Below are 53436 nucleotides of genomic sequence, written 5' to 3' on the forward strand. Positions count from 1 at the left end.
CGACCTCCGCCGCACTGGATGCCGACGGCCGTTGGTCGGGCCCGCTGCTGGCGGTGTACCTCGTCGGATCGGCGCTCACGCCGGTGATCGGCGCAGCGCTCGTCGGAGCCCTCGGCTACCAGGGCTTCGCCGTCGCACTCGGGATCGCGAGTTTCGTCCTGGCCATCCCCACCGGAGCCATCGCCCTGGTCTCGACCCGCTTGGAACGCCTCACCGCACAGGAGAACGACGCATGACCCGCACCCTCTACCGCAACGGCCGGATCTTCACCGGAGACGAATCACGATGGGCCGACGCGGTCGTCGTCGACGACGACGTGTTCGTCCACGTCGGATCCGACACCGACGCGCCCGCCGCGGACACGGTGGTGGACCTGGAAGGTCGCACCGTGCTCCCCGGATTCACGGACGCGCACACCCACCTGCTGATGATGGGCGAAGCCCTGGGGCAGGTGGGGCTCACGGATGCCACCTCGCTCGAGGAGATACAGCGCCGACTTCGCGGGGCTCGCGAGGCGGCATCCGGCGTGCTTCGCGGGCGCGGCTGGCTCTTCGATGCGATCCCGGACGGAGAGCCGACCGCCGCGATGATCGACGCGGCCGTCGCCGACATGCCGGTCTACCTCGACGCGAACGACTACCACTCATGCTGGGTGAACACGGCGGCTCTCGCGGAGTTGGGGATCACGCCCGATCCCCTCGGCGGACGCATCGCCCGCGACGCCTCCGGTGAGCCGACCGGAATTCTCTACGAGACCGCCGCACAGTTGCACGCCTGGGCGCACCGCGACGCGAACACGACCGACGCGCAGCGCGATGCGGCGGTCCGGCGAGTCGTGTCCGCCTACATCGCCGCCGGCGTGACAGGGGCGGTGGACATGGCCTTCGATGAGCTCGGGCTCGCCGCACTCGCACGCGCCGCCGAGCGCGGCGAACTGCCTCTGCGTGTCGCCGCGCACTGGTTCGTCGCGAACACCGGCGACGATGCCGCGAACCTCGCGCAGGTCGAGCAGGCCGCCGTGCACGCCTCGACACCGACGGCGGGGGCACGCGTGCTCGGCATCAAGCTCGTCCTCGACGGCACCATCGATGCCTGTACGGCAGCCATGGGCGCGCCGTACGCGGACGGCACCAACGCGGGGCCGATCTGGCCCGCCGAGCGCCTGTTCCCGGTCGTCGCGGCGGCGGATGCGGCCGGGTTGCAGATCGCCATGCACGCGATCGGGGACGCCGCGAGCACGCTCGCCCTCGACGCGATCGAGCACGCGATCGCGACCAACGGTGAACGACCGCGCCGACACCGCATCGAACACCTCGAGTACGCAGCGCCGGGAACGGCGGAACGGATGGCGCGCCTCGGCGTCACCGCCTCCATGCAGCCTGTGCACGCCGACCCGGCGATCTTCGGGAACTGGGCGGCACAGCTCGGAGACGAACGCGTCGACCGTGCGTTCGCCTGGTCGGAGTACGAGCAGGCGGGTGCGCTCCTCGCCTTCTCCACCGATGCGCCGACCGCGCCGCATCAGGCGCTCCCGAACATGTTCGTCGCGTCGACCCGAGCGTCCGCGCTGGTGCCCGGTATGGCAGGCGTGCACCAGGAGCAGGCGCTCCCGCTCGAACGGGCGATCACGCATGCCACGCGAGATGCGGCGACGTCGATGGGCGACGGAAGCTGGCGCGGACGTATCGCCCCCGGATCCGCGGCCGATTTCGTGGTCCTGGACGCCGATCCGTTCAGCGGAGATCTCGAGACGCTGCTGAGCGCCCGGGTCGTGCAGACCGTGATCGCGGGACGCACGGTCTTCGCCGCGTCGTCTCCGCCCGCGCGACGCGAGAACTCGTGATCCTCACCTGACGGGCGCACCGCCTATCCCGGGTCGCCGACGTGACCCGGAGCGGTGAGCGAAAGCACCCGTTCGACGAACGCGGCGTACTCCTCGATGTAGTGCTGAAGGAACGTCCGCGTGCCCTCATCCTCTACCGCGCCGTCGCTGCCGAACATCTCCGGCCGATAGGTGAGATACGCCTCCGGCGCGTTGAGCTGCGGTGCGTTGAGGAAGCTGAGGACGCTGCGCATCGACGACTGCATGACAGCGGTTCCGATCGCACCGGTGGAAGCGCCGATGATGCCGGTGGGCTTGCGGGCGAAGGAGTTGTGGCCCCACGGTCGCGAGCCCCAATCGATGGCGTTCTTCAGCGCTCCGGGGATCGATCGGTTGTACTCGGGCGAGACGATCAGGAGTCCCTCCGCATGTTCGACCGCAGCCTTGAACTCGGTGACGGCCGGAACCGGATCGAGTTCGTCGTCGCGGTTGTACAGCGGCAGGTCGCGGATGGGGATCTCGACCATCTCGAGACTCGGCGGTGCGAGCTTCACGAGCGCGGTTGCCACGACCCGGTTGATCGAGTCGTGGGCGAGGCTCCCGATGAGGTAGCCGATCCGATGAGTCATGAGTTCTCCCGTCTTCTCGTGCCTCCAGAGTATCCACGCGGCATCGTGCGGCCACCCCCTTGACCGTGCGCGCCGTCAGTGCACGAGAGCCTTCAGAACGACGAAGACGAGCCCGAAAGATGCGGTTCCGAGGGCGCCGAGAACGCGGACGAAGAGAGGACTCCCCCGGCGGAGGAAGGCGACGTAGCCGAGGAAGGCGAGGATCACGACTCCCGACCAGAGCGCGAGGTCGTTCGCGAGCCCGTCGGGGATCACCCGCGTCGTTCCCGCGAGCAGGATGACGGCCGGAACGGTCGCGGAACTGAGCATGCCGAGGGAGTGCTTCACGGACGCGGCGAACGCTGCTCGCACGCCGACCGCTTCCCCCTGCTCACGTTCCGCACGGTCGCTGACCCTCGCCACCGTTCCGGCGTAGACGTGGGCTCCCCAGAACACGAGGACGGTGACCGCGACGGTGAGGAGCACCGCGATCGACGTCTCGCCATGCGCGGACGACACCGCAACGAGGCCACTGACCAGAATCGTGCCGTACACGGCCGCTTCGGTCCCGAACCCCGACCTCAACGCACGATGGACCCGGAGGATCCCGTCGTCGGCAGCCGATCGCCGCGTCTTCCTCTCGTCTGTCACACCGAACACCCTCTCAACGCTCGGCACGCAGCGGTACCTTCACGTCTCCTCCGGCTTCCTCCGTGATCCGCGCCCCCATCTGCACGAATGTCGGCGCCGAGATGAACCCGCCCGCGAAGAGGGCCTGCCCCTGCACGAACTCCGCGGAGCGCCGGATGGCGTCCTCCGAGGCGAACCCGAACACGTCGGCCAGCTCCGCGAGGTCACGGGGCGCGTTGACGCGCATGAGCGCCAGGTTGTCGCACTGCGAGAGCACGTTGGGGTGGATCTTCGTCGGCCGTTGCGTGGAGAGCAGCAGCCACAGCCCGAACTTCCGTCCCTCGGCGGCGATCTGCACGAGCTGTTCGGTGAGGGCCCGCTCGACCGCGGTCTCGGGGTTGGGCGAACAGAGGTTGTGCGCCTCGTCGATCACGATCAGCACAGGGCGCCGCTCTTCACGTCGCGCCCAGAGATGTTCGAGCACCGCGAGGGCGGCGACCTTGGGTTCCGCCGGGTGCTCGAAGCCGCCGAGGTCGAGGACCGTAACACGCGGCCGCTCATCGACGACGTCGACGACGGAATTCGCACCGCGAGACCACAGGTTCCATTCGAGTACCTGCAGATTCTCGATACGTTTCGCGAGCCTCACTTTGGCAGGGTCGGGCGACGCGAGCAGGTCCGGCACCATGCCGCGCCCGTCCAAGCTCTCGGCGTCCTGCTCCAGATGGATCAGGGCGTTGTACTCGTCCGCGTCCGCGATCGGGTCCATCTGCAGAACTGCCGCTTTCGAGGCCGCCGAGAGATCGACGAACCGCGCGTGCAGTCGTTCCCCCTCCCCTGCCCCGGAACGGAACACACGGATGTCCGATGCCGCGACTCTGGCCGCATCCACCTCGTTCGCCGTGAGGCGCGTCTCCTGCAACCGGGTGAAGTCCCCATTCGGGTCGAAGACGACCATCGGCAGCTCGGTCTCCAGAAGGAGCTGCTCGAGCACCACGCCGAGCGCGTAGGTCTTGCCGCTTCCGCTCTGACCGACCCAGAACGTGTGGCGGTTGAAACGCCTCGCGTCCAGCGCGACTTTGGCGTCGGGATCGCCGAGAGCAGTTCCGATCGTGAGGGTGGTCATCGTTCCGGTGGGCCTTTCGTCGAAGCGGTGATCGTCGTGTTCCTTGGGTGATCGATATCTTCCTTGATCGAGCGCCCGTTCACCAGTGCAGAGGTGCTCTCACGCCATCGCGAAGCCCGGCGCCCAGGCCACCACCGCGTATGACACGAACGGCGCGGACGCGAGGAGGACCACCCCGACGACGAGCACACCCCGCGCGCGACGGAGCAGCGCTGGGAGGAGGGCGAGGAGGTAGACGGCGATGACGATCACGGTCATCACCAGCGCGCTCCCCTGACGGTGAGACAGGAAGCAATTGCTCGTCGGCGGATCCACCGCGGCGCAGACGAGGGGCCCCACGGGCACGGCCACGAGCCAGATGAACGCGACGGTTCCGAGGGTGAGCACCGTGGCGAGAAGCATCAGCACCCACGGAAGCCGCCGGCGCACCGGGCGCTGCACAACAGAGGCGGACGTCGTCATGAGCCCAGCGTACGGAAATCGCCGCGGTGCGTCGCGATCAGGGTCAGCCAGTCGCGGTGTCAGGCGCCCACAAGCACCGCGGCCGGCCCCCACCGAGCGAGGGCCGGCCGCGGCCCGATCAGGCGCCCCGTGCGGGCTGCACGTCGATCACCCAGGTCACACCGAAACGATCGGTGAGCATTCCGAAGCCCGGGCTCCACGGCGACGCGGCGAGGGGCTCGACGACGTCCGCGCCGGCTGCGAGCGCGTTCCAGATCGCGGTGACCTCGTCGAGCGTATCGCCGCGCACAGACTGGAAGAACGTGCGATCGGTCACTGTGACGCCGTTCTCACGACGTGTGCTCCCGGCGGTGCGCGACGTGTCGGTGGTGTCCTGCCCGGGGATGTCGTAGGCCATGACGCGGAACCCGTGGTCGTTCTCGACCTGGCCGAAGACGATCTTGTCCGCACCGGGAGCGTCCGCCGGCATGCCGAGGTCACCGTAGGTCGCCGCGACGACGGTGCCCCCGAACACAGACTGATAGAAGTCGAGCGCCTGCCGCGCCGTACCGGGGAAGTTGAGGTGGGTGGTCGTGGTGATGCTCATCTGCGTGTCCTTTTTCTGCGTTGGTCACGGCGGGATGCCGTGACCCCACACTGCAAGACGTAGAGGACAGGGTGAGTCCTCTACTTCGCGGATACTGGAATCATGTCCGGAACGTCTTCACGCATACTCGCGCTGCTCTCGTTGCTGCAGTCGCGCCGGGACTGGCCGGGACACGTGCTCGCGGAACGGCTGGAGGTGACGACACGCACCGTCCGCCGAGACGTCGACCGGCTACGGGAGCTCGGATATTCGATCGCCGCGATCAAGGGGCCTGACGGTGGGTACCGGCTCGCGGCCGGAGCACAACTTCCACCGCTGCTGTTCGACGATGAGCAAGCGGTGGCGATCGCCGTGGCTCTGCAGAGTTCCCCGTCCACCGGAGTCGATCTCGACGAGGCCGCGGCGCGGGCCCTGGCTACCGTGCGACAGGTGATGCCGTCGAGGTTGCGTCACCGGATCGACGGCATCCGCTTCACCGATACCGCAGCCGAGTCGCGGGTCGACCCGCAGGTGCTCGAAGCGGTCAGCGCTGCCGTCCAGGAGCAGAGGACTCTCCGCTTCGACTACGGTGAGTCGACCGATCGCCCGCCTCGTCGCGTGGAGCCTCACTCGGTGCTGGCGCGGAACGGTCGCTGGTACCTCATCGCCTGGGACCTCGACGTGTCCGACTGGCGCATCTTCCGGCTCGACAGGATGGTCCCGAAGTTCGCCGGAGGAACACCCTTCGCACCACGCGCTCTGCCGACCGGAGACGCACGCACCTTCCTGGCAGCGCGCTCCAAAGGCTCGGTCAGCGAGGACGTCTGGCCCTGCCACGGCGAGTTCCTCCTGCACCTCCCCGCCGCCGACGTCGCGCCCTGGCTCGGCGACGCCGAGATGGAACAGGTCTCTTCCTCCGAGTGCCGTATCCGGGTCGGATCCTGGTCCTGGGCAGGACTGCTGTCGTGGATCCTGCGATTCGACGCCCCTTTCACCATCCTCGGACCCGAAGAGTTCCTCGATGCCGCCGACGGACTCGCTGCCCGCATCACCGGCTCGATACCGCCAGTGCGGCGCTTACCCTCAGTCGATGCGGAGGATCCCCGCGACCCGCGGGACTCCGCCCTCGAGGCGCACGGCCGAGCGCAAGCGCTACGAAGCCACGGCCTTCAGACTCATCGACACGTAGGCGGAGAACCCGGCACGTCCGGCGAACCGCACTCGACGGCTGCTCGACTCCGTGAAGCCGAACTTTCGATAGAGCCCGAGCGCGGGCGCATTCGTGTCTTTGATGTCGCGGAGCACGAACTCGTCGTAGGGCAGCTGCAGCAGGTGACTCATCAGGGCCGTGGCGACTCCCTTGCCCTGGTGCTGCGGCGCGGTGGTCACGAAGCCGATCTCCGCCAGGCCGGGGCGTGCACCCTCGTACGCGCCGAGGAACTGGCTCCGGACGATGAAGGAGCACACGAGGCCGCGCAGTCCACCGAGCGTGCGCTGGATCTCTCGACGGTCAGGGTCGAAGCACTCCTGCTGCCCCTCGGTGACCGAGGCGATCGCGGCGGGCTCTCCGTCGACCAGCGCCACGAAGAAGCGGTCGAGGAGGATCATGTGCGCGAACGCATCCGCGAGGACCCGTGGATCCTTCGAGAAGAACTCGAAGTCCTCGGCGAACCCCTGGACGAGGACCTCGGTGATGCGCCGGCGATACGCCTCCCCCAGCGTGTCACCGCGTTCGACTGTGATCGTCATGAAGCGTCCTTTCTCATCAGCAGGCGGAGCACCAGGTCGATGCCCGCCTCGGTCATCGCAGTCGGGATGACCGTTCGCATGCCGGCGATGCCCGAGAGCATCGCGAAGTAGTAGGCGGTCAGCTGCACCGGATCTCCCTCATCGAACTGTCCAGCCGCCTGCCCCCGACGTACGACGGCTTCGAAGGCATCCCAGAGCGGCCGCTGGGTGCGTGCAAGTCGTTCCGCAGTACCGGCCGGGGTGTCGGAGATGAATCCCTGGTTGATGACCAGGAAGAACTCGGCCTCGCCGTTCCCGTTCATCAGATCGGTCACGAACACGCGGGTGAACTCACGTACCAGGACAACGGGGTCGGCATCGGCGGAGAGCATCGCGGACGCTGCGACCAGACCGGATGACGCCTGCTCGAGCAAGGCGTCGAACAGCGCCTCCTTGCTGGCGTAGTGGCGATAGATCGAGCCGGCGCTGAGGCCGGCCTCGTCGGCGATGTCTTTGATGCTCGATGCGGCGAACCCGCGCCTCGCGAAGACGCGCACGGCCGCGGTCTCGATCCGCTCGCGTGTGGCCACGCGCAGCGCGGCGTTCTGCTCCGGCGATCTCACCATGGTCACCCCTTTGAAATGAATCTATCTTCATTATATGGGGTGCGGTGAGAAGATCGCGCTCGATCCGGCATCTCGCGTGCTGCGACTGGCTCGGCGACGGAGATCTACCCCGGCCAGCGCCAGTCGGTGATCGCCGGCTCGTCCTCGCCGTGTTCGCGGGTGTAGGCGCGCGCCTCGACCCGCCGGTCGTGCAGCTCCTGGCGGAGAGTCGCGTGGCGCTCGGCCGCGCCCGGCACCCGGTCGAGTACGTCGATCACCAGCTGGAAGCGATCAAGATCGTTCAGCAGCACCATATCGAAGGGTGTCGTCGTGGTGCCCTTCTCCTTGTAGCCACGCACGTGAAGGTTCGCATGGTTGTTCCGCTTGTAGGTCAGCCTGTGGATGAGCCACGGATAGCCGTGGAAGGCGAAGATGATCGGCCGGTCAGCCGTGAACAGCCCGTCGAAGTCGGCATCCGAGAGCCCGTGCGGGTGAGCGTCCTCGGACTGCAGCCGCATCAGATCGACGACGTTGATGACGCGGGTCGCGATCTCGGGCGCCCGCTCGCGCAGGATCGCCGTGGCGGCGAGCATCTCCTCGGTCGGCACGTCCCCCGCCGCCGCGAGGACGACGTCGGGCTCCTCACCGTCCGATTCGGTGCCTGCCCACGGGAGCGTGCCGAGTCCGCGGGAACAGTGCAGGATCGCTTCGTCCATCGTCATCCACTGCGGGCTGTCCTGCTTGCCTGCCACGACGACATTGACGTAGTCGACGCTGCGCAGGCAGTGGTCGTAAGTGCTCAACAGCGTGTTCGCGTCGAAGGGAAGGTATACCCGGACGACGTCGGAACTCTTGTTGACGACGAGGTCCAGGAATCCGGGGTCCTGGTGCGTGAAGCCATTGTGGTCCTGTCGCCACACGTGGCTCGACAGCAGATAGTTGAGCGAGGCGATCGACGCGCGCCACGGCACCTGCGCCGACGCCTCAAGCCACTTCGCGTGTTGATTGAACATCGAGTCGACGATGTGGATGAACGCCTCATAGCTGTTGAACAGGCCATGCCTTCCCGTGAGCAGGTAGCCCTCCAGCCAGCCCTGGCACTGATGCTCGCTGAGCACCTCCATCACCCGGCCCGCACGCGCAAGGTGCTCGTCGAGGTCGAGGATCTGTGCGTTCCACTGCTTGTCGGTCGCTTCGTAGACCGCGGGTGCCAGCCGATTGGACGCGGTCTCGTCCGGACCGAACAGCCGGAACGTCAGCGGGTTGCGCCGGATCACCTCGGCCAGGTAGCGGCCGAGAACCGCGGTGGCCTGCGCGTCCGCTGCGCCGGGCGACTCGACCTCGACCGCGAACCCGCGGAAGTCCGGGAGGTCGAGATCCTGCCGCAGCAGACCACCGTTCGCATGAGGGGTCGCTGACATGCGGTGATCACCGCCCGGGGCGAGAGCGACGGTGTCGGGCAGCGGTGCACCCGAGTCGTCGAACAGCTCCTCGGGCCGATACGACCGCAGCCAATCCTCGAGTTGCCGCAGGTGCTCCTCGGTGTCCCGCGCGGAGGGTAGCGGAACCTGGTGCGCACGCCACGTGCCCTCGACGGGCAGCCCGTCGACCTCCACCGGACCGGTCCACCCCTTGGGGGATCGCAGGACGAGCATCGGCCAGACGGGGCGGTCGGCCGTAGCCCCTTCGCGAGCTGTCCGTTGAATCGCGGCGATGCGATCCAACGCGGTCTCGAGTGCGTCGCCGAACCGACGGTGCACATCCTCCGCCGCATCCGTCGCCTCGAAGGACACGATGATCGGGTCATGGCCGTATCCGCGCATCAGATTGACGAGTTCCTCTTCGGGGATGCGCGCCAGCAGCGTGGGATTGGCGATCTTCCAGCCGTTCAGATGCAGGATCGATAGCACCGCACCATCCGAAACCGGGTTGAGGAACTTGTTCCCGTGCCACCCGGTTGCCAACGGACCCGTCTCAGCTTCACCGTCGCCGACGACGCAGAAGACCGTCAGGTCGGGGTTGTCGAAGGCGGCGCCGTACGCGTGGCTGAGCGAGTAGCCGAGCTCGCCGCCCTCATGGATCGACCCGGGCGTCTCGGGTGCCGCGTGGCTCGGGATGCCTCCGGGTGCGGAGAACTGGCGGAAGAGTCGGGTCATCCCGGTCACGTCACGGGTCACGGAGGGATAGCGCTCGGTGTATGTCCCGTCGAGCCAGGCGTTGGCGACCATCCCCGGGCCTCCGTGGCCCGGTCCTGCGATGTACAGGGCGGAGAGATCGCGTTCGCGGATCAGCCGATTCGCGTGGGCATAGATCAGATTGAGCCCGGGAACGGTCCCGAAATGGCCGAGCAGGCGCGGCTTGACATCGTCGACCGCGAGCTCGCGGCGGAGAAGCGGATTGTCACGAAGATAGATCTGTCCCACGCTGAGATAGTTGGCGGCACGCCACCACGCGTCGAGCTGCCGGATCTGTTCTTCTCTCATTCGGACATCTTCCCTTCCATAGGGCTCGCGCCAGAGCGGTTGCGGACGGAGACGTGACGCCACGGTACGAAGCGCGCCGCACCCAGCGAAGGGGGTTGACAGCGATGCGCCGCTTCACCGGGGCCCGGCTAGCCACCCGAGTTGCCGGATCTGACCCTGGCGAGCTTGGACGACACAGTATGGCCCCGTCGGCCCCGGTGGCGGAGCAAATGCCCGGACCGCGACGGGAAAAGACCTGCACGACGCATCGCCGAAGCACAGATCCTGGTCACTCTCTTCCCACCCGAGCCACGGCGTGTGCAGGATGAATGCATGACATCGAACAGTCCCACCCCCAAGCAGTTGCGTCTGATCATCGAGACCGACGACTTCGACAGCGCGATCCGGTTCTATCGCGATGTCCTCGGGATGCCGGAGCAGTTGGCGTTCGCCACGGACGGCGACGACCGTGTGGCGATCCTGCACGCCGGGATCGCCACGATCGAGCTGGCGACACGCACGCATGCCGAGAACATCGACGAGGTCGAAGGGGCGCCCCACGCACCGGGGGCGCTGCGGATCGCGCTGGAAGTCGACGACACAGAGAAAGCGGTCGCGGCGGCGCAGGACGGCGGCGCAGAGCTGATCGCCCCGCCGGTGAAGACGCCGTTTCGGAGTCTCAATGCCCGCGTGCAGGGCCCCGCCGGGTGGCAGGTGACATTCTTCCAGGAGCTGGAGACACTCGAAGAGCGCGGGGCTCGCGATGGTTTCACGACCGACGACGTCCGCGACCGCTGAATTCGGAGCGGCGTCTGCGTGCGTCAGCATCCGTACCCCGACAACCAGGAGGCCGGTCCGTGGCCGCGCAAGGTGCCAGGCCAACAAACTGTTCGGAATCGAGCTCCCGCTCTTCTGCGCGGCACTCACAGACAGCGCCCATTTCGCGGAGTCGGGACTGCTGTCGGTTTGGTTGACTCGTCTTGTTTGGGGTTTCAGGCCGCGTGAGCGGCTTGTGTGTTGACTATCTCGAACTCGATGGGCGTGAGCCTTCCGAGTCGTCGTTGTCGGCGTCGACGGTGGTAGGTCCGCTCGATCCAGGTCACGATCTCCAGCCGCAGTTCCTGCCTCGAGTGCCACCGCTTCTTGTTGAGGACGTTCTTCTGCAGTAACGCGAAGAACGACTCCATCGCGGCGTTGTCTGCGCATGCGCCGACGCGGCCCATCGATCCGGTGATCCCGCTCTGGCGGAGCTGTTCGACGAACTTCCGTGATCGGACTTGCGATCCGCGGTCCGAGTGCAGCGTCGTCCCGACCGGGTGGCGGAGCGCGACCGCGTTACGCAGCGCGGCGACGGCGAGCTCGGCCGTCATTCGAGCATCGAGGGAATAGCCGACGATCCGGTTCGAGTGGACGTCTTTGATTGCGCAGAGATACAGCTTCCCTTCATCGGTCCAGTGCTCGGTGATGTCGGTCAACCACAACTGGTCCGCCCTGGTCGCGGTGAAGTCGCGGAGCACGAGGTCGTCGTGCACCGGAGGGCCGGCTTTGCGGTTCAGGCCCCGCTTCTTTGAGAACACGCTTCAGAGCCGCTGCTCCGAGCACAGTCGCCACACACGCCGCTCGGACGCGGACAGTCCGGCCTCGGCTTCGATCTCGTCGGAGATGAACCGATACCCGAACGCGGGATCGTCCCGGTGAAGATCGACGGCGGCGTTGGTGAGGTGAGCGTTGTCCCCGTCGCGTTGCGAGATCGGGGCGGCGCGCCATTTGAAGAATGCTTGCTTGCTGAAGCCCAGCACCCGGCAGGTCACCGCGACCGGAATACGGTCAGCGGCCAGTTCGCGGACCAGCGGGAGCATCATTTGGGGAGTGACGCCTGCGACAGATACGCGGCCGCTCGGCGGAGGATCTCGTTCTCTTGCTCGAGCAACCGGATGCGTTTGCGGGCTTCGCGCAACTCCGTCGCGTCAGCCTGGGGCACGCCGGGCTTGATGCCGTCCTCGACATCCGCGATCTTCAGCCACCGTTGCAGACACGACTCCGAGACACCGAAGTCCTTCGCGATCCGACGGATCGGAGCTTCGCCCCGACGCGCGACCGCGATGACGTCGTTCCTGAACTCCTTCGGGAATGCTTTGGGCACGTTGACCCTCCTTCCGTGAGAACCGAAATCCTCACAGCCCGGGAGTCAACCAAACCGACAGCAGTCCCGGATGCCCTAGTTTGCTCCTAGCCGTTCAATGTCGTGCGGTGTCCCAGACATGATCATGTCCGCTTGCTCGGTGATTTTCTCGATCGGCCAATCCCACCATCGTGCCCTGAGCAGACGCTCGATGTCATCGGGAGTGAAACGGGTTCGTCTCACACTTGCGGGGTTCCCGGCGACGATCTCGTATGGTGCGACGTTTTTCGTGACTACGCTGCATGCGCCAATCACGGCTCCGTCCCCGATCGTGACGCCCGGCATAATGGTTGCTTCGCGTCCGATCCATACATCGTTGCCTACGACGGTGTCGCCTGGTTGCTCGATCTGCGTGAACGTGTCGAGCGTGTTCTCCGTCCATGTGCCGCCGAACATCGCGAAGGGGTAGGTCGATGGACCGATCATCGGGTGGTTCCCTCCAGGCATGATGAATGTCACGCCGGGGCCGATTGTTGTGAATCGTCCGATCACGAGTCGCTGTGGACCGTAAAGGTACTTGACATTGGCGTGTTCGAAGCCGACGTGATCTCCTTCGGTGTCGTAGTAGGTGAACTCTCCTATTTCAAGGAGAGGGGACGTCGGGCCTTGGCCCTTGATCGTGGACACGGTGTCGGTTCGATTATGCCGCTTCCGCGAGCGTAGCGGAGCGTGCGGCTTCGTAGGCGTTCGGGCTGATGTTGCCGATCGCGGAGTGGCGCCGGCGAGTGTTGTAGCGGTTCGCCCACCGGAACACGGCCCGGTAGGCGGTGGCCTGGTCCGGGAACGCTGACCGGCCGGCGAGGAGTTCGCGCTTGAGCGTGGCGTTGAAGCTTTCCGCGAGTGAGTTGTCGGCACTCGTGCCGACCGCGCCTGTGGACTGGGTCACGCCCAGCTGCTCGCAGAGCGCGGCGTAGGCCTTCGAGGTGTAGACGCTGCCGTGGTCGGAGTGGAAGATCGCGCCGACCAGCGACCCGCGGTCGCCGTGCGCGGCACGGAGGGCGTCTTCGACGAGTTCGGTGCGCATGTGGTCGGCGACTTGCCAGCCCGCGAGCTTCCGGGAGCCGAGATCGATGCAGGACGCGAGGTAGAGGTTCGTGCCGTCGGCGATAGGCAGGTAGGTGATGTCGCCCACGTAGCGGCGGCCGGGGTCGCCGACGGAGAAGTCCCGTCCGATCAGGTCGGGGAAGCGCCTGGCGGACTGGTCCGGGATCGTGGTCTTCACCCGTCGTCGCAACCGGATCCCCGCGAGACGGTGCTCACGCATTACCCGCGCGACGCGCTTGTGATTCACCCGCTCCGCCACGGGCACACCGTCGTTGAGGTCGGCAGTGATCCTGGGCGCCCCGTAGGCGCGGTCGCCACCCTGAGCGGGGTCTTGGAGCACCCGGATCCGCGCCGCCAACACCGCGTCGTCTGTCGCCTTCGCGGCTCGCCGCCCGGCGGAGTCCAGCCAGGCGTAGAACGACGAGCGGGCGACCTCGACGACCTCACACAACCGCTTCACGCCGTAGGCGTCCTTGTGATCCTCAACAAACTGGAAGCGGTTCACCAGTTCGTCTCCCCGGCGAAATACTTCGCCGCCTGACGGAGGATGTCCCGCTCCGTCTCGAGCTTGCGGGCCTCGGCCTGCAAGGCCGCGAGGTCGGCCTCCAACCGGAGGACCTTCGCCGCCTGCGACTCCGGTCGCCCCGTCGCCCCCGGCGGCGACGCAGCAGCAACCGTGACCCCGGAGCCGAACTTGTCGACCCACTCTTTCAGCGCACCCCGAGAGATCCCGAGATCCCCGGCGATGCCCTTGAGCGTCGAACCCGGCGTGGACTCATACAAGTCCACCGCGCGCTGCCGGAACTCGTCCGTGTAGTTCTTCCTAGCCATCCCTTGGATTCTCGCTTCCCCAGCATCGTGCTGGAATCAGCGTGTCCAAGATCAGGGGTCAAGCGCCGTCACCTCGTTTTTCAGAAAGACGACATTGTTGAGTTCAGAGCGAGTTGACGGGTTGATCAAGTCGGGATCGGGGATGTCGTAGCTCATTGCTTCTCCTGGGGGTTATGTGGGGCGCGTTCGTGGGTCAGTCCGTTCTCATCGAGCGAGATCCAGGTGTCGATGTGCAGGCGGGCGAGAAAGGCGTCGTCGTGGCTGACGACGATGAGTCCGCCCCGGTAGGTCTCCAACGCTGAGACGAGTTCATCGATGCTGCGGAGGTCGAGGTTGTTGGTCGGTTCATCGAGCACGAGTAGTTGATTCGGCGGTTCGGCGAGCAGGAGAGTCGCGAGCGCGACGCGGAACCGCTCACCTCCGGACAGATCACCCACGCGACGGTGAGCGGTGTCCGAACGGAAGAGAAATCGAGCGAGATTCGCGCGGAGGTCTCCGGGTGGCGTTTGGGGTGCCGCGGCTCGCACCGTGTCGAGGATGCTTCGTTCGTCGTCCAGGTGGTCGAGTCGCTGGGGCAGATAGCCGATGCGATCCGTGTACTGGACCGCCTGGACCCCGTCATCGATGGCATCGTGCGGGTAGATCAGGGAACGTAGGAGGCGGGTCTTTCCGACACCGTTGCGCCCGGTCAAGGCGATTCGCTCGGGACCTTGGACGACGACTGGGCGTCCGCGGCCGTCGCGCAGTTCCGCCAACCGTCGACCGGCTGGAACGTGAGGGTCGGGAAGGTCGATCCTGATGCGGGTATCTCGCCGTACCCGCTCGGCGTGCTGTTCGGCCTCACGGCGCGCGGCATCGACTTTCTCATCGAGCTCACCGCGCAGCTTGCCCGCGGAGACCTGGGCTTCGGTCTTGCGCTGGTTCATGATCATCTTTGGTTTGCGCTTGTTCTCGAAGTCCGTGCGCGCATAGCGCTGCCGACGGGCGAGCTTGGTCTGCGCGTCGATTCGCTGCCTCTCCTCGGTCTTGACCTTCTGCTCGGCGGTGCGCAGCGCTTGTTCGGCCGCTGCCTGCTCTTGCTCCATGTACTGCCGAAAAGCGCTGTAGTTCCCGCCGAACACGGTCAGCGAGCCGGTACGTAGCTCGGCGGTGTTGTCCATGAGGTCGAGCAGGGTGACGTCGTGGCTGACCACGACCAGCGCGCCGCGCCATTCCCGTATTGCGTCGTAGAGGTCGTGTCTCGCTTGCCGATCGAGGTTGTTGGTCGGTTCATCGAGAAGAACGATCTCGTCCTCGCTCAGGCGAAGGCCGGCCAGCGCTGTCAAGATGGTCTCGCCTCCGGACAGGGTGCCGACTTCCCGGTCAAAGCTCAGATTGCTCAGGCCGATCCCGTCGAGGGAGGCTCGGGCACGGGCGTCGACGTCCCACGCATCGCCGAGCGCGTCGAAGTGTCGCGGGTCGGCGTCGCCCGACTCGATTGCTCGGAGGGCGTCAAGCTGACCGCGGATGCCGAGGAGGTCGGCAACGGTCGATGTGGTCTGCAGGACGAGGTGCTGCGGAAGGTAGCCGACGTGACCGGTGACGGTGATCGTTCCGGTCGTTGGCATCATATCGCCTGCGATCAGGCGGAGCAGCGTGGTCTTGCCTGTGCCGTTGGTACCGAGCAGACCCGTCCGCCCGTTACTGAATGCGGCGGTAATGCTGTCGAGGACGTTAGTACCGTCCGGCCAAGTGAATGACAGGCCAGAAAGGACGACGGAGGGGTTCTGAGTGATAGACATGGGGCTCCTGGGTTGTCAACGAATACGCTGACAACGGAGCCATGAGAGCGGGCTACGACGACGTCAGCGCACGGCAGAGTGCGTGTCGACGGTCGTAGATCACCATGATGAGAGTTCCTTGCTCAGAGGCGGTTGCGCCACCTATCGTACCAGCCGCTGGCAGGCTTTCCAGCGGCCAGACGTGGCGCACCCTAGACTACGTGTACCTGAACGAGAGCGATGAGGTTCTTCCATGACGATGCGCTGATCTATCCCGCCACCGAGCCGCTGCTCCGGTGAGCCACCTTCTTGTGGCCACTGTCGAGACTCTTCTAAAGGCTACTCGGTGGTGCTGATCACGCACGTCTGGGCGTCGACTGCCTCCCCCTGCGGAGCCTGCGCGCCCAACCGCTCTCGGGTGCTGTCGGGCTATCCCTGACCTTCGCCTCGACCAAGCTTAGGTGGAACCTCATTATGCTTTCGCGCGCCTCAACGACTTCTGGCGGTCATCCTCGACGTTGGTGGATTCTCTCTGCCCTCTGTCTGATTCTGTTCGTGGTGATGGTCGACAACACCATCGCCAACGTGGCGATCCCCAGTATCGCTTCTGACCTGGACGCTTCGGCGACTCAGCTGCAGTGGATAGTCAACGGGTACAGCCTCACCCTGGCTGCTCTGCTCATCGTCGCGGGCAGCCTTTCCGATCGTTATGGTCGCAAGAAGGGGCTGCTCGGCGGGCTCGCGCTGTTCGCCCTCGGATCGCTCATCGGCACGCTCGCACCGACAGCCGATGTGTTGGTCCTCGCTCGTGTCCTCATGGGGATCGGCGGGGCCTTCCTTCTACCAGGAACCCTCGGAACACTCGTTCGAACCTTCAACGACCAAGACCGGCCCCGTGCGATCGGGATCTGGGCAGCAGCCTCCGCCGCGGCACTCGGTATGGGGCCGGTCATCGGAGGACTTCTTCTCGACCACTTCACCTGGCACTCGGTCTTTCTCGTCAACGTGCCCGTGGCGCTTGTCGCTGCGATCGGTCTCGGGGTACTTCTCGATGAGAGCTCGGACGGGACCTCACGTCAGGTCGACATCGCCGGTGCGATGCTGCTGGCGCTGACCATCACCGCGCTCGTATGGTCGATCAGCGCTGCTTCCCAAGCCGAAGCCACGTCGTGGACCGTCGTCTTATCGTCTGCACTTGCCTTTACCGCCGGAACCATCTTTGTCATGTGGGAGCGTCGGCACCCGGCCCCGATCCTCAACCTTGGCCTGGCGCGCAACGCGCGATTCCGCGCCGCCGTACTCGGAGGTGTTCTGACGTCCCTCGGCATGGGAGGGTCATTGTTCGTCCTCACTCAGAACCTACAGTTCCTGCGCGGCTACTCGCCCCTCCAGGCAGGTATCCAGCTCTTGCCTATGGCAGCCGGGGTGTTCCTGGTCAGCAGCTTTCTGAGCGCTCGCGTGCTCCGGAACCTTGGCCTCGGCCGAGGCATCGCGCTAGGCGTAACGATCGAAGGTTTCGGGCTCGCGCTCCTCGGCTTTGCTCCGCTCGACAACGCCTGGGTGATGACTGTAGGACTCGCGCTCGTCGGGAGCGGCGCCGGCATCACCGGCCCCCTCGTGTCGAACGCTCTTATCTCCTCGATCCCGCCGGCTCAGGCAAACACCGGCTCGGGAGTGAACGGCACTCTCCAAGAGATCGGCAGCGGACTCGGAGTCGCGACCTTCGCTATGGCGACCACGCTGTTCTTCTCACAGAACGTTCCCGACTCCCTGCGCTCAGCGGCGTCACAATCATTCCTGGCCGCGATGAATACGGCGGGTAGCCCGGATGCGGTGGACTCCGTCCAACGCTCCTTCGCGTCTGCCACTTCGATAAGCCTGGTTCTCGGGGCCGGCGCAGTGCTGGCGGGCGGCATCCTCACAGGCATCCTCCTCACTCATGCCGAGCGCGCGAGCGCCGAGTCGAAGACCGGTACGTCGGAAGGAGCCGCAGGCCTGTAGGCACCAATTACACGAATTGGACTCCGCAGACGCTGTCCGACGGTTGTTCTGCTTCGCGCCGCTCGTTGCGCGAAGCAGAACAACCTCGTCTGCCACGCTTCCAGCCGCATACGATTGTGTCCGGTTCGCCTTCGTTCACGCCGGCTCCGCGGTGCTACTGAGCGAGTCGGGAAATCAGCATACTCATCCAGGGGACGTAATCTTTCTTGGCCCGAACGTTCTCTGTTGAGTGGAACCCGAGGAAGCTCTTACTGTTTCGACCGTCTATCTTGACACTGATTACCTTCTTGACCAGATTCTTTGGCAACACGCGGCACTGCCGGCATCCACGTCGCAGTCTGCGACCGCGTGACCGCGGGGCAACACATCGCCGACGTCGGCTCGTCCGGGAACTCCACCGGGCCGCACCTGCATTTCGAGGTCCGTATCGGCGGCACCAACGGCGACTACACCGACCCCGCCGTGTGGCTGAACCAGCATCACGCGGCCGACGTCCCCGCACCCGACACCACCGGCGGCACAGGGAACTGCTCGACCGGCAGCAACCCCGGCACCGCGACGCTTGTCGATGGCGCCCCTGACGAGCTGGTCGATGACCCCACCACGGATGGGCAGATCACGCGCCGGATGCTCGCCGTCTGCCAACAGACCCTCGCCGCGTTCCCGAACACGTCCTGGTCCTGTTACTCACCGCGCCCCGGTACTCAGTCGGAGCATCCGTTGGGGCGGGCGCGTGATGTGACCTTCGGGAACGCGATCGGCTCCTATCCCACCTCGGGGCAGCTCGAGGCGGGGTGGGCGGTGACGAATTGGCTCAAAGACAACGCCGAAACGTTGGGCGTCGAATACCTCATCTGGCAAGGCCAAATCTGGGCCCTCGCCCGCGACAACGAAGGGTGGAGGGAATACAACGGCGGCGGCATGCACGACCTCACCAATGTCACCGGAGGCCACTACGACCACCTCCACATCACCGTCACAGAAGGGGCCTGTGCACCATGAGCGTGTTTCCTGACTTCGACGGACTCGGCGGCATCGGCGACCTCAAAGCAGTCATCGGTGCGCTGTTGACGTTCGTGCTCATCATCGCCGTCCTCATGCTCATCGTCTCGGCAATCATCTGGGCCATCGCCACCGCGCACGGCAACCACGCCACCGCATCCAAAGTCCGCACCGGCCTCCTCGTCGCCCTCGGAACAGCAGCCCTCGCCGGCAGCGGCGTTGCCTGGGCCTACGAGGAAGGACAGCAACCGCCGCGACGGACCCCACCTGTGACCACGAATGGACCCACACTCCGGCCCTCCCAGAGGGGGCCGGAGCACCGTCGCGCGCACGATTTGGTGCACCTCTCGGGCACCTTTTGGTGCACTCCACCGCCGACGTCACCGAACGGAAAGTGGACCAATGGGCAAACGGACAGCACAGGCAGATGAGGGAAGTGGACCAGCCAGTGACCACCCCCAGAAACGACGAAACCCTGGTGAAAGTTACCTCTCACCAGGGCTTTTTGTCGGGCTGACAGGATTTGAACCTGCGACCCCTTGTTTGGTCGGGCCAGTTCGACAGGTTCCGACATCGACAGACAGGGGACGACAGTTAACCCGGCTGACCGGGGATTATCCGGTGGCAGTTGACGACTCCCGGGGACGACGGAAGACAGTCGCGAACTCCGCCATGTGAGACGAATCTGAGACGGCGACCGATCACGCAGCTCTCGAGAACGGTCATCCGCGCGCTGTCCGCGCCGCGACGTAGACTCGATGCCTCGGCCGGTGGAAGGATACCGGCTCACACTACGGAGCGGACGACTCAACGTTCGCTCGTCTATGCAGCGCTGCCAGGATCCTTTCCTTGACAAGGTGAAGCCCGCCGCGATCGTAACGAATCTGGATGTGTCCATCGATGTTGGAAGGCCAAACGGTGCCGTTCTCGAGAATTACGATGGTGGCCTCTACTCCGAGGATTCCCTGGCACAGTCCCAGTTCGTGCACCACGTTGTCGCGCGCGCGCTTTGTGCCGTCGTCGAGAGTGTCGGCCGCGGTCATCATTATCAGCGCGATGTCGGATTGACGGATCATGCCGAGTACTTCCTGGAGGGTCGAGTAGCCCGCGCGCTCTTCTTCTTCGAAGATCTGGACGCCGTAGTTCGCTTCCGTGATCCAATCGCGAACTTGCTCCCACTGCCGATCACCCCCGTGCCCGATGAACACCATGCCTCGGGGCTGATCGGGGTTCACCTCCCCGTAAAACCCGTCCGGAAGCGAGGGCAGCGAGCTGGCAATGCGATCAAGCAGCTCGCTTGCATCCGTCACCGACCTCGCATGGACGACGATCTCGGCTTCCGGCTGCCGATACGTGATGTCAACCGACAGCTGAGCGTAATTGGTGCTCTTGACACTGAGGACCGCGTACTGCGTATCTTCGGATATCGCCGCGAGCATGTCGTCAACCGTGCCCCACTCCGCATCGACGAAGTGACGCTCGCCGCTCTGAATGTCGTAGGCAACCGGCAGCCGATACTTGCCCGTGGCCTCGTACTCCTCGAACTCCGCTACCGGATCATTCGTCCATCCCATGCCTTCGCGAGGATGTGCCCTCACGTGAGCGGCCTCAGCGGCCAAGGCTTCGACCTCTCGTTCTGTGATCATCTGAGCCAGTGCTCCGACCCACTCCCGCGTCAAGATGCCAGAAGTACGAGTGTCTACCGCGACCATGTCGAAACCCTACCGCGACCCGTTCGCAACACCTGCCTCGTCAGACGGTTCCTATGGATAAGTTTGGCATGGCACTCTCGATCCTACCGGCACGCTTTTCGCCGCGACCTCGGAGCGCTAGCTCCGCTGTCCTGCCAAGTTCGAAAGGTCCCAGCATGTCGGTTTATGAGCACCTAACGACGCAGGAGGGCGTCCCAGTCTGCCTCTTCTGCCTTACCCCGCTTGAGTCACGGCGTTCTCGATCCAAGGAGCATCTACTCGCGAAGTCCTGGTCGAATCTCTTGGATCCGGCGACCTCGATGTACAGCCCAGATCAGTGGCATCTGACGCGAGATGGCGAGTGGGTGCAGCGTCCGGAGGACCGACATTCCAATCCGCCATTCGCAACGACGGTGCCGGTCGTGTGCCACAAGTGCAACAACGTATGGATGAGTCAGCTCGAGGAACGCGTCAAGCCGATCCTGTGGCCACTGGCGCAGGGAAAGACCGCTGTGATCACGCGAGACGAAGGGGCTATCATCGCCCAGTGGATGGCCAAGACCGCCCTCATTCTAGAGAGCAGCACGCCTCCCGGAGAAGCGAAAGCCCAGGACGACGTTCACAACTTCAACGTGATGAATGCAGCCATCGCTAACACCTATCCGGTGCAGTTCGCGACTTGGGCGTTTCCGGTCGTTCCCAATGAGGCTACACAGATGCGGTCGAAGGTCGGGACCGTGTTCTTCGGGGATCACCAGTGCGCTGGGCACCACGTGCGTGCATCGCTGGTGCAGATACGAGAGATTGCGATCTGTTCCGTACACGCGGCAGATCGGCGCGTGTGGGAAGAACGAGTCGAGCCGTTTCTTGCGGTTGCGGCTCCTGCGCTCTTTCCGGAGTACGGCGACTTTCACCTCCACCGCGATGAGGCGTACAGCGTGGATCGAGCGAACGCGCTTGCTCTCGACCTCCTGCGTGGCATCGTCGGGGAGCCAACCTTTTATCCCCCGGCGGCCTCACCGGAATCGGGAACACCGGCTTAGCCCGCTCGGCTCTCGACGGCCGAAGTCGCCGACGTCGTTTGCCGCACGTAGAATCGAACCCCTCGGCCGGAGAAAGGATCCGGCTCATGCCCTCTCGAGGACTCCACCCCGACGTCACGCTGGGGATCGCGATCAGTTGCGTGATGTCGAGGAATAGGTACACCCGTGATCCGGCACCGGTGATCGACGAACTCTACGCAACCGCCGGCGGTCGGCTTGACCTGCTGACGCGGGAGGTCGGCCGGTGGATCGGGTTCTATGAGGACGACTACGTCCGCGCCCTCGCGACGGCGCTGCGCGCGCTACCGCTCGACATGGCGGACGAGATCGAGATAGGACGCAAGCGACGCTTCTCGGGTACGCGCGGGACGCACGGGTATGCCCGTCCCCCGGGCGTCAGGTCGCCGTAGAACGACGAAAGACCGCCACCCGGCCCGGAGGCTAGGTGGCGGTCTGTTCGTGCGTCAGCGGCGCGGGAGAGTATCGGGCGACTCGTTGACGGTGATCGTCGGGGACGTGCGCTGCTCGAGGGCGGTGGCGGTGTTCTTCGTCACGAGCGTGTAGCTGGCCTGCGCGACAACGATCGCGAGCAGGATCAGCACGGGCCACGCCGGCACGGTGTCACCGGTGTAGACGTAATAAAACAGCAGCACGACCGCGGTGAGCACGATCGCCACCACGACGGCGACGATCTTCTTGTCCGTCGCGGACCAGGTCGGTCGCTGGATGAGCGCCTGCACGTAGGGTGCGGCGATGGCCAGCAGCACGAGGACTCCGGCGGGGATGGTGGGCAGTTCGATGTTCACGGAATTGCTCCTTCGGTGGTAGGGGTGGTGGGCAGACAGACGGTCGCCTGCTGCGGGAGGAATGGTCCGAGTTCGGTGTCGGCGGCGGTCAGCCACAGGATCTTCGCGACCCATCCCTCGGGGCAGGTCGGGCCGGCTGGTCCGGTGGCGCCGGTCGCGCCGGGGGCGCCAGGCTCGCCCTGAGCGCCGGTCTCCCCCTTGGCGCCGGGTTCTCCCGGCGGACCCTGCGTTCCGGTGGCACCGGGCAATCCGGGTTCACCCCTCCCGCCGGTGAGTCCGGGCTGTCCTTCTTTGCCGGCGGGGCCGCGGTCGCCTTTCTCGCCCCTCGGGCCTTGCGCGCCGGGCGCGCCGGGTTCGCCCTGCACGACCTCGGCCGGGTCCGGAGCGTCGGGGCTGTCGCCGGTGGTGTCGACGAACTCGGCGTAGAGATCGGTGTAGAGCGACTCGGCGAACTCGGCGCGCTGCGTTGAAACGATCGCCGCCCAGGTGGATGCGCTGACGGCGAGCAGGGTGACCGCGATGAGCGCGACGATCCAGCGCCGCACGGAGCGGGCCTGCTTGTGGTGCCATTCGGTGACGGCGTCCGTTGACTGGGACACGTGGACCTCCCTCATTGCTTCAGTCCGTCGGGATAGGGCGGTGGCGGTGGCGGGTTGCCGGCGCTGATGTGCGCGCGCAGGGCGTGGATGTAGTCGTCCTTCTCCCGCCCGACGCGGATCCCGGCGTCGACCCTGTCGGTGAGTTCGTCGACTCGTTCGGTGAGCCGCTCGATTTCCGCGTGGAACCGGGTGATTAGCTCCTGCGCGGACGCGCCCTTCGTGGGGAGCTTCTCGAGGAGCTTGCCGACCGCCGCGCCAAGGATGATCCCGCCGGCGGCGATCAGCGCGAGCAAGACCTCCTGCGGCATCAGCCGGCCATGCGGCGCGCCGCGTCGTCGTTCACGGCCCTGGCGAGCGCCGCGTAGTCGATCGGCTTGCCCATCCCGGCGATCACGGCATCCGCGATCTGCTTCACTTGCGCCGGCGTGACACCGCCAGTGCTCACCGACTTGGCCAGAGCCTCGACGGCCGCCAGGGTACGGCGCGCGATGCTGCCCGTCTCGACGAGGTCGTCCCGCATCGTGACCTTCTGGCCGTCGCGCCGGATGTCCGAAAGCGTCAGCTCGACGCGAGCAAGCGCGTCACGGGTGTCGACCAGGTCATCGATCGTCCGGAGCTTCTTGCCCTGCCGGGTGATCGGGTAGTTCCACACGTCTGCTGCGGACATGGCGTCCACCTTCTCTCCGTAGTGCTTGTCGTTCCAGGACTGGTATTCGAAGTGGTGCTGCTCGCTGGGATCCCCGGCCGCGGTGCGGATGAAGCCGTACTCGGCCGCGAGGGTGATGAAGCCGACGGTGCGCCAGTCGTCCGAGTCCCACGCGACGCCGCGGCAGTGCATCGACAGATCGGGGTGAAGCGCCCGTGAGTGAGCCGGCTTCGGTCCGACGCCGTGCACCCACGCGGTCCAGGCGAGGTACATGCTCATCTGCGTGTCGTAGTCGGCGTAGGTGCGGTTGACATCCGCCCGCCGACCGAGGCGCGCCTCGAGACGGCGGAACGCGAGCGCGGCCTCGGGGACGAAGGAGACGCCGGGGCGGATCTCCTCGATGACAGGGGCGCCGCCCATGATCAGGCGTCCGCGGGGAAGGCGACGGCCGACAGGTACGCCTGCTGACCGGACACCAGCTCGACGGCCCCGGACGTTTGTACGCTCACCGTGGTCGAGCCGGTCACGGACCGGACGAGGAAGGTGCTGAAGTGCTTCGGTCGATAGCCCACAGGCAGCAGGAAAGCGGTCCCGGTATTGCCGTTCGCGGGGCGGCCTTTCAGGATCGTCATGCCCTGCAGGCGCCGATACTCGACAGCTTCCGCGGGGGTGGCCTGGATCCACGAGTTCTGGAACGTCGGCGCCTGCCACCCTGTGTCCGTGGACAGCCACACAGAGCCGGTCCAGGTGTACACGATCGGGCCGACCCGGCATGTGTCGCCGGCGGTGAGCAGCGCGCTGTTCGATGACGCCCAGGTGTTCGCGTCCGACTCGGATGCGAACACCGGCACGCCAGACGCCGGAACCCACACCAGCCCTGCGGTGTCGTAGGTGATCTCGACGCGGTGCAGCCCGCGGGCGTCGGCGCGCGCGACGATCACAGGGGTGGTGGCGAGGTTCTGTCCGGATGCCGCGATCGCGACCGCGACCTGCGTCGCCTCGGTCGAGTTGGCGACGGGGATCACGTCGTTGATCGACAGGATCGCGGCGGCCAGCGCTGTCCTTGAGGGCTTCTCGCCGGCGGCGAGTGACTGGTGCTTCTTGACGTCGGTGCTCACGGCTGCTCCTAGGCGTTCTTGGTGTAGGTGACTTTGAGGACGAACGACGGGGGAACCCCGGCGCCGGCGAAGCCGCCGTACTGGGATCCGATCGCAGCAAGGCCTTTCGCCGCTCCGGTGCGGAACGCTTCACGCATCGCGGCCGTGAGGGCAAGCGCCCCGGTCCCCCCGGAGGCGACAGAGCCGGTGGAGGCGGTCTCCCCGGTCGATGCGGGGGCACCGCCTGGACGCGTGCCCGAGGCGGATCCCTGCACGACGAGCGCGGCCGAGTTCCCGTCAGCGCCCTTCTTGGCGGTCGAAGTGATCGCGGTGATCGACAGCGCGCCGAGGTTGACGATCTGATTTCCGTAGCCGATGAAGCCGACGAGGGCGCCGGATCCGTAGGCGTTGCCCTGGTAGACCGGTGTCTTGCCGAGGCCGTAGCGGTCCGGGTTCCACTGGTCCCAGCCCTTGCCCGCACGATAGGTGCCGGTAACCTGCGGGCTGATCGTCGCCGTGGCGGTGACGATGTCGCTGCCACCGCCTCCGCCGCCACCCGCGGGGGCGTCGGGGGCGGGGGTGGTGGATGGTCCCATCGCGAGGACGGGTGTCCCCCAGGTGTCGAGCATCAGCCACGCGGACTGTCCGACGGTGTAAGTGCCGAGCGGTGCGGGAATGGTGACCGTTGCGCCGCCGATGCTCACGGTGACGCTGCCGCCACCGGTGGCGGTGACGGTGCCGAGTTCAGCCGGAAGTCGAGGCTGCACCGGGCCGACGATGAGTACTGGCCTCGCGGACGTCGGATCGAGCAGCACCCGGGCGAGCGAACTCGCTGAGTACCGCGCGGCGATCGCGGGCAGCCACACGGTTCCACCGCGGATGCTCACCCGGACCCGGCCGCCTGCCGCATCGACCTGCAGCACCTCGCCGGTGACGACCAGTGCCGTATCGTCCGCGATGCCCGGCCCCTGAGCGGTGGCCTGCTTGATCAGACCTTTGAGGTTCAGCGGGCTGATGTCGTTCACGAAGGCAACCCCACATCCACTCGCATGTCCCCGTCGGAAACCGTCAGGGGCATGTCGTACGCCGTCACCCACCCCCACTGCCGATCGACGGAGGCGGTCTCATCCGCGGACTCCATCACCCAGACGCGATGCTCGGGGATGCCGCCAGCGGCGGGAACGATCTCCATGTGACCTCGCGCGCCGCGCAGCACGGCCACCGGGTCATCCAGTTCGATCCGCGAATCCGGAACGATCCGGGCGGGGATGGCGAGGGCTGGACGGGTGGAGTTGGCGAGCATGGTCGCTGCGGCGGCATCGGCCTGTCGTGTGTTCTCGATCAGCGGGGACGACCACTCCTTGGTGACCACCCCGTAGTCGCCGTTCACGCTCATCGGCCCGCCGGTGACGGAGGCGACGCCCTGGACGTCGGCCTTGTCCGAGGACGCGGTCGCGGCGATCACGTCGTTGTATGCACCGGTGCGGGTGTCGGAGCGGGGCGCGGAGATCAGGGTGCCGCCGAGACCGTCGCGCAGGGTGAGGATCGGCACGGGCACCTTGGGCAGCGGGGCGCGGAACGCGACCTGACCCCACGGGTCGATGCGGAGCAGTGCCGGCCATGCGGCGGCGATGTCCTGCAGGTTCTTTAGTCGATCCTTCGCCCATGCCATCGACGCCGGCACAGCCCGGTCGACGAGGGCCGGGTCGAATGATGCGCCCATACCCGCGGGCAGGAGACGTCGCGCTTCGGAGGAGAACGTGCCGGACGGGGACGAGAGCACCTTGATCTTGTCGTCGCGCGGGCGCGCGAGCAGTGACTCGGCCTTGACGCTGATCATGCCGGCGTCGTCGTCCGACCAGTCCTTGATCTGGAAGCGGCCGCGGCGGGTCTCCCAGGTCTCACCCGTGATCACCGAGGACACGACAATCGTCACGTCGAGGGTCTGCCCGTACCGAGCCAAGGCGTGATCGGTCGACGACGGCCGCCAGTCGATCACGTTCTCCCCGGGTGCGGGGGCAGCGAATCGGGGCACGGTCATCGTCAGGGACTCGATGATGTCGTCGCCGACGTCGCCGGTGATTCGGCCGGACGCGACGGGAACCAGCTCGGCGAGCATCCGCCCGCCGAGCCATGACGTCACGCGCGGCCACCAGGTGCACGCGCCAGCGAGCACTTCGTCCGGGGCACCGTCGAGCATCCTGCACCCCGTTTCAGATCGTTGACCAGTCGGCCCTGTCGAAGTCGTCCCATGTGTCGAACAGCTCGTCGAAGGTGCCCACAGGTACGGACGCGCCCTTCGAGATCGTCGGCGCCGAGTAGTCCAGGAGGTGCCCCGCCGCGACGCCTGTGGCCGCCATCCGGGCGCCGGGCGCGAGTCCGGTAACCCCGGCCGGTGCGGTCGCTGTGACTACGACCTGCTGCCAGTCGCCGGTGAGGACGACCGGTGTGCCGGTGATGACCGTGCCGTTGGACCACTTCAGTGCCGCCATCCCCGAGCGGCCGGCGGTTCCCTTGACACGGCAAGTCACGGTGACCTGCATGCCCGGGACGACCGGCTCGCCGAGGGTGGGCGCGGCGCCGGTGTAGACAGACGCGAAGATGTCGACGGCGGTCGCCGCTGCCGTGGCGGATGCGCGCAGGTGCCGCGGCGTGGAGTAACCGCCGGTCGCCGGGTTCGAAAGTGTGCCGTTCGTCGCTGCCCAGCCCGACGTCGACGGGAACAGCGAATGCCACGACCAGACGCGATCGAGCATCGCATCGTCGAAGTCTGGCCACGTGAACGCGATCAGCGCCGTCGACGGCTGCGGGTCGGTCAATTCCCGGACGCCGAGCGACCAGCGCCGCCATGTGTCCCCGCCCTCGGTGATCAGCTCGTCTTTCCACGACGTGACCAGGCCGAGAACGACCGGGGTGAGATCGCGCATGCCTGGGACCAGCCGGCGAACGATCGGCATCCCTGACTCGAGGATGGCGCGCATCGTGACCGAGTCGACGCCCTGGGTGTCGAACTCCCACCCGTACGAGTACGAGCCGGGTGTCTCGAGCCGCGCGGCCGGGTCGGGCCGTCCCGCGATCTCGAAGGCCTCCGATCGGATGGTCGCCGACCGCGGCTCGGTGGTGGACGCGACCTCGACCGGGGCGACGGTGAGACCGTCGATGGTCTGGATCACGGCCACCCCGTCGTGCGACACGGTGACGGGCGCCGCCGTGACGGTGACGCCGTCGACGACCGCGCTGTAGACGATCGGGGTGTTCAGTGCGGCACGGCTGTCGATGAGCAGGATCTGAGATCCCTCGGACACCCCGACGCCGCCGGGCACCTGCCAGCGTCCCCCGTCGCCGGATGTTCCGACGACTTCGTACGCCTGTCCGGCGGTGGTGCCCGTCAGTGCGACCTGGACGGGGCGCGGCTGGGAGGCGGCGAGCAGTGTCGCGGTGAGCGATACAGCCATCAGATCAGCCTCCCAGCGCGGACGCCACGGTCTTCTGTGCGCCCTTCATGATGAGCGGGTAGACGACCTCGCCGAACATCCGCGCGAGGTCGCGCATGTCGTCCGGGTGCAGGCGCGTCGGGCCGGTGGCCCGTGGTGAGGATCCGGCAGCCGCTGCGAGGGCGACGCGCTCGAGGCGCGCCGCGACCTGGTCGACCGGTTCGACGTACTCCCGGCCGCCCGGGTTGTCGCCGATGATCGCCATCATCGGTCCGGTCGTCACGCCGCCTGTCGCGAGCCGTGGGAGGTTCACGTGCGGGATCAGGTCGATCTTGATGCCGACCGCGCCGGCGACGGAGTTGACGCCGCGGATCATCCCGTTGATGAGGTCGATTGCGCCGTTCACGCCGCCCTCGATCCAGCCGAGCACGCCGTTCCAGATGTTCCGGACGACAGCACCGAGGCCGTTCCAGGTGGCGTTCCACACTGCGCTGATCAGCTTCATCCCGCCATCGATTCGCGTCGTTACCCAGTTGATCGCGTTCGTGATCGGCTGGACGATGTAGGTGTTCCAGACGAATGCGATGAACGCTCCGATCGCGGTCCACAGTCCGTTCCACCAGGCGGCGAAGCCGTTGAGTCCGGCGGTGATCCACGACATGAATCCGGACCACGCGGCCCCGATCCACGCGATCACGGCATCCCAGTTGTTCCACAGCCAGATAGCTGCGGCGACGAGCAGACCGATCGCGACGATTATCGCGATGATGATCCACGTGACAGGCGACGCGAGCCAGGCGGCGTTGTTCGCCCACTGCGCCGCGGTCTGCGCCCACGTGAAACCGGTCGACGCGGCCTGCGCGGCCTTGAACGTGGTCATCATCGCCGAGATACCCTGGACGATCTGCATCGCCTTGTACGCGCCGACGGCGAGCAGCACCGCACCGGAGAGGATGCCCACACCGGTCGCGAGACCAGACACGACACCCGAGTTCTCGGTCATCCAGGCGACGACGTCAACTCCGGTGTGAGCGAGGTCGACCATGATCGGCAGCAGCCCGGCGCCGAGGGTTTCCATCAGCTCGCCGAGCGAGTTCTTGAAGATCGCCGATGAGCCGGTAGCGGTGTTGCCCTGCGCTTCGGCGAATCCGCCGACCTGGGAGGTGAGTCCCTCCATGATCGAGCCGTAGTTGCCGCCGACGGAGCCGGTGTCGACGAAGTCGATACCGATGTCCTTGAGGGACCGACCCTGGCCGAGTAGCGCCTTGCCGAGATCCGCGGCGGCGGTCGGGATGTCCTTGCCGGTCTTGGCGGCGTAGTCGGCGAGCAGCGGCGTCAGCTCAGTGATCTGCTGACCGGTGAGACCGTACTGTGCGAGCACGGCCTGCCCCGAGGCGAACTGGTCGTCGTCGAACTGGGTCTTGAGTGCGAGCTGAGAGTTCAGATCCATCAGCGCCTGCGCGCTGGTGTCGGCCGTCGCCGGGAACTTGTCGAGCGCGAACTGCAGCTGCTGGGTGGACTGTTCCGCATCGGCGGCGGCGTCGGCCGCGCCGATAGCGCCGACGGTGAGCACACCGAGCGCGACGGCCGCGCCAGTGCCGGCCGCCTTCACGCCCGCGCCGGCGAAGTCCTTCTCGATCGATTCCTTCGCCTTGTCGAGCTTGGTGAGATCGTCGTCGTCGACCAGCAGACGGATCAGGAGATCCTTCGCGTTCCCGGACACGCGTCACCTCCTTCGGCGTTCAAGCTCCTCGGCGGCTTCCTCGCGCTTCGCGGTGATCGAGTCACACGCGAGCGCAAGGGGTGCCCACAGCTCGTACGGCAATTCCCAGATCCGTTCCGGGGTCAGCTCCGGCCAGTAGTCGTACCGGCAGATCAACAGCGCGCGCTTCTGCACCTGCTCCTCGAGCCACGGTTCCGATTCATCGAGGCGGATCAGCTCGGGTGGGTCTCCGGCGTCGCGTCGATCGCGGCGGCGGCGGCGGGAGTTGCGGATACCTGAGGGTCCGGGCGCTCCTCACCCTCCTCGCTCTCCTGCGCGCGGGCGAGGTCGCCCGGCTCGGCGATCATGTTCTCGATGTCGTCGAGGTCGGCGCAGGACTGGAAGGTGACGTCGTGGCCGGCGCGGCGCAGGCTCGCGAAGATCGCGAACGCGGTCTGCATGCCGCTGAGCTTCATCCAGTCGGCGTACTGGCGGCGGTTCCACCCCATCTCCTTCTCGACGGCGGCCGCGTCCCACAGGTTCGGCTTGACGACGGGAATGCGGGTTCCGTCGGAGAGCTGGATTTTCGCCATGTTGCTATCTGCCTTTCAGATTGCGCTCGAGGATCTCCCCCGCGCGCTTGGCCATGTCGTCATACCCGGCACGGGCGGGGCCGAAGAAGTAGCCCTGGCCCGACTGGTAGACGTACGTCTTCTTGTTGCCGAACACCGGGTGTCGAAAGCGGGGACCGTTCCAGAACTTCGCCTGGTTGAACTTCCCCGCCCGCGGGCCGGTGGTCTTGATGTCGATGCCGAGAGAGCGGGCACCGGTGAGGATCCGGGTACGCAGCCCCGCCTTGATGCCCTCGCGCATCCCTGAGGAGCGGCCGCCGTTCTTCACGTCGGCGTCGGCGTAGGTGTTCTTCTTGATCAGCCGGAACTTGCCCTTGCTGCCCGCGCCGAGCACCATCGCCTGCCCGGACTTCCGGACGCCCTTCGGCAGCGGACCCGACAGGATCTCGCGCTGCTTGGCGATGACGTCATCGCCAACCGTGCGGAGTTCCCGTCGGGTGTCGCGCCGGATGTTCGGCGGCATGTAGGTCATCAGGGCGAGCAGATCCTGCAGCTTCGCCTGGTCGACCTCAGTCCGCGAGACCATGTCAGGGGGTGGTGTCGAGGGTGCGGTAGATCGCCCAGATCGGCTGCGCGGCGGTGCCGTTGTCGAACGCCTCGAAGTCGATCGACAGCTTGATCGCCTTGCCGCCGTCGGACGTCGGAACCTCGCCGCCGAGGCGGATCGCGGGCAGCACGATCTGTAGGGTGGGCTTGTGCACGCCGGACACCGCGACGTTGTGCTGGAACGTGAGCACCAGCGCGAGCGCGGACTGCTGCAGGTATGCATCCCGCAGCGTGTTGTCCGTGTACTCCGCGGTGATCTTGCCGCTGATCTCCGGCACACCGTACAGCGGGGCGCGTGAGCGCAGACCGGCACCGCCGAGGTTCCACCCGTCGGAGTCGAGGTTGCGCTTGACGCTCACCGTGAAGTCGGCGATGTTCGCCGCCGGCGTGCCGGACATGCTGGCGACGGCGGTGGTCGTCGGCTCGGTGAGCGTGCCGCCGAGAGAGACCGCGCCGTGCACGAACGTGAACAGCTGGTCGTCTGCCGGGTAGCTCGTCGCGGCCGCGGCGAACGCGGTCTGCAGTTCCCGGGCGGTGAGGGAGAACTTCGCCTCGAGGATGGCGCCTTCCTTGGCCGACAGCTCGACGCTGTCGAACACGCACCCGGTGAAGGTGTGCGGGAAAGAGTTCACCCCGCCGAGGGTCGGGAGGATTTCCTGCACGGTGAACGACTGGACCGGGTCCGACGCGTTCTGCAGCACGTGGTTCTGCTGGTACAGCGGCGGGGTTGTCGTCGGCACCAGCGTGTTGACCACCTGCCCAAAGATGGCGTTCAGCAGGAAGCCGAAGCCGCGGGTGGGGACGTCGATGTCGATGTCGCCGGATCCCTCGAAGTGCACGGCCTGGTGGCGGTTGAGCCGGTGCACGTTCTTGCCGGGACGGAGGCCGCGGCCCTGCGCGGTCTTGATCTCATACTTCAGCTTCGCCTCGGACTCGACGAACCGGGACGGGGTGACGGGTGTTCCGTACACGGTCTCCTTCGCGAGTCCGACAGAGAAGTCAAGCTGCGTTCCCATCAGGAAGCCCCTTCCGTGTCGGTGTCCGGCAGGCCGAGCGGCTCGCCGTCGGCCGGGGCGAAGTGCTCCGGCTGGTGGGTCAGCAGGGCGGCGACGTCCTCACGGACCTCGAACACTTCCTGCGGCTGGATGATGCGCCCGATCGCGGGGACGTCGAGCGCGCCGAGCGGGCTGACGTTGCGGAACTGCGTCGGGAGCGCCTCAGGCTGAGGCGTGGACTTGCGGGTCATGGTAGATCCTCCTGGTCAGGCGGCGCGGACGCGATGCATGCAGACGAACGTGGTGGCGATCTCGACCTGGTAGCCGTCGCCCTGCTCGTCGACCGCACCGTCACTGTCGGTGGTTCCGGGGACGCACCACAGCACGGTGTCAGCGAGCGTGATGTCAGTCATCCGGATGTAGGTCTGGATGGTGGCGAGGATCTCGAAGGCGCGGTCGAATGCGGCCTCGATGTCGGCTTCGGTGTGCCCGGGAACCCAGGCGCCGATGGACATGCCAAACGTGATCGTCTCGTCCTGAGAGCGACGCGGGCCGATGTTGCGCGGGTCCATGTCGCTGTTCGTGTCCGTCGTCGCGACCCAGTTCGGCTGGGTGACCGGCCACTGCCAGCCGGAATAGAAGTCGATGTCCGTCTCGGCTGTGAGCGCGGTCTTCGCCGCGGTGAGCAGCGCCTTGCGTGCGGCGAGGATCCCGGACGCTGAGGAGATGCCGCTCACGTCGTCGGCTCCCGGTACACGCGCGGCGGGTAGGACGCGAGCCAGCCCTGCACCTTGCGGGGTAGGTCGATGCCGGCGGGGGCGCCGTCGCTATCCGGTCCCTGCGCGGGGCGGTTACGCGGGCCGTTCTTCGTCTGTTGCCACCACAGCTTCGCGGTTTCGCGTGCGGCGAGGATGAAGATCGTCGGGAGCTTGCCGGGCGTGATTTCATGCCGGGCCGGGTCGATATCGCGACCGGTGTACTGGTCGATGCGTTCACACGCGGCCGCTGCGAACAGGTTCAGTTCGTCGGTGTCCTCGTCGGTGGGGCCGATCTGCAGGGCGGTGCGGAGAGCGCCGGCGGTGATCGGCCAGTTCGCGCCCGGGATCGGGTCGGCGAGCCAACGGACCGTCCCGGGGAGGAACGGGGCGGCGCCGGCGGGGGTGAGGTCGATGCCGTCGGGCTGTCCGAGGAACCCGTCCCAGACAGTGAGGAGGTAATTGGCGGCGGGGTGCGTTCGCAGCTGGCCGGTACCGACCGGCTTGAAGTGGTCGGCGGGGAAGGGCTTGGTCTGGGTGAGCAGGTCCGCGGCCCCGTGCGGGTCGACGAGGGCGGTGACGATGTCCCCTTCGCGGGACAGCGTCACGGTCTGGCCGTTCGACCATGTGATCGTTGCTGGCTCGAACACGGGCATCAGCGGACCTCGTTTCGGTTGGTGCGGGCGGGCGCCGCGGGGTGGTCCCCACGACGCCCGCTCGCGGTCACTTCTCGGGGAAGCGGGCGTAGCCGAGTCGCACGTAGCGCTCGGCTTCCGCGGTGGGCAGCGTGATCTCGCCGCCGGGTGCCGGCCACGACTCACCATCGACCGTGCCGGTGATCGCGATGTTCATCACGATCACCACCGTGTCGACGGCGTCGCCGCTGGCGTCGACCTCGTCGGGAGCGGTCTCGGGCGCCGGGGTCGTGGTGACCTTCGGCGCCTGGGCCTTCCGCGGGCCGCCCATCAGGAAGCCCCGCCCTGGAAGGTCTTCACCGCCGAGGTGTCGACCAGGTTGCCGTCGGCGCGGAGCACCGCGCGGAACGCGACCTGGTCGCTGCCGAACAGCGCGTGGTCGGAGCGCTCGATGCGCGTCGACCCCACGAGCCGGATCCAGTAGCGCGAGAAGTCGCCGTAGGCGATCGACTTCGCACCGACACCGACACCCGCGAAGAACGGGTCGCGGTGCACCGGGTTGCCGAGCAGCTGCGAGGGCGCGCCGGTCTGGCCGTTCGGCTCCCACAGATAGCGGCCCTGCAGATCCTTCAGCTTGCGCACGGATGCGACAGCCGTGTTGGACGCGACCCACGCGGCGCGCGCCTGGTAGGGCGCGAGGACCGACTCCTGCAGGTCGATGAGGTCGTCCCAACTGGGCGCCCCGCCGACGCCGGTGGCGCCGGTCTTGCCGACGGTGGCGGCCGTGACGACGCCGGTCGGCTCCGTGGTGCCCGCGCCGACGGCGAACTTCTGACCGGTGAGAACACTGATGTTCTCACCCATCAGGCGCGTCACCAGCCCCTCGATGTCGATCAGCGAGTCCTCGACCAGCTCGTTGCTGATGCCGCGGTAGTCGCCGTACTTGTAGGCGCCGAACTTGACCTGGTTGAAGGTCGGGTCGGTGCCGGGCAGCTGCGTCGCCTCCGTGGCGGCTCCGGCCGCACCGAAGCTGGCGAGGCGGGGCAGCGTGACCTCGTCGCCCTTCTCGGTGACGAACACGTAGGCGCCGGCGGCGTAGACGCCAGAGAACTGGCGAAGCGGCTCGACGAGCTGCGTCAGGAACGTCTTGCCGACCGTGTTGCCACCGGCCGCGGCGGTGCCGACGCTGAGCGCGCGGACCTCCTCAGCAGAGGGCACGTAGTCGAGCGGGTTGTTGCGACGCTCGCCACGGAGAACCTCACGGATCTCGTCGGCGAACTTCGCCACATCCGCGGCGTTGCCGAACGCGGACCGGTTGCCGAGCAGCTCGCCGGCGAAGGCCTGCGCGCGCTCCTCGAGGTCGCGCTGCATGACCAGCGTGTTGATGCGCTCGTCGAACGAGTTGTATGCCCGCTCGAGCGTCTCGAACTTCTCACGCTCGTCGGCCGTGAACTCGCGCTCGGACGCGATGTCCGCCAGCGGCTTGCCCTCGGTCTCCCACGCCCGCTTCTGCTCTTCGGCGAGGCGCTTGATGTCTTCAGCGACGGATGCCATCTGAAGCTCCTTTCTTCCCGCCGATGCGGGGCTTACGGCGCGTGAGCGCGGACTGCCGCGCCCCGATGCCGTTGTTGATCGAACGCGCCCGGGTGGCCGCGTCTTTCTCCCAGTCGCCCGGAGGGGCGGGCTGGTCGTCTTCATGGAGACCCGCGCGGATCTCGTCGATGTCGAAGTCGCGCTTGCCGACCGATGCGCCCCAGTAGGCGGGATCCGCGACGGGGGCGACGTCGACGAGGCGGGCGGAGAGAACCCGGCGGATCAGCCGGTCATCGCCGTCCTCGCGCCATTCGGCGTCGAGGGTGGAGAACGCGAACGACGAGAACCGGTAGTCACCGCGTTCCGCGAGCACCGCGGCGTCGCGCCCCGCGCTCGTGTCGGGGAGGTCGACCTCGTAGCGGAGACCGATCTCGTCGATGAACAGGCGCAGCGTGCCCGCGTCGGTTGTCCCGAGCAGGAGCCTGCTGTCGTGCTCGGAGCGGCACAGCACGCGGGTATGGCGGGTCATGTCGACCTCGCCGCCCGGGCCGGCGGGTCCGAACGCGAGCGGGTCGATTTCCTCGAACCACCCGCCGAGGTCGCGGCTGGACGAGTTGAACACCGCGCCGTAACCGATCAGCGTCCCCGGCCCCTTGGACCCTTCGGGCGCCGCGCGGAATCGCACGGGCTGCGGCGTGGTGTGCCGCTCGATGACGTCGGTCATCATGCCTCCTTCGTGATGGATTCCGAGACCGACTCAGCGATCGACTCACTCTCGGACTTGTTCGTCTGATACCACTGCTGCCAGTCGGCGATCTCCTGCTCGGTGAGCGGCTTACGCCCGCGACGCCGTCGTGCTTCCTCGAGGCGGAGCGTGCCGTTGCGCAGCTCTTCGCTGTCGGCCCGCGCCGATTCGAGCTGCCCGGGCTGGGCGAGCACGTCGTAGTCGAACTGCACCGAATGGCCGGATGGCAGGACATCCTCGTAGGCCTCGCTAAGTCGGTTCCCGACCGGCATCAGTGTGCGGATGTTCAGCAGCTCGGCATCCTGCTCACGGTTGGAGTAAGTGCGAGAGTTGCCGGCCTTGCCGCCGATGTCCTCGGGGGCGACACGGAAGATCGTGGCGATCTCCGTCGCGGTCGCCTCGATGGTCTCGAGGAACTGCGCCTCCTGTGGTGCGATGCTGATCTTCGACCAGGTCCACTCCCCCGGCAACGCGACCGGCTTACCCTCTGCGGTGGCCGCGATGAAGTCGTCGCGCGCCTCGCGGAGCTTGTCGGCACCGAGGCGCTTGTCGGTGGTGGAGAGAATGGCCGGCGGAACGGCCGCGTTCTTGAACCACTTGCGTCCGTAGGCGCTGGCGAGGTTTGCGCGCTCGAACGTGTCGGCGAAGTGCTGAATCGGAGACACGCCCTTGACGGTCTCTGGATGCACGAACCCGCGCACGTGGATCAGGTTGCCGCCGCGGCGGACCGTCTGCATCTCCGTGCCGTTGACGAAGTAGCGCGGCTGCAGGGGGTTGGTCTCGTCAATGCTCACCCAGTCGGGGTGCATCCACCAGACGTACCGGCGACCCGGGTCCGTCAACCCGTAGGCGTTGCCGCGCAGCAGCATCGACAGGACGTACTGCGTGCGCCAGGCGCTGCGGGACAAGTCCGGATTCGGGTCACGCACGATGGGCGGGTTGCGGATCGGCTCGGTCTCTCCGTTGGACAGCTCGACGAGGGTGTGAGCGGGGACCATGGAGAACAGGTCAGAGATCAGCGACACCGCGCCGTAGACGGGTGCGAGGCGGGTGACGCCGCCGACACCGAGCGGTGCCACGTAATCGTCGCCCCACACCGACGCCGAGTTTAGGTCTCGACGTTCACGGGTGAACAAACTCATCGCGACCTCCGGATCGGGATCGGGTGGGCGATCAGCAGCACGGCCACGCCGGCCACGACGAGCGCGACAGGGATCGACCACAGGGCCAGGCCCGCGACGATGAGCGCCGCGCCGGCCGCATCCAGGAGCGTGGCCCGGATGCGTTCGGCACGCTGATCAGCGATCGCCTCGGCGTGGATCTCTTCGGGTGTCATTCGCCCGTCCTTTCGTCCAGCCGGTTCGCGTGGCGGAATGCCTCGACCGGGTCGTACCCGAGATCGGGCAGCCGCTTCGCCAGCATCCGCAACGCATACGAGACGGTGATCAGTGACGTGATCGGGCGCAGCGACTTCCCGCGCGCCCACTTCCACCCGTCACCCAGGCTCTGCGTGCTGGCCGCGGCAAGGGCGTCGGTGAGTTCGGACTGCCCCAAATGGAACACCCGCTCGTTGAGCACGAACTCGTGCAGCGTCGGTCCGGCGATCGCGATGTCCTGGGCGGAGATCGGGGTTGCCTCGATGCCGGCCTCGATGAGATCCGGCTCGAGCGTGCCGGTGGTCTTGAATTCGAAGTAGACCTCGCCGGGGTCCGCGGTCAGCAGGTCGCGGAGGCCGACGAGTTCCCGGGTCGGGTCGCCGTCGATCAGCCAGTCGGTGCCGGGTCCGTCGTCGATGATCTCGATGTGGAACCGGCCGTCGGGGCGGACGCCAGCTACGCCGATCGATGCCCAGTCCCGGTCGGGGCTGATGTCGACGACGTACACGAGTTCCGACCGGGCGATGCCGGAGTCGGGGTCGTGCTGATGCGTCCACCGTTCCTTCGGGATCTTCCAGTCCTTGGCGAGATCGTCGCCCCACCAGTTGAGGAACGGCCGGAAGAAACCGTCCTTCATCGACGTGCGGAACGCTGAGATCTTCTTGAGGGTGGTCGTGAATCCGAGCGCGGGCATGCACGCCCACCAGGTCATCGGGTCGTCGGGGTCGGCATCCGCCGGCGCGGAGAACTCGACGTAGAGGGTGCGGTTTCGGTCGACGTTGAGCTGGGCGGGATCAGCGCGGAGCAGCTCGACGCTTGCCCGCCCGGCCTCGGCCTTCTTCCACAGGAACGGGGACTTCGTCTTGGAATGCCCGACCGTCGAGATCCACAGCGACTGGGCATCGTCGACCGCGGTGGTCGCCGGCATCAGCGCCGCCTCGAGGCGGTCATCCTTCTGCGCGAAGATCTCATCGCCGATGGTGAGACCGAGGGTGCCGCCGTGTCCCGCGTCCTCCGTCGGGGCGTCGATCGCCCACTTCGACCCGTTGCGGAACTTCATGTGTTCGCTGCCGTTGGACAGGTGCACGGTATTGCCGCGTCGGTTCGGTCGCAGCTGCGAGGCGAAGGGTGAGTTCGAGATTCGGTAGTGGTGCTCCTCCTCGAGCTTCTCGAGCGCCTTGTCGCGGGTCTGTGCGATGTAGAGCAGGTACTGCCGCTCGGGCCACATCATCATCCGGTGGACGCCCCACGGGATGACGAGGCTCGATTTGCCCGACTGACGCGGGACGATGATGACGATCTCGGAGTACCAGAGCTGGCCGAATGAGTCGACCTCGAACGCGACCTCGAGAACTTCCCGCTGCCACGGCATCGGCTCCCAGCCGAGCAACCGCATGCAGCCGATGACCTCGGATGCGATGGTGCTACGTGCCGGGTTCCGCGGTGTCATCCACCGCGGCGTCGCCATCTCCATCCCGGCCGGCGCGCCGGATCGCGTCCACGATGTCACTCGCGCCACCTCCGTCGCCGTCAGGACCAGCGATGTCGGCGAGCACCTTGCGCATCGCCTCCACCGTCGACGCGTAGTACCGGGCATTGGCGGGATCGTCGAGAGAACGCGCGCCGCGGAACACCAGCTCGTGCTGCATCCGGGTCGTGGCCTTCGCAGTCTGACCGTCGAGCGCGTCGCGTGCCGCGGCCTCGATGGGGCCGTCGACGACGTGCCGCCACCCGGCCTCGCGGATCATCCGCGCGGCGAGTACCGCGGCGGCCATGGTGTCCCCGGCGTCGAAGATCGCCGCCTCGATGATCCGGACGAGGTCGTCGCCGGATGCCGCTCGAGCGGTCGGTGCGGGGCGGTGATCTGTAGGGCGGGATTCGGATGTAGGGCGCGCCCGCTTCGCCGCCCTCTTGGTCGGCGCGGTGCCGTCGCGTTCAGCCTTCCGCGCACGGTACGCCGCGGTGTCGTCGGCCTTCCACTTCCGGCACTTCGCGCACCCGCACTTCATGCGGTATCGCCCGCGAGTGCCGTGCTCGGGGAGCTTCTTGCTGGCCATGACGAACACCCCCGCTGTGCGCCGATCTGAGCGGCTCGAAATCGACCGCGACCGGTAGCGCATCGTCCGGTCTGTTCGTTCGCCAGCGTGCCGCGTGTGCCCTACACGGCCCTACAGGCGATAGAACGAATCGGGGAGAGGGATTATTGAGCGGGGCGCGGGTGTCCGATTGTTCGGTGTGGGAAAAAACGCGGTTGAGTCCCGGCCGTGGCCGGGGCTGGTGGGATGGCGACGATCGACGTCGAGCATGATGCGCCGCGGTGTTCGCGTTCAACGTTGATGTGAGCACTGATCATCAGTGTGTGTTGGCCCCTATGCCCGGCCGGGGTGGGTACCCCCTACCCCCGACCCTGGTCCCCCACCTACGTGAGCGAATGCCAGGACGAGCTGGGATGTCCCGGTCACGCCGGCCACTGTTGCACCCGTAGTGCGCAGGCCTGAGGTTCCACAGATCCCACGTGCCACCCCGGGACCGGGGGATCACGTGATCCATTGATGGCCCCAGGGGGTGCCAACGTCGAAGGTCAAACCGGATCGGTCCCTTGGCCCCGCCGCACAGATGACAGACAGAACCTGGCGGGCACACGATCGCGAGCAGCCGGGCACGCTCAGTAGCCGACGGCTCCTTATCGGGACCGTCCGCACGGGATGCCATGACTCACGCTCGAGTGCGTTCGAGCACGGTGGCGATCGCGGCGTCAAGGACGTCGCGCGCTTCGCCGGCTGTCAGGTCTGTCGGCATCAGCGTGAGGATGTCGAGGCGGTCCGTCAGTTCCTGGGCGACCGCATCAGCCTCGTCGCTGGTCAAGCCGCGCCACATGCACGCTGCCGCGACGATCCAGGCGAGCATCAACCCAGACCCGGGCGCAGCGCGCGGTCGGACGCGGACACCGCCGCCTCGACGGGCGGGCGGTTCTCAAACGCCTTCAACGCCTCGACGCTTGCGGGGGTCTCGGGCGCCGGCATCGACGCGGTTCGGACGATCTCAGGGTTCACAGCTTTCGACAGCATCGGTTCGTCTCCTTCGTCACTGTGGGCTGGTCAGCCCGATACGTTGGGCGCATGCTCGCATTCTTCGCGGCCATCGTGCCGATCGTCGCGTCGCTCTACGCCGGCGTTTCGTTCCTCATCGACCTCGAGCGGCAACGCCATGTCGTGCGCGTTTATCAGCGCGTCGACGCCTGGTACAAGCCACAGCGGGCGGCGCTCGGTGAGCTGCTGATGAAGCACGACCGCCGGCTCGGCGCTGACCGATTGATCAACGAGCTGAACGATCGTCGGGCGATGCTTCTGAAGGCGAATGGCGTCGACCCGGTACTGGGCACGATGGGACACATGAACACTCTCGCGGCGCCGGCGGCCGTGCCGCTGACTGAGCTGCGACGGCAATGGGTACTGCTGATCGGTTCGGTCGCCGGCGTGATCCTGCTGGCCCTGGACGCGTCGCAGTCGTGAGACGACGAAAGCCCCGCGGATCGGGCGAGGCTTCTCTCACAGTTCAGGTGCAAGCACAGCTTAACAGCTGCGGCGGCCACGTTCCAGATCAATCGTCACGACGGATAGCGTGCCCTCCAACCCTGTTCACGACGCCCCCATGCGATGGCGAGCCGAACCTGGGTCGAGTCGTACCCTTCGATTGATACCGGGTAGCCGAGCGCCGCGACAGAACTTGCCATCCGGTTGGCCCGCTCGAGCTGCGCTTCAGGGCTGACAACCTCGGCGGTGTCCACCGTGAGCAGGTCACTGTCACCCGTGGTACCTAACCGCTGAACGCCCTCGAGCCGGAGCAGCGCCATGGTGACTTCGTCGTATTGCTGGAATGGAACGGTCTGAGTCGCGAGCATCACGCCCTGGCCGCGAACATAGTTCTCGATACCGTCCATACGCTCGAGGATGATCTGCATCTTCGCATCGACAGGGTCGTCCGAAACCGGTGGGTGTGCCGCTGAGATAGCGACGCCGAAGTGCGCCCATAGTGGATTCGCGCCATGACTCTCCGTGACGGAGTCGATGATGTGTTTCGCCAATGCGTCGATCTCCTCATCCAGGCTCCAAGGCGCGAGATGCGACGCGTACGGATGCGTGTTGAGACCCTGGATGTCGAACGGTAGCTTCAGGTACTCGTCCTTCACGAGGGCCACAGGTTTGTTCAGGGATGTCCGCACCCCAAGCTCGAATAAGACGTTCGGATTGTGCTGGCTCAGATCGCAGAGCACGAGGCTAGCTTCGCTCAGATGTTTGACAATCCGCCCATGAATCATTGATGTACCGGCCGCGTTCGGAAGGATCGGCACGTATCCTGCCTTCTCGATCGCTGGCATGAATAGATGGCGCATGACGTGCTCCCAGTGGCGATCGTCGCCGTACTGTTTCGCCTCTGCCTCATGCACGGTGATCGGCATTGCGATAAAGCAGGTTGGCTTCGTCGTGTCGGTCGTCATGTCGGACACGCTAGCGGAACACGGCCGGTCGTCGCGGCCGCTATCACTGCCCGCACCGCAACTTGCGCCGCCAGTCCTACTGAAGCGATCCCGAGCAGGGAGATCGGTAGGCCGCCGCCCGCAGCATGGGGTAAGACCGGATGCCGTCAACGGCGCCTCATGGATCGTCTCTAGCGCGCCCCGACTATTCACTGGCGTTCGCCCTCGCTCGGTCGGTTTGAACGCGGCCGCCCAACGTGTTTTTTCATCTCGTCTTGGCACCGGAGAAGATCCGACCGACGGTAAAGCACCGTTCGCACGCCGGCGACGTAGATCGTTCCTACCGGCGCCACCAGGTCCTTCTGCACCCAACGGCGCAACGTGCGTGCGGGAATGAGCTTCTCAGCGTCCGCTCGGTTGAGTAGTGGATCACCCCACTCCGGGACTGCCCGAATGTCCTCGGAGGTGACGTCATCGACCCACTCTGTTTCATTCCTCGTTCGACGCTCGGCGCCCCACTTCGCCATCGCATCCGCGACGGACCAGAACGGCCGGATCCCGTCGACCGGGTCATTCCGATCGAGATACCCTGTGCCGAGCCGCTCTACGTGCTCGAGGTCGTTCACCAGCCCCTCGAGCGCCTGCTCCATCGACACAGGCGCCACGAACCGATCCCACGCCGTCAGAGTGCGGGACACATCGATGATCGCGTCGAGGAGGTCCGCGTCGACAGGTGCCGGCGGCGCAACGGCTGATGAGCGGCCGCCCGGCGCCTTGTCGGTCGGGGTGGCCTTCATCGGGTCCGCGAGCGATGACAGACGGCCCATCAGGTCATCCGAGTCCCGGACCAGCCACCGCAGACGACCGAAGCACCCGTCGCAGATCAGCGCGCCGGGGCGTGCCTCACGCGGAGCGCACCCTCGACACGGGAACGCGCCCTGGTACTCCGGTCCGCTGAACTTGCAGGCGGCGTAGTGCTCACCGCGGCGGATGCACCCGCGGACGCAGAATCGCTCAGACATGTCGCCCCGTCCCCACGACGATCTGATCGCCGGCGAGCGCGCGCTCCATGACGTGCAGTTGCCAGGGTAGGAGTTCGATCCCGCTGGCCTCCTCGGCGAACTTGGCGGCGTGAACCGGGTCGACGGGGTCTGTGCACACGCAGTCGTCGATCTCGTCGGGATCCTTCGACACCCGGATCATCCCCGACCCGCCGCAGTGCGTGCATCCGGGGCGTGGTGCTGTCGCGGTGCTCATGCGATTCTCCTCAGTGCTTTGCTCGTCGCATCCAGGCGGACCCGGTGTGCGGCTTCTCGTGGTGTCTCATCGGCCTCGGCCATCAGACGGAATCGGAAGCGCTGGTCCTTCGCGAACCTCGTCACGGTCATCTCGACGAAGTCGGCGAGTGCGTCAGAACGGTTCACCGCCCCACCCCTCTCCCTGTTGCTCGAGCTGCTCGTGATAGGTCGCGAGTTTCTGCTCGTAGATCCGGCGTGCGAGCCATTCGTCGCGTTGCAGGCGGGCTGTCCGGCAGGGACCACAGGACACATGCTGGATTCCGTTCGGGTGGTCCGAACAGCCGATTGGCGGGGCATCCAGCACCAGCGGGCGTACCGGCGGTGCGGGCACCGCCTCGCGCTCCCCCGCCACCCCGGCCCATGCGTCCGCCCGCGCCGCGTCCTCCGCGCGCACCTGCGCCCTCGCGCGCTCCCGTGCCCGCTCGCGCACGCCCGCTCCCCCCACAGCCACGGACGTCCATGGACGTTCCGAAGGCGGCTCCGGTGTATCGACCCGGGCGCCGCGCGCGTCGACTCTCAGCGGCCGGGCGAGGGCGATCCAGTGCGTCCCCTGCGCCGGGAAGATCGTCAGGAACCCGACGTCGTCCAGCATCAGCAGGTGCTCCTCGACCATCGCTGTCGCCGCCCGCCCCGGGTACAGGTCGCCCGCGATCAGCTCTGGGATCAGCTCCCGGCGCCCCATCACGTCCGTGTGGAGCCACAGACCCATCGCGGTCGGCTTCGCCTCGTCCGGCACCTTCAGGTATTCCAGCGATTGCAGGTCGCTCGGGCTGATGAATCGTTGCTTCGTTGACACCTTGGTCGTTCCCTCTCGCGAATCCCTCGATGCACCTGTCGAGGGCGAACTGCAGATCGTGCTGGTCGACGGTGAAGCATTCGGTCCAGCCGCGTCCCATGGGGAGCAGCCCGAGCGCCTCGGTCTCGCGGCGGAACGCCTGCGGAAACCAGCGGCGGAGCACACGCAGCGCCTCGGCCTCCCACGTCGCGTCCGTGCCGCGCGCGCACACGATCACCTGCGCACCGGAGCGGATCATCATTTCCACCCGGTGCCACTTCCACGCCCGGCCCACCTTGAGCACGCCGGCGTGCGGCCAGTAGACGATGTACGTCATCGCATAGGTCGGCATTGCGCTCACGAGGCACCACCTTCGATTTTCTCGTGGACGATTGGCGCCTCATCTGGCACGCCGCCGATCGCGTCGGCGAAAGCCGTGGTGAACGCATCGGCCAAGTGCGCGGCGGCCGACAGCAGCTTGCCCCACGCCCGCCCCGCGGCGGCGAACACTTCGCGCCCGGCTTCGAGCCGGGCCTCGAGTTCCTCACGCTCCATCGCGTCGACGTCGACGCCGATGCGGATCAGTGCCTCCCGGGCGCTGGCGTTGATCTGCTCCTGGATGCGGCGGTTCGCCGCCTCGATCTCGCGCTTCACGTTCATCGCGCTGCCTTCCTTCGCGGCACGGGATCGCCGCGCCGCTCCTTGTGTGCATCGGAGACCTTCGAGCAGAGTCTGAACTGGTCAAGCCTGTTCACGGTCTGGCCGCAGAGCCGGCACTGCGGCTTGCCCTCGTGGATCATGTCGACGATGCGAAGCTGCTCGAGAGTGACCTCGCGATTCGGCGTGCACTCCTTCTCCTCGACCGCGGGCAGCGACCGGGCGATCAGGGTCTCGAGTGCGACGCTCACGCTGCGTCCTCGATGAGTTCGGCCTCACGCTGCGCCGCCCACCGCTTCTCGAACTTCGCGAACGTGACCCGCGGGTGCGATTCCCAGTGCTCGATCAGCTCCTCGGAGGCGTACGCGCGCGCCCGAGTCTCGTTCCCCATGAACAGGGTGAACGGGTCGATCTTTTTCTCCCGACCGCGAGCGTTGAGCATCGCCCCGTTCGTCGCCTCCTCCGCAGCTTCGTACTGCGCGTAGAGGGTGTCGTCGTACTCCGCGCGGCACTCGCGCCATGCGGCAAATCCATCGCTGATGAGGCTCATTACGTAGCCTCTTTCTGCCAGCGCATCCACTCTTCGCCGTAGACGGAGCAGCCCATCTCCATCGCCACGGCGTGTGAGATCCGGACCCTGGTCATTCCCTCGAATCGGTACCAGGCGAGTTCGTTCGCGAAGAAGATGGGCACCCGCTCCGGCTTGCTGACCCACTTGCGCACCTTCCAGCCGTTCGCGAGCGCGCGCGCCTGCATCGCCCGCTCGCACTCTTCGTTGCAGGTACTGCAGAGAGTGAGGCCGTCCACGGGGGCCGGGATGTTCTTGGTTCCGCCCATCCCGACGGCGCGCCGGTGTTGGAACGTCAGCCCGATGACGGTCGGGCACGCGGCGCAGCGGTAGCCATCGCGGAGGTAGACGCCGCGGCGGGTCGTATCGGTCGGCGCGCTCATCGTGTTGCCCCCGATAGAGTGCGGCCATGACGAGCAACGATGGAATGCAACCCTTTGAGCCTGTGATCAGCGCCGCCGTGGGCGAAGTCGAGAAGCGAATCGAACAGATCCGCGCGGAGCATGCCTCGCGACGGGATCAGTGGCAGGCGCGGCGTCTGGCGGCCTACTGGAACGGCGACTCTGCACTCGTGATCTTGAAGCCGGAGAGCATCAGCCCCACCGACCTGACGGTCACTGCGTCCGGCGCCCTGCAGGAGTACAAGGGCGGTCTCGGAGTGCTCGCGGTGCTCGTTCGCGGCGCCGCGAGCCATGTGGTCGTGGACTACATCGTGAACAACACCGCGGTTCAGATGACCCTGCCGATCTCGGATCTGTAGAGCGCTCATCGGGTCCTCGTCTCGCTGTCGACGGTCTTGCCGACGTTCATCAGTTCGAAGTGACGGCGGTTGACCGACGCCTGCGTGCGCTTCGCGTAGTCGACGACGACGTGCGCCCGCTCGGCGGCGCGACGGTCCTCGCGGGTCTCGTACGTGGCGCGATCGCGCGCTCGAGGAAGTGAGACGCCTTTCTCCTGCAGGTCGTCGATGAGCTTCGCGCGGTTCGCGTCGGCGTCGACCGCCAGATCGGCGGCGCGTTCGGCGAGATCGGCGATCGTCTCGTTCATCTCGCGGGACAGCATCGACAGGTGATGCAGCACGCGGGCGATCATCAGCGGATCCTGCGCCGACTGAGTCACCAGCGCCTCGGCGCGGTCACGCTGCTCGCGGAAGCGAGCGTCAGCAGTCTCGGGGGCGCTCATCCCTTGCGGCCCTTCTTGCGGGCGTTCGCGCGGCGTGCGGCGCGGTTCGCGGGCGGAAGATGGTCACGGGGCGCGGCGGGCGCCGGCGTCTGCGGCGCCCGACGCACGCCCGAGCCGGCAACGTTCTGCTCGACGGACTCCGGTTCCCAAGCGAGGGTTGCGACCTCCAGCAGATGCTCTTGGAGCGCAACCTCGCGGGCGACCGTCACGGCGCGGGCACGCTTCATCTGGGCGTGCAGTGCATTGACGGCATCCGGTGTATTCGTGGCGAGGATCTCGGCATCCCAGTCGCGGGCATCCGAGGCGGGAGGCTGCGCGTTCTGCTCATCAGGTTCGCGGCGGTCGCCGATGGCGTCGCGGAAGGCGCGACGGAGCACCGAGCGGTCGGCGTAGGCGCCGAATAGCTTCGTCGGCTTTGCGAGCCAGAGCGCGCGCCACGAGTCCTCGGCCGGCAGCGACTCGGCCCACACGACGTACCTCTCGGTCAGGACGCCGTCGCGAAGCACACGAGCATGCGCGTAGGCGGGCGGGGTGTCGCCATCCCACACCGGCCGCCACGTCTCGAAGTCCGCGGAGAACAGCGTCGGGAGAATCTGGACGGTGACGCCGGTGCCGATGGCGAGGCGCTCGTATTCGGCGAGGGTCTGGGCGACGTCGTCGATGGTGGGGGTGTTCATGCGGCATCCTTCGAGGGATAGATGTTGAGACGCGTCGACGACTTGGGCTTGAAGTAGAGGGCAGCTGCGGCCTTTTCTGCGGCAGCGAGGCGGGTCCGGAGATCGAGGTACTCGGCGTAGGACTCGGGTTCGGAGTCGGCCCATGCGACCTCATCGAGTTCGTTCCCGGGCGTGACCGAGTAGGTGAAATGGCCGCGGGTGCCGGCACCCTTGGCGCCGTCCCCGTCTTCTGATCCGGCGGCCGCCTTCGCCGCGTGCGCGCGCACCACCTCTTGGGCGGCCTCGAGCGCCTTCTTGTGCGGCGCGATCACTGCTTTGGACGCCACTACGATCGCCAGGGCGTCGTCCACTTCCGGGGGCAGGTCGTCATCAGCGATGGGCGCCCCGGCCGCGCGCCAGTCCATGAACTTCTGACCCTCGCGAATGAGCTTCGCGATGCGCTTCTCGTCACGCTCGACCCAGCGGAACTGGGGCGCGGCGAGGGTGGGCGTGCCGTCCTCCCCCATGACCTCCCAGACGTACAGCCAGCGCCCGAAGCCGGTGACGGCCATGCCGCCTTGCATCTGGTCGTAGTGGTCGGCTGGGACGTCGTCGCAATCCCACCCGAAGTCGTGCGACTTGACCTCGACGCCGAAATCGTCGCCCAGACCGTCCGGGGTGGCGAGCAGCCAGGACAGCTCGTGGTGCCCGATGAGTGCGATGTTCGCGTTGCAGGGTTCGACGGTCACGCCTGCCCAGCTGACGAGGAAGTCCTCGCGCTCGTGGCCGCGTCGCGTGTGTTCGTTTCCCCGGAACTTTGCGCCGTTGAGCTTGTCCTGCAAGATGCGCGAGTGGGTGCCGCGGCCGCCCTGCGTGATCGCGTGAAGCTCGGATGCCGTGGCGCCGGCGGCGCGTGCCGCGAGACCTTCTTCGGAGCCGAGCGAGTCGGTCGCGACGACGCGCAGCGTGTTGGGGGTGAGGTCGAGCGTTGTCATCAGTCCCTCCCGGGTGTGAAAGCGGCGACGAAGATCGCCAGGCTGATCAATACGGCGAGGTCGGCGCCGTTCCACACCGGCGCAGCGGCCGGGATCCCGCACGTGGCAGCGAGGCCGATCCCCGTGAGGAGCAGCACCCACCGCCACGGTGCCAGCGGCCAGATGCCGCGGCGCTCGGGGACGAGACGGGTGTCGTCGGGGACGACGCCGACATGCGCCGTGGCCGGGATGGGTTCGAATCCGATCACCACGGGCGCGGTGTCGTCGATATCCTGTGCAGTAGGCATCTGCGGTGCCTTTCTTTTCTGGTGGGGCGTCCGGTGCAACGGGCGCCCCGCTTTCGTATGTGCGGGGGTCAGTTCTTCGGGATCGTGAGGGTGCCGTAAGCGCCGAGCCAGGCGGCCAGGCCGTCCCACAGCCGCGCTTCACCGCGCGGGGTGAGCCGCGTCGACACGGCGGTCTGCTGTCCGCGGGTGTTCGTCCCGAACGTCGTCCGGTGCGCGCGCGCCCATCCGGCCTCGATCGCCTGCGCGGTCGGCTGGTTGTGACGGACCGATGCGGTGCGGATGATGATGGCGAGGCGGCCGGCGTGATCGAACACGTCCTGGTGCTTGACCTTCACGTCGGGGAAGTTCGCGGCGCAGTGCGCCTTGAAGTCGTTCGCGATGTCGCCGATCGTGCGGAGACCATCCGCCTGCCGGAACGTCTCGGCGTGCGCGGCGACCGGTTCGAGTTCGGCGACGCGCGTCTCGAGTTGCTGCACCCGGCGCGCGGTGATCGCGAGCGCCTGCTGCACGATCTCGTCCTCTGACATCGGCGCGACGTACGAACCGGTGTGCCGGATTGTCGGCAGCACTTCCTCGAACACCCACCGTTCGAATCGTTCGGCTTCCGGAAGCCGGCAGGCGACGATCATCCGCAGCACATCCGGCTCGCTGATCACGCGAACCGTCTGCGCGCCGCCGGTCGTCAGAAGGGGGTGGTGAGTCGGCACCCCCTTGCAGTGCGCGCGGATCGCGGAGGTCGGGTCCGCGTAGTTGAGCACAGCCGCGACGTCGCGAGCCACGAACCACGGGTCGCCGTCGATCATGACTGTGCGCAGCTCGGCGCCGTCGAACCGGAACACCTCGAGCGCGCTCATCACTTGCCCTCCCCTACGCTGTTTGCGTGGATGAGATCACTGCTGCGTGGATCGGTGTCGGCGGAGCAAGTGCCGTCGGCCTCGTCGGATGGGTGCTCGCTGGCGTGTCGAACGGCCGAGCGAAGAAGGCCAACAAGATCGCGGAGGGCGCGAATCAGCTCGCGGCTGATGCCCTGCGGGAGGCTCGCGAATCGAACCAGATTGCCCAGAACGCGAACAAGCTCAGTGAGGAAGCGAACTCGATCGCTCACGCTCAATCCCTCAAGCAGTCCGACCCATCGCACGTCGAGTGGGAGGCGAAGTGGGATAAGGAAGCCTCGATCGCCCAGGTCACCAATCGAGGCCGCGACGACGCGCTCGATACGACCATCCTCTTCAAACGAGGAAAGGTCGAGGAGCTGGTACGGGGCGCAGACCGCATATCTCGCGGCGACCATGTCGCGATCTCGTTTCCGGAGATCCCGGAGCAGCGGACGCAGCACGCGCGTGAGGAAGAGGCGATTCGGGTTGACCCCAGATACAGAGGCATCATCGGCGTCGGCCTTCCCTTCGGAGGAACCATGACCTTCGACGTCCGCTGGATCAGCGAGTTCGGGAATCCCGGACAGCAGACGGTCAAGCTCTACGTCAGCTAACTGCAGCTCGAACGCGACACGGTCGACTCCAGCCAGGGCATCCGTCCCCACGGTGCCCCGGCTGGCCGCGCCCGATACCCCAGCGGGCGTACCGAGATCCCAGGTCTCGGAGTTCATGACGTCACCTCGACACGGCACGCGGCGAACCACGCGATCACATCAGGGCGGGCGTAGCGAATGAGGCTGGAACCCGGCAACTTGTGCCAGTGAGGCCCGGTCTTCGCATCGCGCATCCGCTCGAGCGTCTTGACGCTGACCTCAAGGATCTCGGCGAGGGTCTTGGGCGACATCACCATGGGCATCTCGTCGAAGCCCATGGCCTCGTCCTCGGCGCGATCTACCTCTGAGGGGAAATCAATGACGCTCACGAAGCCACCGCCGCGAGTTCTCCTGATGCGCGCTCGGTCAGGGCGGTGTTGCTGAGACCGAGGAACGACGAGACCAGCACCAGCTCGAAGGCATTGAACGGCTTCGAGCCGTTGAGTCGGCGGCCCACCGTATGCTCCGAGACACCGAGTGCCGCTGCGAGATCGCGGGCGGATCGACGCTGACGGACCAGCTCCACGCGAACCTCATCGGCGAGGCGGTGAACAAACTCGGTGGCCCGCTGGTCGACTGCTTGGTTTTCCATGCAGTTAAGTTCGCATGGAAAACCATGCACTGTCAACTTTGCCAGGCAACTTGTGCAAAATTCATGCAGGCGGCAGAATAACGGGCATGTCAGAAGTCGAACTAGCTGAGCGATTTGCCGATGCCCTGGTGTCCGAAATCAAGGCGGAGATGGGTAGGCAATCCCTCTCGTCGCGTGCGCTCGGGCGCTTGATCGGGAAGTCCTCGCAGTACATGTCCGACCGCCTGGACGGCGGCAACGTGAAGACGGGACGCCGCGTACTGCTGAACATCTGGGATCTCGCCGCGATCGCAGGCGCGCTGAATCTCACCGAGGTCGAACTCATCAGCCGCGCTGAGGCTGTGGCATCCGGCAAGGTGATCACCGGTCGCTTTGGTGTCGGAGGTACACGCGAGGATCTGGACGAAGTGGCCTTCGATTCCGACGTCGCCCACGAAGACGACACCGACGACCTGTACGACGAGTAGGAACCAGATATGCACGAACTCCTCGAACTAGCCGACGAGCTTGGACTCCGCGTCATCGAACGCCGCGGATCGAAGCGAGGAGGCTTTCACGAAGGGTCCAAAACCATCCGCCTCAATCCGGGCCAGTCGACCCGGGCGATGCGGAGCGTGCTCGCGCACGAGATCGCGCACGCCATTTTCGGCGACGTTCCCACTCCCTACGGACCCCAGCGTGCGCGTCAAGAACGTCGCGCCGACGAGTGGGCGGCCAAGTACTTGATCACCCCGCGCGCGTACGCCGACGCCGAACAGCGTCGCGGTGTGCACGCCACGGCCCTCGCGTTTGAGCTTGGCGTGACGGTCGAATTGGTCGAGGCATACCAGCGACTGATGCATCGTCTCGGCGCCGCGACCTACGTAGATCCCCGTATGGGCGCTGGTCAGTTCGCCCACCGCATCGAAGTTGCCTAGCCGAAGGAACGCCACGAATGAATCGCACGCTGATCGCCGGCCTGCCGCTCGCGGCCGCTGTTGCCCTTGCCGGGTGCTCGGCGACCGCCGCGCCGGAAGCCTCGATCGAGCCGACGACGGTCAGCACGACGTCGCCCACGCCGACCCCGGAAGCCACCGTCGCGCTACCCGCTCCGTCGAGCGACCCGCAAGCCGACTTCGTCGCGAAGATGAGAGCCGCGTTCCCCGACATGGCGAGCGGCGACGACGCCGACATCCTCGCCGTCGGCAATCGGCTCTGCGAGGCAGACCGGACCGGCGACTGGTTGACGCTGAACGCTGACCCCAACAACCCCACAACCGCGCAGGCGCTCGCGATCGCCAAGTCCACTCTCTGCGCATGAGTGCCGCGCGAACTACGCCCCGGCTCGAGGTGCTCTGATGGCGAAAGCGTGGATCACCGACAGGTGGATCAAGGACGCGACGGTCACGATGCCGGACGGCACGACGACACGAATCAGCCCGAGCGCCGCGCAGATCAAGTCCTTGAAGACCCTGCCCGACCACTTCCGTACTGCGAAGTTTGGCAAAGGCTCGAGGTGGGTCGCCGGCTGGTACGACCCGGACGGCGTTCAGAAGCAGCGTCTGTTCGCCCGGCGCTCCGACGCCGAGGCGTTCATCGCCGCCCTCGAGGACGACATCCGCTCTGATCGCTACGTCGACCCGTCCGCGCGCGATCGCACGTTCTCAGCGGCAGCCGAGGCTTGGCTCGCGTCGAAGAATCGGATCAAGGATTCCACGTGGCGCCGGTACCGACGCGAACTCGACAACTACGTCCTGCCGCAATGGGGCACCCGATCCGTCGGGAGTATCACCCGCCCACAGATCGACGAGTGGGTAGCCCAGCTACGCGCGGGCACAGCCCTGCACGTGTTCGACAAGAATCAACACATCAAGGTGAAGGCGCGCACTCCCGTCAAGATGAAGCCCGCCTACCTTCGCCACGTCGTCGGCGCCACTTTCGGCGGCGCCCTCCGCTATGCCGTGGGCGAGCAGTGGATCGGTCGCAATCCGCTCGCCAAGGTAGAGCTTCCCCGCGACGAGGGTGACATCGAGTCTGACCTGCCCGGGCTGTCGTATCCCGACATCGAGGATCTCGCGGATGGCGCGAGCGATCTGACGGCGCGGGACAGCGACGGCGCGCTGCTTCGCCTGCTGGCCTACAGCGGACCGCGCATTGGTGAGGCGACAGCACTCAAGGTGAAAGACCTCGACCCGGCGAAGAATCGCGCGCGCGTGCATCGCACGTGGACGACCGACCGGGATGGCCGCCGCAAGCTCGGGCCGGTGAAGACCTGGGAGAAGCGCTGGCTGCCGATACCCGCGTTCCTGATGGCTGAACTCGTCGCGCTCACCACGGGCCGCGACGCTGAGGACTTCCTGTTCACGACCGTGCGCGGCGCCGCGGTCGACGGGACCAACTGGTACAACCGGGTCTGGCTGAAGGTGCGCGCATCCCTTGGCCTTGCCGTCACCATGTCGGTGCACGACCTCCGCCACGTCGCCGCCACGAACGCGATCGCCGCCGGCGGCGACGTCAAGCTCGTGCAGCAGATGCTCGGGCACAAGGATGCTACTGAGACCCTTAACACGTACTCGCACCTGTGGCCGGACCGCGTCGCCGAGGTCATCGCCATGGTCGAGCAACGTCGCGCCGAGGCGCTCGAAAAGGCCCATCACCTCGCCGCTTGACGACCTCTCGACGTTCCCATGTGAGACGTATGTGAGACGGCGGGCAATCGGCCGTTTCTGGGCATAAAAATAGCCCCGGAGATCCGCGTGATTCCGCGGTTCTCCGGGGCTTGTCGGTCGGGCTGACAGGATTTGAACCTGCGACCCCTTGACCCCCAGGCGTCCATATGGCTCAAATCTCAACAAGAACCGCGTGATTCCGCGGACCGGATCATGCAGAACACGTCACGAAGTGCGTGAATTGCATGATTCTGGTCCCCTTCTGGTCCCCTGCAGCGGGCGACATTTAGGAGGCTGTGTCCGGCGCCACCGAGTCCTGAACGATCCCGCGGGTGCCCTGAGCTACACGTGCTTTCGAATCCATTCCCAGGTGTCTTTCGTCAGCCAGCCCTGACGATCTTGGCCTGAGATGTCGACGACAAACAGCCAGCCGCTGTCGTCCATCGCGCCTCGTAGGTGGGTATAGACGGCGTCTGCCGAGGTGTTGGAGACCACGATCCATGTGGACTTCATCAAGTTCGCCCACGTCCCGTAGGACTTGATGCGTTCTATCAGCGACTCATAGTCCTGGCCCGGTGCGTTCAGGTCATAGGTAATCAGATATGCGCTCATGCGTTTTCTCCTCCCGAAACGTGCTCAACGTCCATGCTTGATTGACTACCTGCTGGGCTCTCAACAACGGTTTCGGGCTCGCTTACGACGGCCGGCGT

At 66.6% G+C, this 53436-nt stretch carries 69 protein-coding genes and 4 pseudogenes (2 of these 73 only partly in view); 16 read left to right on the forward strand and 57 right to left on the reverse strand.

What is annotated here, in order from left to right:
• Positions 1–236, forward strand: partial view of an MFS transporter gene (locus LRQ07_RS10765; protein WP_256534562.1) — the final stretch only. It extends 1000 nt beyond the left edge of the window; only the last 236 of its 1236 coding nucleotides appear in the window; its start codon lies beyond the left edge, outside the window; its stop codon occupies positions 234–236.
• Complete coding sequence (locus tag LRQ07_RS10770; protein WP_256534563.1) at positions 233–1843, forward strand: amidohydrolase; 1611 nt, start codon at positions 233–235, stop codon at positions 1841–1843. The genes LRQ07_RS10765 and LRQ07_RS10770 overlap by 4 nt, the downstream gene beginning before the upstream one ends.
• 23 nt (positions 1844–1866) lie before the next feature.
• On the opposite strand, the gene LRQ07_RS10775 is transcribed toward LRQ07_RS10770, so the two are convergent.
• The 5 genes from LRQ07_RS10775 to LRQ07_RS10795 form a co-directional block, all read right to left on the reverse strand.
• The gene (locus tag LRQ07_RS10775) at positions 1867–2451 is read right to left on the reverse strand and encodes an NADPH-dependent FMN reductase (protein ID WP_232761601.1); all 585 of its coding nucleotides are present in this window, start codon (positions 2449–2451) and stop codon (positions 1867–1869) included.
• Positions 2452–2526: 75 nt separating this feature from the next.
• Positions 2527–3081, reverse strand: a complete 555-nt coding sequence (locus LRQ07_RS10780) for a hypothetical protein (RefSeq protein WP_232761600.1) — start codon at positions 3079–3081, stop codon at positions 2527–2529.
• A 13-nt stretch (positions 3082–3094) separates the two neighbouring features.
• Positions 3095–4186, reverse strand: a complete 1092-nt coding sequence (locus LRQ07_RS10785; protein WP_232761599.1) for an ATP-binding protein — start codon at positions 4184–4186, stop codon at positions 3095–3097.
• Between the two features lie 99 nt (positions 4187–4285).
• Positions 4286–4648, reverse strand: coding sequence for a hypothetical protein (locus LRQ07_RS10790; protein ID WP_256534564.1), 363 nt, complete (start codon positions 4646–4648; stop codon positions 4286–4288).
• Between the two features lie 118 nt (positions 4649–4766).
• Positions 4767–5234, reverse strand: a complete 468-nt coding sequence (locus tag LRQ07_RS10795; RefSeq protein WP_256534565.1) for a VOC family protein — start codon at positions 5232–5234, stop codon at positions 4767–4769.
• A gap of 102 nt (positions 5235–5336) precedes the next feature.
• Here LRQ07_RS10795 and LRQ07_RS10800 point away from each other — a divergent pair.
• Positions 5337–6275, forward strand: a pseudogene (locus LRQ07_RS10800) (helix-turn-helix transcriptional regulator); the annotation flags it as partial.
• A gap of 90 nt (positions 6276–6365) precedes the next feature.
• Here the strand turns inward: LRQ07_RS10800 and LRQ07_RS10805 are convergent.
• From LRQ07_RS10805 to LRQ07_RS10815, 3 genes are all read right to left on the reverse strand, one after another.
• Complete coding sequence (locus tag LRQ07_RS10805; protein WP_134351593.1) at positions 6366–6962, reverse strand: GNAT family N-acetyltransferase; 597 nt, start codon at positions 6960–6962, stop codon at positions 6366–6368.
• Positions 6959–7567 (reverse strand): TetR/AcrR family transcriptional regulator, encoded by a 609-nt coding sequence (locus tag LRQ07_RS10810; protein ID WP_256534566.1) that lies wholly within the window; start codon positions 7565–7567, stop codon positions 6959–6961. The genes LRQ07_RS10805 and LRQ07_RS10810 overlap by 4 nt, the downstream gene beginning before the upstream one ends.
• A 104-nt stretch (positions 7568–7671) precedes the next feature.
• On the reverse strand, positions 7672–10029 hold the full coding sequence (locus tag LRQ07_RS10815) for a phosphoketolase (RefSeq protein ID WP_256534567.1): 2358 nt from the start codon (positions 10027–10029) through the stop codon (positions 7672–7674).
• A 312-nt stretch (positions 10030–10341) separates the two neighbouring features.
• Here LRQ07_RS10815 and LRQ07_RS10820 point away from each other — a divergent pair, with 312 nt between their 5' ends.
• Positions 10342–10806 (forward strand): VOC family protein, encoded by a 465-nt coding sequence (locus tag LRQ07_RS10820; protein WP_256534568.1) that lies wholly within the window; start codon positions 10342–10344, stop codon positions 10804–10806.
• Between the two features lie 194 nt (positions 10807–11000).
• Here LRQ07_RS10820 and LRQ07_RS10825 read toward each other — a convergent pair.
• From LRQ07_RS10825 to LRQ07_RS10840, 4 genes and pseudogenes are all read right to left on the reverse strand, one after another.
• Positions 11001–12151: pseudogene (locus LRQ07_RS10825) on the reverse strand (IS3 family transposase).
• A 75-nt stretch (positions 12152–12226) separates the two neighbouring features.
• Complete coding sequence (locus LRQ07_RS18520) at positions 12227–12817, reverse strand: CatB-related O-acetyltransferase (protein WP_319944129.1); 591 nt, start codon at positions 12815–12817, stop codon at positions 12227–12229.
• A gap of 13 nt (positions 12818–12830) precedes the next feature.
• Positions 12831–14065 (reverse strand): IS3 family transposase gene (locus LRQ07_RS10835; protein ID WP_256534569.1). Its coding sequence is split into 2 segments (ribosomal slippage): positions 12831–13756 and positions 13756–14065, totalling 1236 coding nucleotides; the frame shifts between segments, so codons are not numbered across the junction.
• A 152-nt stretch (positions 14066–14217) separates the two neighbouring features.
• A complete protein-coding gene (locus tag LRQ07_RS10840; RefSeq protein WP_256534570.1) occupies positions 14218–15846 on the reverse strand; it encodes an ABC-F family ATP-binding cassette domain-containing protein in 1629 nt (542 codons plus the stop codon).
• Between the two features lie 453 nt (positions 15847–16299).
• On the opposite strand from LRQ07_RS10840, the gene LRQ07_RS10845 reads away from it, so the two are divergent.
• The 3 genes and pseudogenes from LRQ07_RS10845 to LRQ07_RS10855 all read left to right on the forward strand — a co-directional run.
• Positions 16300–17826, forward strand: coding sequence for an MFS transporter (locus LRQ07_RS10845; protein WP_256534571.1), 1527 nt, complete (start codon positions 16300–16302; stop codon positions 17824–17826).
• A 321-nt stretch (positions 17827–18147) separates the two neighbouring features.
• Positions 18148–18828: pseudogene (locus tag LRQ07_RS10850) on the forward strand (peptidoglycan DD-metalloendopeptidase family protein); the annotation flags it as partial.
• A pseudogene (locus tag LRQ07_RS10855) lies at positions 18825–19055 on the forward strand (DUF6112 family protein); the annotation flags it as partial. The pseudogenes LRQ07_RS10850 and LRQ07_RS10855, both read left to right, overlap by 4 nt.
• 564 nt (positions 19056–19619) lie before the next feature.
• On the opposite strand, the gene LRQ07_RS10860 reads toward LRQ07_RS10855, so the two are convergent.
• Positions 19620–20540, reverse strand: a complete 921-nt coding sequence (locus LRQ07_RS10860) for a TIR domain-containing protein (RefSeq protein ID WP_256534572.1) — start codon at positions 20538–20540, stop codon at positions 19620–19622.
• A 428-nt stretch (positions 20541–20968) separates the two neighbouring features.
• On the opposite strand from LRQ07_RS10860, the gene LRQ07_RS10865 reads away from it, so the two are divergent.
• Positions 20969–21562: a hypothetical protein gene (locus LRQ07_RS10865; protein WP_256534573.1), complete on the forward strand. Its 594-nt coding sequence runs from the start codon at positions 20969–20971 to the stop codon at positions 21560–21562.
• 86 nt (positions 21563–21648) lie between these two features.
• Positions 21649–21972: a hypothetical protein gene (locus LRQ07_RS10870; RefSeq protein ID WP_256534574.1), complete on the forward strand. Its 324-nt coding sequence runs from the start codon at positions 21649–21651 to the stop codon at positions 21970–21972.
• A gap of 54 nt (positions 21973–22026) precedes the next feature.
• Here LRQ07_RS10870 and LRQ07_RS10875 read toward each other — a convergent pair whose 3' ends face one another.
• The 26 genes from LRQ07_RS10875 to LRQ07_RS10995 all read right to left on the reverse strand — a co-directional run bounded on the left by LRQ07_RS10875 (position 22027) and on the right by LRQ07_RS10995 (position 40131).
• Entirely contained in the window at positions 22027–22368 is a 342-nt protein-coding gene (locus LRQ07_RS10875; protein WP_256534575.1) for a hypothetical protein, read from the reverse strand.
• On the reverse strand, positions 22365–22967 hold the full coding sequence (locus LRQ07_RS10880; RefSeq protein WP_256534576.1) for a collagen-like protein: 603 nt from the start codon (positions 22965–22967) through the stop codon (positions 22365–22367). The genes LRQ07_RS10875 and LRQ07_RS10880 overlap by 4 nt, the downstream gene beginning before the upstream one ends.
• A gap of 11 nt (positions 22968–22978) precedes the next feature.
• Positions 22979–23260 (reverse strand): hypothetical protein, encoded by a 282-nt coding sequence (locus tag LRQ07_RS10885; RefSeq protein ID WP_256534577.1) that lies wholly within the window; start codon positions 23258–23260, stop codon positions 22979–22981.
• A gap of 14 nt (positions 23261–23274) precedes the next feature.
• Positions 23275–24033, reverse strand: coding sequence for a hypothetical protein (locus tag LRQ07_RS10890; RefSeq protein WP_256534578.1), 759 nt, complete (start codon positions 24031–24033; stop codon positions 23275–23277).
• A 2-nt stretch (positions 24034–24035) separates the two neighbouring features.
• Positions 24036–24731, reverse strand: coding sequence for a hypothetical protein (locus tag LRQ07_RS10895; RefSeq protein ID WP_256534579.1), 696 nt, complete (start codon positions 24729–24731; stop codon positions 24036–24038).
• Positions 24732–24739: 8 nt separating this feature from the next.
• Entirely contained in the window at positions 24740–25735 is a 996-nt protein-coding gene (locus LRQ07_RS10900) for a hypothetical protein (RefSeq protein ID WP_256534580.1), read from the reverse strand.
• Positions 25732–26910 (reverse strand): hypothetical protein, encoded by a 1179-nt coding sequence (locus LRQ07_RS10905; protein ID WP_256534581.1) that lies wholly within the window; start codon positions 26908–26910, stop codon positions 25732–25734. The genes LRQ07_RS10900 and LRQ07_RS10905 overlap by 4 nt, the downstream gene beginning before the upstream one ends.
• 13 nt (positions 26911–26923) lie before the next feature.
• Positions 26924–28165, reverse strand: a complete 1242-nt coding sequence (locus LRQ07_RS10910) for a hypothetical protein (RefSeq protein WP_256534582.1) — start codon at positions 28163–28165, stop codon at positions 26924–26926.
• Between the two features lie 4 nt (positions 28166–28169).
• A complete protein-coding gene (locus tag LRQ07_RS10915) occupies positions 28170–29867 on the reverse strand; it encodes a hypothetical protein (protein WP_256534584.1) in 1698 nt (565 codons plus the stop codon).
• Between the two features lie 3 nt (positions 29868–29870).
• Positions 29871–30041 (reverse strand): hypothetical protein, encoded by a 171-nt coding sequence (locus LRQ07_RS10920; RefSeq protein ID WP_256534585.1) that lies wholly within the window; start codon positions 30039–30041, stop codon positions 29871–29873.
• Positions 30042–30079: 38 nt separating this feature from the next.
• Positions 30080–30439 (reverse strand): hypothetical protein, encoded by a 360-nt coding sequence (locus LRQ07_RS10925; RefSeq protein WP_256534586.1) that lies wholly within the window; start codon positions 30437–30439, stop codon positions 30080–30082.
• A 4-nt stretch (positions 30440–30443) separates the two neighbouring features.
• Positions 30444–31004, reverse strand: coding sequence for a hypothetical protein (locus tag LRQ07_RS10930; protein ID WP_256534587.1), 561 nt, complete (start codon positions 31002–31004; stop codon positions 30444–30446).
• 1 nt (position 31005) lies between these two features.
• A complete protein-coding gene (locus LRQ07_RS10935) occupies positions 31006–32040 on the reverse strand; it encodes a phage tail tube protein (protein WP_256534588.1) in 1035 nt (344 codons plus the stop codon).
• Complete coding sequence (locus LRQ07_RS10940; protein ID WP_256534589.1) at positions 32040–32270, reverse strand: hypothetical protein; 231 nt, start codon at positions 32268–32270, stop codon at positions 32040–32042. Before LRQ07_RS10940 ends, LRQ07_RS10935 begins: the two co-directional genes overlap by 1 nt.
• Before the next feature lie 15 nt (positions 32271–32285).
• The gene (locus LRQ07_RS10945; RefSeq protein ID WP_256534590.1) at positions 32286–32756 is read right to left on the reverse strand and encodes a hypothetical protein; all 471 of its coding nucleotides are present in this window, start codon (positions 32754–32756) and stop codon (positions 32286–32288) included.
• Positions 32753–33430, reverse strand: a complete 678-nt coding sequence (locus tag LRQ07_RS10950; protein ID WP_256534591.1) for a head-tail connector protein — start codon at positions 33428–33430, stop codon at positions 32753–32755. The genes LRQ07_RS10945 and LRQ07_RS10950 overlap by 4 nt, the downstream gene beginning before the upstream one ends.
• Before the next feature lie 67 nt (positions 33431–33497).
• On the reverse strand, positions 33498–33740 hold the full coding sequence (locus LRQ07_RS10955) for a hypothetical protein (protein WP_256534592.1): 243 nt from the start codon (positions 33738–33740) through the stop codon (positions 33498–33500).
• Complete coding sequence (locus LRQ07_RS10960) at positions 33740–34963, reverse strand: phage major capsid protein (protein ID WP_256534593.1); 1224 nt, start codon at positions 34961–34963, stop codon at positions 33740–33742. Before LRQ07_RS10960 ends, LRQ07_RS10955 begins: the two co-directional genes overlap by 1 nt.
• Positions 34947–35666, reverse strand: coding sequence for an HK97 family phage prohead protease (locus LRQ07_RS10965; RefSeq protein WP_256534594.1), 720 nt, complete (start codon positions 35664–35666; stop codon positions 34947–34949). The genes LRQ07_RS10960 and LRQ07_RS10965 overlap by 17 nt, the downstream gene beginning before the upstream one ends.
• A complete protein-coding gene (locus LRQ07_RS10970) occupies positions 35666–36829 on the reverse strand; it encodes a phage portal protein (protein ID WP_256534595.1) in 1164 nt (387 codons plus the stop codon). The genes LRQ07_RS10965 and LRQ07_RS10970 overlap by 1 nt, the downstream gene beginning before the upstream one ends.
• Complete coding sequence (locus tag LRQ07_RS10975) at positions 36826–37023, reverse strand: hypothetical protein (RefSeq protein ID WP_256534596.1); 198 nt, start codon at positions 37021–37023, stop codon at positions 36826–36828. Before LRQ07_RS10975 ends, LRQ07_RS10970 begins: the two co-directional genes overlap by 4 nt.
• Entirely contained in the window at positions 37020–38513 is a 1494-nt protein-coding gene (locus tag LRQ07_RS10980; RefSeq protein WP_256534597.1) for a terminase large subunit, read from the reverse strand. Before LRQ07_RS10980 ends, LRQ07_RS10975 begins: the two co-directional genes overlap by 4 nt.
• A complete protein-coding gene (locus LRQ07_RS10985; protein WP_256534598.1) occupies positions 38488–39120 on the reverse strand; it encodes a hypothetical protein in 633 nt (210 codons plus the stop codon). Before LRQ07_RS10985 ends, LRQ07_RS10980 begins: the two co-directional genes overlap by 26 nt.
• A 295-nt stretch (positions 39121–39415) precedes the next feature.
• Positions 39416–39775 carry an HNH endonuclease gene (locus tag LRQ07_RS18565; protein WP_413775521.1) on the reverse strand — a complete coding sequence of 120 codons (360 nt, stop codon included), beginning with the start codon at positions 39773–39775 and terminating at the stop codon, positions 39416–39418.
• A gap of 3 nt (positions 39776–39778) precedes the next feature.
• Positions 39779–39970 (reverse strand): hypothetical protein, encoded by a 192-nt coding sequence (locus LRQ07_RS10990; protein ID WP_256534599.1) that lies wholly within the window; start codon positions 39968–39970, stop codon positions 39779–39781.
• On the reverse strand, positions 39970–40131 hold the full coding sequence (locus LRQ07_RS10995) for a hypothetical protein (RefSeq protein WP_256534600.1): 162 nt from the start codon (positions 40129–40131) through the stop codon (positions 39970–39972). The genes LRQ07_RS10990 and LRQ07_RS10995 overlap by 1 nt, the downstream gene beginning before the upstream one ends.
• Before the next feature lie 51 nt (positions 40132–40182).
• Between LRQ07_RS10995 and LRQ07_RS11000 the strand changes: the two genes are divergently transcribed.
• On the forward strand, positions 40183–40575 hold the full coding sequence (locus LRQ07_RS11000) for a hypothetical protein (RefSeq protein WP_256534601.1): 393 nt from the start codon (positions 40183–40185) through the stop codon (positions 40573–40575).
• A gap of 95 nt (positions 40576–40670) precedes the next feature.
• On the opposite strand, the gene LRQ07_RS11005 is transcribed toward LRQ07_RS11000, so the two are convergent.
• From LRQ07_RS11005 to LRQ07_RS11045, 9 genes are all read right to left on the reverse strand, one after another.
• Entirely contained in the window at positions 40671–41561 is an 891-nt protein-coding gene (locus tag LRQ07_RS11005; RefSeq protein ID WP_256534602.1) for a hypothetical protein, read from the reverse strand.
• A gap of 188 nt (positions 41562–41749) precedes the next feature.
• Positions 41750–42367 carry a hypothetical protein gene (locus LRQ07_RS11010; protein WP_256534604.1) on the reverse strand — a complete coding sequence of 206 codons (618 nt, stop codon included), beginning with the start codon at positions 42365–42367 and terminating at the stop codon, positions 41750–41752.
• A 187-nt stretch (positions 42368–42554) separates the two neighbouring features.
• Positions 42555–42797: a hypothetical protein gene (locus tag LRQ07_RS11015; protein ID WP_256534606.1), complete on the reverse strand. Its 243-nt coding sequence runs from the start codon at positions 42795–42797 to the stop codon at positions 42555–42557.
• Positions 42794–42964: a hypothetical protein gene (locus LRQ07_RS11020; RefSeq protein WP_256534607.1), complete on the reverse strand. Its 171-nt coding sequence runs from the start codon at positions 42962–42964 to the stop codon at positions 42794–42796. The genes LRQ07_RS11015 and LRQ07_RS11020 overlap by 4 nt, the downstream gene beginning before the upstream one ends.
• Positions 42951–43634: a hypothetical protein gene (locus tag LRQ07_RS11025; protein WP_256534608.1), complete on the reverse strand. Its 684-nt coding sequence runs from the start codon at positions 43632–43634 to the stop codon at positions 42951–42953. The genes LRQ07_RS11020 and LRQ07_RS11025 overlap by 14 nt, the downstream gene beginning before the upstream one ends.
• Before the next feature lie 336 nt (positions 43635–43970).
• Positions 43971–44273, reverse strand: a complete 303-nt coding sequence (locus tag LRQ07_RS11030; protein WP_256534609.1) for a hypothetical protein — start codon at positions 44271–44273, stop codon at positions 43971–43973.
• Positions 44270–44521 (reverse strand): hypothetical protein, encoded by a 252-nt coding sequence (locus LRQ07_RS11035; protein WP_256534611.1) that lies wholly within the window; start codon positions 44519–44521, stop codon positions 44270–44272. Before LRQ07_RS11035 ends, LRQ07_RS11030 begins: the two co-directional genes overlap by 4 nt.
• Positions 44518–44820, reverse strand: coding sequence for a hypothetical protein (locus LRQ07_RS11040; protein WP_256534612.1), 303 nt, complete (start codon positions 44818–44820; stop codon positions 44518–44520). The genes LRQ07_RS11035 and LRQ07_RS11040 overlap by 4 nt, the downstream gene beginning before the upstream one ends.
• Positions 44820–45221 (reverse strand): hypothetical protein, encoded by a 402-nt coding sequence (locus LRQ07_RS11045; protein WP_256534613.1) that lies wholly within the window; start codon positions 45219–45221, stop codon positions 44820–44822. The genes LRQ07_RS11040 and LRQ07_RS11045 overlap by 1 nt, the downstream gene beginning before the upstream one ends.
• Positions 45222–45247: 26 nt before the next feature.
• Between LRQ07_RS11045 and LRQ07_RS11050 the strand changes: the two genes are divergently transcribed.
• Positions 45248–45598, forward strand: coding sequence for a hypothetical protein (locus tag LRQ07_RS11050; RefSeq protein WP_256534614.1), 351 nt, complete (start codon positions 45248–45250; stop codon positions 45596–45598).
• 5 nt (positions 45599–45603) lie between these two features.
• Here LRQ07_RS11050 and LRQ07_RS11055 read toward each other — a convergent pair whose 3' ends face one another.
• The 5 genes from LRQ07_RS11055 to LRQ07_RS11075 form a co-directional block, all read right to left on the reverse strand.
• Positions 45604–46020 (reverse strand): hypothetical protein, encoded by a 417-nt coding sequence (locus tag LRQ07_RS11055; RefSeq protein WP_256534615.1) that lies wholly within the window; start codon positions 46018–46020, stop codon positions 45604–45606.
• Positions 46017–46697, reverse strand: a complete 681-nt coding sequence (locus LRQ07_RS11060) for a hypothetical protein (protein WP_256534616.1) — start codon at positions 46695–46697, stop codon at positions 46017–46019. The genes LRQ07_RS11055 and LRQ07_RS11060 overlap by 4 nt, the downstream gene beginning before the upstream one ends.
• Entirely contained in the window at positions 46694–47671 is a 978-nt protein-coding gene (locus LRQ07_RS11065) for a hypothetical protein (protein ID WP_256534617.1), read from the reverse strand. The genes LRQ07_RS11060 and LRQ07_RS11065 overlap by 4 nt, the downstream gene beginning before the upstream one ends.
• Positions 47671–47958, reverse strand: a complete 288-nt coding sequence (locus LRQ07_RS11070) for a hypothetical protein (RefSeq protein ID WP_256534618.1) — start codon at positions 47956–47958, stop codon at positions 47671–47673. The genes LRQ07_RS11065 and LRQ07_RS11070 overlap by 1 nt, the downstream gene beginning before the upstream one ends.
• Before the next feature lie 68 nt (positions 47959–48026).
• A complete protein-coding gene (locus tag LRQ07_RS11075) occupies positions 48027–48812 on the reverse strand; it encodes a BRO family protein (protein WP_256534619.1) in 786 nt (261 codons plus the stop codon).
• Positions 48813–48838: 26 nt separating this feature from the next.
• Here LRQ07_RS11075 and LRQ07_RS11080 point away from each other — a divergent pair, with 26 nt between their 5' ends.
• The gene (locus tag LRQ07_RS11080; RefSeq protein WP_256534621.1) at positions 48839–49447 is read left to right on the forward strand and encodes a hypothetical protein; all 609 of its coding nucleotides are present in this window, start codon (positions 48839–48841) and stop codon (positions 49445–49447) included.
• Positions 49448–49560: 113 nt separating this feature from the next.
• Here the strand turns inward: LRQ07_RS11080 and LRQ07_RS11085 are convergent, their stop codons facing one another.
• Together LRQ07_RS11085 and LRQ07_RS11090 are read right to left on the reverse strand one after the other, a co-directional pair.
• Positions 49561–49815, reverse strand: a complete 255-nt coding sequence (locus tag LRQ07_RS11085; protein ID WP_256534622.1) for a helix-turn-helix domain-containing protein — start codon at positions 49813–49815, stop codon at positions 49561–49563.
• A complete protein-coding gene (locus tag LRQ07_RS11090; protein ID WP_256534623.1) occupies positions 49812–50078 on the reverse strand; it encodes an AsnC family protein in 267 nt (88 codons plus the stop codon). Before LRQ07_RS11090 ends, LRQ07_RS11085 begins: the two co-directional genes overlap by 4 nt.
• A gap of 86 nt (positions 50079–50164) precedes the next feature.
• Here LRQ07_RS11090 and LRQ07_RS11095 point away from each other — a divergent pair, with 86 nt between their 5' ends.
• Genes LRQ07_RS11095 through LRQ07_RS11110 form a run of 4 tightly spaced genes read left to right on the forward strand, consistent with a single transcriptional unit; the run spans position 50165 to position 52726 of the window.
• Positions 50165–50545 (forward strand): hypothetical protein, encoded by a 381-nt coding sequence (locus LRQ07_RS11095; RefSeq protein WP_256534624.1) that lies wholly within the window; start codon positions 50165–50167, stop codon positions 50543–50545.
• 9 nt (positions 50546–50554) lie between these two features.
• A complete protein-coding gene (locus tag LRQ07_RS11100; RefSeq protein ID WP_256534625.1) occupies positions 50555–50995 on the forward strand; it encodes an ImmA/IrrE family metallo-endopeptidase in 441 nt (146 codons plus the stop codon).
• 17 nt (positions 50996–51012) lie between these two features.
• Positions 51013–51378, forward strand: a complete 366-nt coding sequence (locus tag LRQ07_RS11105; RefSeq protein ID WP_256534626.1) for a hypothetical protein — start codon at positions 51013–51015, stop codon at positions 51376–51378.
• Between the two features lie 37 nt (positions 51379–51415).
• Positions 51416–52726 (forward strand): tyrosine-type recombinase/integrase, encoded by a 1311-nt coding sequence (locus LRQ07_RS11110; protein WP_256534627.1) that lies wholly within the window; start codon positions 51416–51418, stop codon positions 52724–52726.
• A gap of 342 nt (positions 52727–53068) precedes the next feature.
• On the opposite strand, the gene LRQ07_RS11115 is transcribed toward LRQ07_RS11110, so the two are convergent.
• The gene (locus LRQ07_RS11115; protein WP_256534629.1) at positions 53069–53338 is read right to left on the reverse strand and encodes a hypothetical protein; all 270 of its coding nucleotides are present in this window, start codon (positions 53336–53338) and stop codon (positions 53069–53071) included.
• A protein-coding gene (locus tag LRQ07_RS11120) for an AAA family ATPase (RefSeq protein ID WP_256534630.1) crosses the window boundary here: on the reverse strand, positions 53335–53436 show its 3' end. The gene runs 2424 nt beyond the window's last position; the window shows 102 of its 2526 coding nt (coding positions 2425–2526); its start codon lies off the right edge, out of view — the gene reads right to left on this strand; the stop codon is at positions 53335–53337. The genes LRQ07_RS11115 and LRQ07_RS11120 overlap by 4 nt, the downstream gene beginning before the upstream one ends.

Source organism: Microbacterium sp. J1-1, assembly GCF_024498615.1.
In the GTDB taxonomy this organism is placed as follows: Bacteria; Actinomycetota; Actinomycetes; order Actinomycetales; family Microbacteriaceae; genus Microbacterium; species Microbacterium aurugineum.

Excerpts from the sequence above, each read along its gene's own strand:
- LRQ07_RS11105 (WP_256534626.1), top strand. The coding sequence starts at position 51,013 with ATGAATCGCACGCTGATCGCCGGCCTGCCGCTCGCGGCCGCTGTTGCC.
- LRQ07_RS10865 (WP_256534573.1), top strand. The coding sequence starts at position 20,969 with ATGAGTCAGCTCGAGGAACGCGTCAAGCCGATCCTGTGGCCACTGGCG.
- LRQ07_RS10840 (WP_256534570.1), bottom strand. The coding sequence starts at position 15,846 with ATGTCTATCACTCAGAACCCCTCCGTCGTCCTTTCTGGCCTGTCATTC.
- LRQ07_RS10940 (WP_256534589.1), bottom strand. The coding sequence starts at position 32,270 with ATGACCCGCAAGTCCACGCCTCAGCCTGAGGCGCTCCCGACGCAGTTC.
- LRQ07_RS10815 (WP_256534567.1), bottom strand. The coding sequence starts at position 10,029 with ATGAGAGAAGAACAGATCCGGCAGCTCGACGCGTGGTGGCGTGCCGCC.
- LRQ07_RS10890 (WP_256534578.1), bottom strand. The coding sequence starts at position 24,033 with ATGGGCGGCGCCCCTGTCATCGAGGAGATCCGCCCCGGCGTCTCCTTC.
- LRQ07_RS10910 (WP_256534582.1), bottom strand. The coding sequence starts at position 28,165 with ATGGCTGTATCGCTCACCGCGACACTGCTCGCCGCCTCCCAGCCGCGC.
- LRQ07_RS10970 (WP_256534595.1), bottom strand. The coding sequence starts at position 36,829 with ATGAGTTTGTTCACCCGTGAACGTCGAGACCTAAACTCGGCGTCGGTG.
- LRQ07_RS11090 (WP_256534623.1), bottom strand. The coding sequence starts at position 50,078 with ATGGAAAACCAAGCAGTCGACCAGCGGGCCACCGAGTTTGTTCACCGC.
- LRQ07_RS10955 (WP_256534592.1), bottom strand. The coding sequence starts at position 33,740 with ATGGGCGGCCCGCGGAAGGCCCAGGCGCCGAAGGTCACCACGACCCCG.
- LRQ07_RS11015 (WP_256534606.1), bottom strand. The coding sequence starts at position 42,797 with ATGAGCACCGCGACAGCACCACGCCCCGGATGCACGCACTGCGGCGGG.
- LRQ07_RS10965 (WP_256534594.1), bottom strand. The coding sequence starts at position 35,666 with ATGACCGACGTCATCGAGCGGCACACCACGCCGCAGCCCGTGCGATTC.
- LRQ07_RS10935 (WP_256534588.1), bottom strand. The coding sequence starts at position 32,040 with ATGGGAACGCAGCTTGACTTCTCTGTCGGACTCGCGAAGGAGACCGTG.
- LRQ07_RS11000 (WP_256534601.1), top strand. The coding sequence starts at position 40,183 with ATGCTCGCATTCTTCGCGGCCATCGTGCCGATCGTCGCGTCGCTCTAC.
- LRQ07_RS10870 (WP_256534574.1), top strand. The coding sequence starts at position 21,649 with ATGCCCTCTCGAGGACTCCACCCCGACGTCACGCTGGGGATCGCGATC.
- LRQ07_RS10775 (WP_232761601.1), bottom strand. The coding sequence starts at position 2,451 with ATGACTCATCGGATCGGCTACCTCATCGGGAGCCTCGCCCACGACTCG.
- LRQ07_RS10810 (WP_256534566.1), bottom strand. The coding sequence starts at position 7,567 with ATGGTGAGATCGCCGGAGCAGAACGCCGCGCTGCGCGTGGCCACACGC.
- LRQ07_RS10820 (WP_256534568.1), top strand. The coding sequence starts at position 10,342 with ATGACATCGAACAGTCCCACCCCCAAGCAGTTGCGTCTGATCATCGAG.
- LRQ07_RS10980 (WP_256534597.1), bottom strand. The coding sequence starts at position 38,513 with ATGACACCGCGGAACCCGGCACGTAGCACCATCGCATCCGAGGTCATC.
- LRQ07_RS11010 (WP_256534604.1), bottom strand. The coding sequence starts at position 42,367 with ATGGGCCGTCTGTCATCGCTCGCGGACCCGATGAAGGCCACCCCGACC.
- LRQ07_RS11030 (WP_256534609.1), bottom strand. The coding sequence starts at position 44,273 with ATGAACGTGAAGCGCGAGATCGAGGCGGCGAACCGCCGCATCCAGGAG.
- LRQ07_RS11100 (WP_256534625.1), top strand. The coding sequence starts at position 50,555 with ATGCACGAACTCCTCGAACTAGCCGACGAGCTTGGACTCCGCGTCATC.
- LRQ07_RS10985 (WP_256534598.1), bottom strand. The coding sequence starts at position 39,120 with ATGGCCAGCAAGAAGCTCCCCGAGCACGGCACTCGCGGGCGATACCGC.
- LRQ07_RS11070 (WP_256534618.1), bottom strand. The coding sequence starts at position 47,958 with ATGCCTACTGCACAGGATATCGACGACACCGCGCCCGTGGTGATCGGA.
- LRQ07_RS18565 (WP_413775521.1), bottom strand. The coding sequence starts at position 39,775 with ATGGCATCCCGTGCGGACGGTCCCGATAAGGAGCCGTCGGCTACTGAG.
- LRQ07_RS10785 (WP_232761599.1), bottom strand. The coding sequence starts at position 4,186 with ATGACCACCCTCACGATCGGAACTGCTCTCGGCGATCCCGACGCCAAA.
- LRQ07_RS10990 (WP_256534599.1), bottom strand. The coding sequence starts at position 39,970 with ATGCTCGCCTGGATCGTCGCGGCAGCGTGCATGTGGCGCGGCTTGACC.
- LRQ07_RS10790 (WP_256534564.1), bottom strand. The coding sequence starts at position 4,648 with ATGACGACGTCCGCCTCTGTTGTGCAGCGCCCGGTGCGCCGGCGGCTT.
- LRQ07_RS11065 (WP_256534617.1), bottom strand. The coding sequence starts at position 47,671 with ATGACAACGCTCGACCTCACCCCCAACACGCTGCGCGTCGTCGCGACC.
- LRQ07_RS10950 (WP_256534591.1), bottom strand. The coding sequence starts at position 33,430 with ATGCCCGTGTTCGAGCCAGCAACGATCACATGGTCGAACGGCCAGACC.
- LRQ07_RS11050 (WP_256534614.1), top strand. The coding sequence starts at position 45,248 with ATGACGAGCAACGATGGAATGCAACCCTTTGAGCCTGTGATCAGCGCC.
- LRQ07_RS10795 (WP_256534565.1), bottom strand. The coding sequence starts at position 5,234 with ATGAGCATCACCACGACCACCCACCTCAACTTCCCCGGTACGGCGCGG.
- LRQ07_RS10930 (WP_256534587.1), bottom strand. The coding sequence starts at position 31,004 with ATGGTCTCGCGGACTGAGGTCGACCAGGCGAAGCTGCAGGATCTGCTC.
- LRQ07_RS10995 (WP_256534600.1), bottom strand. The coding sequence starts at position 40,131 with ATGCTGTCGAAAGCTGTGAACCCTGAGATCGTCCGAACCGCGTCGATG.
- LRQ07_RS10805 (WP_134351593.1), bottom strand. The coding sequence starts at position 6,962 with ATGACGATCACAGTCGAACGCGGTGACACGCTGGGGGAGGCGTATCGC.
- LRQ07_RS11005 (WP_256534602.1), bottom strand. The coding sequence starts at position 41,561 with ATGACGACCGACACGACGAAGCCAACCTGCTTTATCGCAATGCCGATC.
- LRQ07_RS11060 (WP_256534616.1), bottom strand. The coding sequence starts at position 46,697 with ATGAACACCCCCACCATCGACGACGTCGCCCAGACCCTCGCCGAATAC.
- LRQ07_RS10860 (WP_256534572.1), bottom strand. The coding sequence starts at position 20,540 with ATGGTCGCGGTAGACACTCGTACTTCTGGCATCTTGACGCGGGAGTGG.
- LRQ07_RS11055 (WP_256534615.1), bottom strand. The coding sequence starts at position 46,020 with ATGAGCGCCCCCGAGACTGCTGACGCTCGCTTCCGCGAGCAGCGTGAC.
- LRQ07_RS10975 (WP_256534596.1), bottom strand. The coding sequence starts at position 37,023 with ATGACACCCGAAGAGATCCACGCCGAGGCGATCGCTGATCAGCGTGCC.
- LRQ07_RS11045 (WP_256534613.1), bottom strand. The coding sequence starts at position 45,221 with ATGAGCGCGCCGACCGATACGACCCGCCGCGGCGTCTACCTCCGCGAT.
- LRQ07_RS11075 (WP_256534619.1), bottom strand. The coding sequence starts at position 48,812 with ATGAGCGCGCTCGAGGTGTTCCGGTTCGACGGCGCCGAGCTGCGCACA.
- LRQ07_RS10770 (WP_256534563.1), top strand. The coding sequence starts at position 233 with ATGACCCGCACCCTCTACCGCAACGGCCGGATCTTCACCGGAGACGAA.
- LRQ07_RS10925 (WP_256534586.1), bottom strand. The coding sequence starts at position 30,439 with ATGGCGAAAATCCAGCTCTCCGACGGAACCCGCATTCCCGTCGTCAAG.
- LRQ07_RS11040 (WP_256534612.1), bottom strand. The coding sequence starts at position 44,820 with ATGAGCCTCATCAGCGATGGATTTGCCGCATGGCGCGAGTGCCGCGCG.
- LRQ07_RS10905 (WP_256534581.1), bottom strand. The coding sequence starts at position 26,910 with ATGCTCGACGGTGCCCCGGACGAAGTGCTCGCTGGCGCGTGCACCTGG.
- LRQ07_RS10960 (WP_256534593.1), bottom strand. The coding sequence starts at position 34,963 with ATGGCATCCGTCGCTGAAGACATCAAGCGCCTCGCCGAAGAGCAGAAG.
- LRQ07_RS10845 (WP_256534571.1), top strand. The coding sequence starts at position 16,300 with ATGCTTTCGCGCGCCTCAACGACTTCTGGCGGTCATCCTCGACGTTGG.
- LRQ07_RS11095 (WP_256534624.1), top strand. The coding sequence starts at position 50,165 with ATGTCAGAAGTCGAACTAGCTGAGCGATTTGCCGATGCCCTGGTGTCC.
- LRQ07_RS11110 (WP_256534627.1), top strand. The coding sequence starts at position 51,416 with ATGGCGAAAGCGTGGATCACCGACAGGTGGATCAAGGACGCGACGGTC.
- LRQ07_RS11115 (WP_256534629.1), bottom strand. The coding sequence starts at position 53,338 with ATGAGCGCATATCTGATTACCTATGACCTGAACGCACCGGGCCAGGAC.